Annotated in this window: 49 protein-coding genes and 1 riboswitch (2 of these 50 running past the window's edge); of the genes, 25 read left to right on the forward strand and 24 right to left on the reverse strand. The window is 73.6% G+C overall.

The features are described from left to right. Window positions 1–476, forward strand: partial view of an ABC transporter ATP-binding protein gene (locus ACWD4U_RS15345; protein ID WP_363459070.1) — the 3' portion only. The gene continues 430 nt to the left of window position 1, outside the view; only the last 476 of its 906 coding nucleotides appear in the window; the start codon falls outside the window, past its left edge; its stop codon occupies window positions 474–476. Beyond that, window positions 473–2,071: an ABC transporter permease gene (locus tag ACWD4U_RS15350; protein ID WP_363459072.1), complete on the forward strand. Its 1,599-nt coding sequence runs from the start codon at window positions 473–475 to the stop codon at window positions 2,069–2,071. Before ACWD4U_RS15345 ends, ACWD4U_RS15350 begins: the two co-directional genes overlap by 4 nt. Window positions 2,072–2,157: 86 nt before the next feature. Here ACWD4U_RS15350 and ACWD4U_RS15355 read toward each other — a convergent pair whose 3' ends face one another. The 3 genes from ACWD4U_RS15355 to ACWD4U_RS15365 form a co-directional block, all read right to left on the reverse strand. Next, window positions 2,158–3,645 (reverse strand): alpha/beta hydrolase, encoded by a 1,488-nt coding sequence (locus tag ACWD4U_RS15355; RefSeq protein ID WP_363459074.1) that lies wholly within the window; start codon window positions 3,643–3,645, stop codon window positions 2,158–2,160. A 110-nt stretch (window positions 3,646–3,755) separates the two neighbouring features. Beyond that, a complete protein-coding gene (locus ACWD4U_RS15360; RefSeq protein WP_363459076.1) occupies window positions 3,756–4,229 on the reverse strand; it encodes an OsmC family protein in 474 nt (157 codons plus the stop codon). Between the two features lie 4 nt (window positions 4,230–4,233). Next, complete coding sequence (locus ACWD4U_RS15365) at window positions 4,234–4,899, reverse strand: GntR family transcriptional regulator (protein WP_363459078.1); 666 nt, start codon at window positions 4,897–4,899, stop codon at window positions 4,234–4,236. 150 nt (window positions 4,900–5,049) lie between these two features. Between ACWD4U_RS15365 and ACWD4U_RS15370 the strand changes: the two genes are divergently transcribed. The 3 genes from ACWD4U_RS15370 (at window position 5,050) to ACWD4U_RS15380 (ending at window position 7,322) form a co-directional block, all read left to right on the forward strand. After that, entirely contained in the window at window positions 5,050–6,789 is a 1,740-nt protein-coding gene (locus tag ACWD4U_RS15370) for a DUF4190 domain-containing protein (protein WP_363459080.1), read from the forward strand. 70 nt (window positions 6,790–6,859) lie between these two features. Further along, window positions 6,860–7,048, forward strand: coding sequence for a hypothetical protein (locus ACWD4U_RS15375; protein ID WP_363456102.1), 189 nt, complete (start codon window positions 6,860–6,862; stop codon window positions 7,046–7,048). Between the two features lie 94 nt (window positions 7,049–7,142). Then, on the forward strand, window positions 7,143–7,322 hold the full coding sequence (locus tag ACWD4U_RS15380) for a hypothetical protein (protein ID WP_449787201.1): 180 nt from the start codon (window positions 7,143–7,145) through the stop codon (window positions 7,320–7,322). 52 nt (window positions 7,323–7,374) lie between these two features. Here ACWD4U_RS15380 and ACWD4U_RS15385 read toward each other — a convergent pair whose 3' ends face one another. Genes ACWD4U_RS15385 through ACWD4U_RS15405 form a run of 5 tightly spaced genes read right to left on the reverse strand, consistent with a single transcriptional unit; the run spans window position 7,375 to window position 13,932 of the window. Beyond that, window positions 7,375–8,754: a cobyrinate a,c-diamide synthase gene (locus tag ACWD4U_RS15385; RefSeq protein ID WP_363456097.1), complete on the reverse strand. Its 1,380-nt coding sequence runs from the start codon at window positions 8,752–8,754 to the stop codon at window positions 7,375–7,377. A gap of 4 nt (window positions 8,755–8,758) precedes the next feature. Beyond that, window positions 8,759–9,355: a cob(I)yrinic acid a,c-diamide adenosyltransferase gene (gene cobO / locus ACWD4U_RS15390; protein ID WP_363456094.1), complete on the reverse strand. Its 597-nt coding sequence runs from the start codon at window positions 9,353–9,355 to the stop codon at window positions 8,759–8,761. Between the two features lie 4 nt (window positions 9,356–9,359). Continuing rightward, window positions 9,360–11,360: a putative cobaltochelatase gene (locus ACWD4U_RS15395; protein ID WP_363456110.1), complete on the reverse strand. Its 2,001-nt coding sequence runs from the start codon at window positions 11,358–11,360 to the stop codon at window positions 9,360–9,362. Between the two features lie 44 nt (window positions 11,361–11,404). Further along, entirely contained in the window at window positions 11,405–12,952 is a 1,548-nt protein-coding gene (locus ACWD4U_RS15400; protein ID WP_363456091.1) for a cobyric acid synthase, read from the reverse strand. Further along, entirely contained in the window at window positions 12,949–13,932 is a 984-nt protein-coding gene (locus ACWD4U_RS15405) for a cobalamin biosynthesis protein (protein ID WP_363456088.1), read from the reverse strand. Before ACWD4U_RS15405 ends, ACWD4U_RS15400 begins: the two co-directional genes overlap by 4 nt. Before the next feature lie 33 nt (window positions 13,933–13,965). Next, window positions 13,966–14,111, reverse strand: a riboswitch (cobalamin riboswitch). A 217-nt stretch (window positions 14,112–14,328) separates the two neighbouring features. Here ACWD4U_RS15405 and ACWD4U_RS15410 point away from each other — a divergent pair. The 4 genes from ACWD4U_RS15410 (at window position 14,329) to ACWD4U_RS15425 (ending at window position 18,807) form a co-directional block, all read left to right on the forward strand. After that, complete coding sequence (locus tag ACWD4U_RS15410) at window positions 14,329–14,997, forward strand: helix-turn-helix domain-containing protein (protein ID WP_363456085.1); 669 nt, start codon at window positions 14,329–14,331, stop codon at window positions 14,995–14,997. A gap of 123 nt (window positions 14,998–15,120) precedes the next feature. Continuing rightward, window positions 15,121–15,816 (forward strand): hypothetical protein, encoded by a 696-nt coding sequence (locus ACWD4U_RS15415; protein WP_363456082.1) that lies wholly within the window; start codon window positions 15,121–15,123, stop codon window positions 15,814–15,816. A gap of 155 nt (window positions 15,817–15,971) precedes the next feature. Next, complete coding sequence (locus tag ACWD4U_RS15420) at window positions 15,972–17,087, forward strand: alpha/beta hydrolase (RefSeq protein ID WP_363456079.1); 1,116 nt, start codon at window positions 15,972–15,974, stop codon at window positions 17,085–17,087. Between the two features lie 232 nt (window positions 17,088–17,319). Beyond that, window positions 17,320–18,807 carry a hypothetical protein gene (locus ACWD4U_RS15425; protein ID WP_363456076.1) on the forward strand — a complete coding sequence of 496 codons (1,488 nt, stop codon included), beginning with the start codon at window positions 17,320–17,322 and terminating at the stop codon, window positions 18,805–18,807. A gap of 137 nt (window positions 18,808–18,944) precedes the next feature. Here ACWD4U_RS15425 and ACWD4U_RS15430 read toward each other — a convergent pair whose 3' ends face one another. The 9 genes from ACWD4U_RS15430 to ACWD4U_RS15470 form a co-directional block, all read right to left on the reverse strand. Then, window positions 18,945–19,826, reverse strand: coding sequence for a CDP-alcohol phosphatidyltransferase family protein (locus tag ACWD4U_RS15430; protein ID WP_363456074.1), 882 nt, complete (start codon window positions 19,824–19,826; stop codon window positions 18,945–18,947). Next, window positions 19,813–20,490: a phosphatidylserine decarboxylase gene (locus tag ACWD4U_RS15435; RefSeq protein WP_363456071.1), complete on the reverse strand. Its 678-nt coding sequence runs from the start codon at window positions 20,488–20,490 to the stop codon at window positions 19,813–19,815. The genes ACWD4U_RS15430 and ACWD4U_RS15435 overlap by 14 nt, the downstream gene beginning before the upstream one ends. A 433-nt stretch (window positions 20,491–20,923) precedes the next feature. Next, window positions 20,924–22,126, reverse strand: coding sequence for an acyl-CoA dehydrogenase family protein (locus ACWD4U_RS15440; protein ID WP_363456068.1), 1,203 nt, complete (start codon window positions 22,124–22,126; stop codon window positions 20,924–20,926). 137 nt (window positions 22,127–22,263) lie between these two features. Further along, window positions 22,264–22,761, reverse strand: a complete 498-nt coding sequence (locus ACWD4U_RS15445) for a MaoC family dehydratase (RefSeq protein WP_363456065.1) — start codon at window positions 22,759–22,761, stop codon at window positions 22,264–22,266. 3 nt (window positions 22,762–22,764) lie between these two features. Next, entirely contained in the window at window positions 22,765–23,727 is a 963-nt protein-coding gene (locus tag ACWD4U_RS15450) for an HpcH/HpaI aldolase/citrate lyase family protein (protein WP_363456062.1), read from the reverse strand. 21 nt (window positions 23,728–23,748) lie between these two features. Beyond that, complete coding sequence (locus ACWD4U_RS15455) at window positions 23,749–25,773, reverse strand: protein meaA (protein WP_363456060.1); 2,025 nt, start codon at window positions 25,771–25,773, stop codon at window positions 23,749–23,751. Beyond that, window positions 25,773–27,110 (reverse strand): crotonyl-CoA carboxylase/reductase, encoded by a 1,338-nt coding sequence (gene ccrA / locus ACWD4U_RS15460; protein WP_363456057.1) that lies wholly within the window; start codon window positions 27,108–27,110, stop codon window positions 25,773–25,775. Before ccrA ends, ACWD4U_RS15455 begins: the two co-directional genes overlap by 1 nt. 373 nt (window positions 27,111–27,483) lie before the next feature. Continuing rightward, window positions 27,484–28,392, reverse strand: coding sequence for a TetR family transcriptional regulator (locus ACWD4U_RS15465; protein ID WP_363456054.1), 909 nt, complete (start codon window positions 28,390–28,392; stop codon window positions 27,484–27,486). A 206-nt stretch (window positions 28,393–28,598) separates the two neighbouring features. Further along, window positions 28,599–30,374, reverse strand: coding sequence for a 3-hydroxyacyl-CoA dehydrogenase family protein (locus ACWD4U_RS15470; protein ID WP_363456052.1), 1,776 nt, complete (start codon window positions 30,372–30,374; stop codon window positions 28,599–28,601). Window positions 30,375–30,758: 384 nt separating this feature from the next. Between ACWD4U_RS15470 and ACWD4U_RS15475 the strand changes: the two genes are divergently transcribed. Next, on the forward strand, window positions 30,759–31,340 hold the full coding sequence (locus ACWD4U_RS15475) for a Uma2 family endonuclease (protein WP_363456050.1): 582 nt from the start codon (window positions 30,759–30,761) through the stop codon (window positions 31,338–31,340). 67 nt (window positions 31,341–31,407) lie between these two features. Here the strand turns inward: ACWD4U_RS15475 and ACWD4U_RS15480 are convergent, their stop codons facing one another. Further along, window positions 31,408–32,895 (reverse strand): MFS transporter, encoded by a 1,488-nt coding sequence (locus ACWD4U_RS15480; RefSeq protein ID WP_363456047.1) that lies wholly within the window; start codon window positions 32,893–32,895, stop codon window positions 31,408–31,410. 120 nt (window positions 32,896–33,015) lie between these two features. Next, window positions 33,016–33,651: a TetR/AcrR family transcriptional regulator gene (locus ACWD4U_RS15485; RefSeq protein ID WP_363456044.1), complete on the reverse strand. Its 636-nt coding sequence runs from the start codon at window positions 33,649–33,651 to the stop codon at window positions 33,016–33,018. A gap of 220 nt (window positions 33,652–33,871) precedes the next feature. Here ACWD4U_RS15485 and ACWD4U_RS15490 point away from each other — a divergent pair, with 220 nt between their 5' ends. Both ACWD4U_RS15490 and ACWD4U_RS15495 read left to right on the forward strand, forming a co-directional pair. Further along, window positions 33,872–35,182: a glutamine synthetase family protein gene (locus tag ACWD4U_RS15490; protein WP_363456041.1), complete on the forward strand. Its 1,311-nt coding sequence runs from the start codon at window positions 33,872–33,874 to the stop codon at window positions 35,180–35,182. A 94-nt stretch (window positions 35,183–35,276) separates the two neighbouring features. Then, window positions 35,277–35,858, forward strand: a complete 582-nt coding sequence (locus ACWD4U_RS15495; protein WP_363456038.1) for a hypothetical protein — start codon at window positions 35,277–35,279, stop codon at window positions 35,856–35,858. On the opposite strand, the gene ACWD4U_RS15500 is transcribed toward ACWD4U_RS15495, so the two are convergent. From ACWD4U_RS15500 to ACWD4U_RS15510, 3 genes are read right to left on the reverse strand one after another with little or no spacing between them, the layout of a single operon-like run. Then, window positions 35,831–36,271, reverse strand: coding sequence for a hypothetical protein (locus ACWD4U_RS15500; RefSeq protein ID WP_363456035.1), 441 nt, complete (start codon window positions 36,269–36,271; stop codon window positions 35,831–35,833). The two genes, ACWD4U_RS15495 and ACWD4U_RS15500, sit on opposite strands and share 28 nt — an antisense overlap. After that, window positions 36,268–36,411, reverse strand: a complete 144-nt coding sequence (locus tag ACWD4U_RS15505; RefSeq protein ID WP_363456033.1) for a hypothetical protein — start codon at window positions 36,409–36,411, stop codon at window positions 36,268–36,270. Before ACWD4U_RS15505 ends, ACWD4U_RS15500 begins: the two co-directional genes overlap by 4 nt. Before the next feature lie 39 nt (window positions 36,412–36,450). After that, complete coding sequence (locus tag ACWD4U_RS15510) at window positions 36,451–38,034, reverse strand: cellulase family glycosylhydrolase (RefSeq protein ID WP_363456030.1); 1,584 nt, start codon at window positions 38,032–38,034, stop codon at window positions 36,451–36,453. A 212-nt stretch (window positions 38,035–38,246) separates the two neighbouring features. Here ACWD4U_RS15510 and ACWD4U_RS15515 point away from each other — a divergent pair, with 212 nt between their 5' ends. Both ACWD4U_RS15515 and ACWD4U_RS15520 read left to right on the forward strand, forming a co-directional pair. Further along, on the forward strand, window positions 38,247–41,156 hold the full coding sequence (locus ACWD4U_RS15515; protein WP_363456027.1) for a glycoside hydrolase family 48 protein: 2,910 nt from the start codon (window positions 38,247–38,249) through the stop codon (window positions 41,154–41,156). A gap of 190 nt (window positions 41,157–41,346) precedes the next feature. Next, entirely contained in the window at window positions 41,347–42,825 is a 1,479-nt protein-coding gene (locus ACWD4U_RS15520) for a S8 family peptidase (protein WP_363456024.1), read from the forward strand. Window positions 42,826–42,862: 37 nt separating this feature from the next. Here ACWD4U_RS15520 and ACWD4U_RS15525 read toward each other — a convergent pair whose 3' ends face one another. Continuing rightward, window positions 42,863–43,762 (reverse strand): HipA family kinase, encoded by a 900-nt coding sequence (locus tag ACWD4U_RS15525; RefSeq protein WP_363456022.1) that lies wholly within the window; start codon window positions 43,760–43,762, stop codon window positions 42,863–42,865. A gap of 78 nt (window positions 43,763–43,840) precedes the next feature. On the opposite strand from ACWD4U_RS15525, the gene ACWD4U_RS15530 reads away from it, so the two are divergent. From ACWD4U_RS15530 to ACWD4U_RS15575, 10 genes are all read left to right on the forward strand, one after another. After that, on the forward strand, window positions 43,841–44,221 hold the full coding sequence (locus tag ACWD4U_RS15530) for an Imm21 family immunity protein (protein WP_363456019.1): 381 nt from the start codon (window positions 43,841–43,843) through the stop codon (window positions 44,219–44,221). Between the two features lie 37 nt (window positions 44,222–44,258). Further along, window positions 44,259–44,699 carry an SRPBCC family protein gene (locus tag ACWD4U_RS15535; RefSeq protein ID WP_363456017.1) on the forward strand — a complete coding sequence of 147 codons (441 nt, stop codon included), beginning with the start codon at window positions 44,259–44,261 and terminating at the stop codon, window positions 44,697–44,699. Window positions 44,700–44,818: 119 nt separating this feature from the next. Next, entirely contained in the window at window positions 44,819–45,982 is a 1,164-nt protein-coding gene (locus ACWD4U_RS15540) for a glycosyltransferase (RefSeq protein ID WP_363456014.1), read from the forward strand. Window positions 45,983–46,217: 235 nt separating this feature from the next. Further along, window positions 46,218–47,717, forward strand: a complete 1,500-nt coding sequence (locus ACWD4U_RS15545) for a sugar transferase (protein ID WP_363456011.1) — start codon at window positions 46,218–46,220, stop codon at window positions 47,715–47,717. Between the two features lie 4 nt (window positions 47,718–47,721). Continuing rightward, window positions 47,722–49,044 carry an O-antigen ligase family protein gene (locus tag ACWD4U_RS15550; protein WP_363456008.1) on the forward strand — a complete coding sequence of 441 codons (1,323 nt, stop codon included), beginning with the start codon at window positions 47,722–47,724 and terminating at the stop codon, window positions 49,042–49,044. After that, entirely contained in the window at window positions 49,041–50,762 is a 1,722-nt protein-coding gene (locus ACWD4U_RS15555; RefSeq protein WP_363456005.1) for a lipid II flippase MurJ, read from the forward strand. Before ACWD4U_RS15550 ends, ACWD4U_RS15555 begins: the two co-directional genes overlap by 4 nt. Beyond that, window positions 50,752–51,537 (forward strand): polysaccharide deacetylase family protein, encoded by a 786-nt coding sequence (locus ACWD4U_RS15560; RefSeq protein WP_363456002.1) that lies wholly within the window; start codon window positions 50,752–50,754, stop codon window positions 51,535–51,537. The genes ACWD4U_RS15555 and ACWD4U_RS15560 overlap by 11 nt, the downstream gene beginning before the upstream one ends. Continuing rightward, window positions 51,537–52,682, forward strand: a complete 1,146-nt coding sequence (locus ACWD4U_RS15565) for a glycosyltransferase (RefSeq protein ID WP_363456000.1) — start codon at window positions 51,537–51,539, stop codon at window positions 52,680–52,682. Before ACWD4U_RS15560 ends, ACWD4U_RS15565 begins: the two co-directional genes overlap by 1 nt. Window positions 52,683–52,715: 33 nt before the next feature. After that, the gene (locus tag ACWD4U_RS15570; RefSeq protein WP_363455997.1) at window positions 52,716–53,402 is read left to right on the forward strand and encodes a YveK family protein; all 687 of its coding nucleotides are present in this window, start codon (window positions 52,716–52,718) and stop codon (window positions 53,400–53,402) included. After that, window positions 53,399–54,580, forward strand: coding sequence for a GNAT family N-acetyltransferase (locus ACWD4U_RS15575; RefSeq protein WP_363455994.1), 1,182 nt, complete (start codon window positions 53,399–53,401; stop codon window positions 54,578–54,580). The genes ACWD4U_RS15570 and ACWD4U_RS15575 overlap by 4 nt, the downstream gene beginning before the upstream one ends. On the opposite strand, the gene ACWD4U_RS15580 is transcribed toward ACWD4U_RS15575, so the two are convergent. After that, entirely contained in the window at window positions 54,557–55,645 is a 1,089-nt protein-coding gene (locus ACWD4U_RS15580) for a glycoside hydrolase family 26 protein (protein ID WP_363455991.1), read from the reverse strand. The two genes, ACWD4U_RS15575 and ACWD4U_RS15580, sit on opposite strands and share 24 nt — an antisense overlap. Window positions 55,646–56,019: 374 nt before the next feature. On the opposite strand from ACWD4U_RS15580, the gene ACWD4U_RS15585 reads away from it, so the two are divergent. Then, window positions 56,020–56,273: the 5' portion of a PQQ-binding-like beta-propeller repeat protein gene (locus tag ACWD4U_RS15585; protein ID WP_363455988.1), read on the forward strand. Its footprint extends 655 nt past the window's final position; the window shows 254 of its 909 coding nt (coding positions 1–254); its start codon is at window positions 56,020–56,022; the stop codon falls past the right edge of the window.

Raw genomic sequence — 56,273 nt, forward strand, 5'->3', positions numbered from 1 at the left:
CGTTCGCCGGCGACGCCGAGCTGCTGATCCTGGACGAGCCGACCTCCGGACTGGACCCGCTGATGGAGGAGGTGTTCCGCGAGTGCGTCGCCGAGGCCCGCGACCGGGGCGCCACGGTGCTGCTCTCCAGCCACATCCTGTCCGAGGTGGAGGCGCTCTGCGACCGGGTGTCGATCATCCGCGCCGGGCGCACCGTGGAGACCGGCACCCTCGCCGACCTGCGCCACCTCACCCGCACCTCGGTCGACGCCGAACTCGCCGGCACCCCGCCCCGCCCCGCCTACGCGCACGACCTCACGATCGCCGGCAACCGGCTGCGCTGCCAGGTCGACTCCGAGCAACTCGGCAAGCTACTTGCCGAGTTGACCGCCGTCGGGGTGCGCAGCCTGACCAGCCGGCCGCCCACGCTGGAGGAGCTGTTCCTGCGCCACTACGCGTCCGACGCCGAGGACACCGAAGCGGCGGCGGCCCGATGAGCGCCCTCACCGGCACCGGCATCCTCTACCGGCTGGCCCTGCGCCGGGACCGGATCGCGCTCCCGGTCTGGGTGTACGTCGGCACCGGCATGGTCGCCTCCACCGTCTTCTCCTTCCGCAAGCTGTACGACACCGAGGAGTCCCGGCGGACCTTCGCCGCCGGCATCGACGGCAACGGCTCGCTGCGCGCCCTGTACGGGCCGATCTTCGACGGCTCCACCATCGGCGGGCTGACGGCCTGGCGGATGGGCGTCTTCGGCGCGGTGCTGGCCGGGCTGATGTCCACCCTGCTGGTGGTCCGGCACACCCGCGCCGAGGAGGAGGACGGCCGGCTGGAGCTGATCGGCGCGGGCGCGGTCGGCCGCCGCGCCCCGCTGACCGCCGCCCTCGCCACCGCCGCCACCGCCTGCCTGGCGCTCGCCCTGCTGGTCGCCGCCGCGCTGCTGGCGGCCGGTCAGGCCGCGGCCGGCTCGCTCGCCTTCGGCCTCGCGCTCGGCGCCACCGGCCTGCTGTTCGCCGCGCTGGCCGCCGTCACCGCGCAGCTCGCCGAGACCGGGCGGGCCGCCAACGGCCTGGCCGGCGCGGCGATCGGCGTGGCCTTCGTGCTGCGGGCGATCGGCGACTCCAGCGCCGGTGCGCGGTGGGTCAGCTGGCTCTCGCCGATCGGCTGGGCCGAGCAGGTCCGCCCGTTCGCGGCGGACCGCTGGTGGGTGCTGGCGCTGCCGCTCGGCGCGGCCGCCCTGCTCACCGCGCTCGGCTACGCACTGGTCGAACGCCGGGACCTCGGCGCCGGCCTGCTCCCGCAGCGCCCCGGTCCGGCCGTGGCCGCGCCCGGCCTGCGCAGCGCCGCCGCCCTGGCTCGCCGCCTCCAGCGCGGCCCGCTGCTCGGCTGGACGCTGGCCTTCGCCGCGGCCGGCGCGGTCTTCGGCGGCGTCGCCAAGGGCGTCGTCGACCTGATCGGCGACAACCGGCAGATGGCCGACCTGATGGCCCGACTGGGCGGCACCCAGGGCGTGCTGGACTCCTACCTGGCCAGCATCGCCACCATCTTCGGCATGATCTCCGCCGTGTACGCCGTGCAGTCGGTGCTGCGGCTGCGCGCCGAGGAGGCCGCCGGCCGGGCCGAACCGGTGCTCGCCACCGCCGTCTCGCGACTCGGCTGGGCCGCCGGGCACCTGGTCTTCCCGCTGCTCGGCAGCGCGCTGATGCTGGCGGTGGCCGGGACGGCGGCCGGGCTCACCGAGGGGGCGGCGGTCGGCGGCGGGGTCGGCCACGCGGTCGGCGACATGCTGGCCGCCGCGCTGGTCCAGCTGCCCGCGGTGTGGCTGACCGCCGCGGTGGCGCTGGCCGTCCTCGGGCTGCTGCCGCGCTGGTCGGCGGCGGGCTGGGCCGGCTTCGCGGTGTTCGTGCTGATCGCCTGGCTCGGCCCGATCCTGCAGCTCTCCCAGTGGGTGCTCGACCTCTCCCCGTTCAGCCACCTCCCGCACCTGCCGGGCGGCGAGGCGACCGCCGCACCCCTGCTGTGGATCACCGCGCTGACCGCGCTGACCGCCCTCGCGGGCCTGGCCGGCCTGCGCCGCCGCGACCTCGGCTGACGGCGCGTCAGGACGGCTCTGCGGCCGCTCCCGCACCGCTCCCGCACCGCCCCGCGCACTGCCCCGCGCACCGCCTTCGCCCGGCCTCACCCGGCCTTCGGGCAGAAGGCGTCCCGTGCGGGGCGGTGCCCGTCGGCCAGGAACGCCGTCACCAGTGCGTCGCCGCAGGCGTTGCCGTTCGCCAGGTAGGCGTCGTGGCCCCCCGAGTCGACCGTCACCATCCGGGCCCGGTCGCCGAACGCCGCGCGCAGCTTCAACGCCCCCGCGTAGGGCGTCGCCGGGTCGCGCAGGTTCTGCACCAGCAGGACGTTCGACGGCCCGTCAGGAGTGATCCGCACCGGCGGCTCGGCGGGCTTCCAGGGCCAGAACGCGCACGGCATCACGTTCACCGGCATGCCGGCCGTCAGCGGGTGGGCGCTGCGGTCGGCGGCCACCGCCGAGGCGTACGAGGCGGGCGAGGTGGGCCAGGCCACGTCGTTGCAGAGCGTGCCGGCCGAGGCCGCGAAGGTGCTCTGCAGCGCGGTGTCCGGCGGCGTGACCGCGGCGGGCAGCGGGCGGCGGCCCTGGGCGGCCAGGATCAGCTGCGCGAGCGCGGGGAACCTGGCGTCCGCGTAGAGGCTGTTCAGCATCGCCGAGCGCAGCGCGGCGCCGTCCAGCTGCTCCGGGTTGGCCCCGGGCCAGGGCAGCGGGGCGCGGTCGAGTTGCTGAGCGGCCGTCAGGTACGCCTCGCGGACCTGCTCCGGGGTGTCGGCGATCCGGTTCTCGCCCGCCGCGGGGCCGGACGCCCACGCCGCGAAGTCCGGGAAGCGGTCCTCGGCGCCCACCGCGTACGCGGCCAGCCAGCCGCGGCCGACCCGGCTCGGATCGGGGTCGTCGTTGCTGTCCAGCACGATCCGGTCGGTGTGCGCGGGGAACATCTGGGCGTACACCGCGCCCGCGTAGGTGCCGTAGGACACGCCCCAGGCGGACAGCCTGCGCTCGCCCAGTGCCTGCCGGATCCGGTCGAGGTCCCGCGCCTCGTTGCGCGTGGTCAGGCTGCGCTCCACCGCGCCGCCCTGCGCGCCGCAGCGCTCGGCCATCCGCTGCGCCTTCGCGAGGTTCGCGTCGATCGAGCCGTCCGGCGCGGGCCAGGGCAGCAGGTGACCGGTCGACAGGTCGGCGTGGTCGAGCCCGCAGTCGACCGGCGTGGAGCGGCCCACCCCGCGCGGGTCGAAGCCGACCAGGTCGTACCGGTCCAGCACCGACCGGGGCAGCCGCGCGGCCGCGCTGCTCGGGCCGTTCAGCCCCGAGCCGCCCGGGCCGCCGGGGATCAGCACCAGCACCCCGCGCCGGGACTCCGGCCGGGCGGTGGCGATCCGCGATATCGCCAGGGTGAGCTGCGGCCCGCGCGGCTCCCGGTAGTCGACGGGCACGGTGACGGTGGCGCACTCCTGCCGCGCGTCCGGCGCCCCGCCCGCGCACGCGCCCCAGACCGGACGGTCGGGTGCGGGTGCGGCGGCGGAGAGCGGCGCGGTGAGGGCCAGGACGGCGGTGGTGGCGGCGGTGAGCGCGGCGGCGCGGTGGGTGATTCGCATGACGGCAATCCTCCGCCGCCGCGCGGGTACGCACGATCCTGCCAGCTTCCGACTTTCCCCTGGTGCCAGCCCCAGGAAGTCCGCTGGAGGCAGCTACAGGTGACGAAGCGTCAGCTGCTGCGGACCGTCACCACCGGTTCGTGGCGGACCGGGAAGTTCACCGACGCGGCGATGAAGCAGTCCCGGCTCGCCGGCCCGTGCAGGGCGAGGGCCCGCTCGCGCATCGACTCCTCGGCGATCTCGATCCGCGGGCTCAGCAGCGCCTCGGTGAACCGGCCGCCGCCGCCCGAGGTCTGCATGGTGCCGGTCGCGTCGTCGGTGTACGAGAGCACCACCACGTCGTTGACCGCGCACTGGTGCAGGTAGCTGAGCATGTGGCACTGCGCGAGCGCGGCGAGCAGCAGCTGCTCCGGGTTCCACCGGCCGCGGTCGCCGCGGAAGGTCGGGTCGGCGCTGCCGTGGATCGGCGGCAGGCCCTCCGCGGAGACCGTGTGGTCGCGCCCGTAGGAGCGGTACGTGTCGGTGCCGGTGCCGAGGTTGCCGGTCCAGGCGACGTGGATCGCGTAGTGGTGGGAGAGGGCCATCGGGTCACTCCTTGCCGGTGGTGCGGGCGTCGGTGGCGGTGTGGTCGTCGGCGGCGGTGCAGGTGTCCAGGACGTGGCGGCGGGCCGCGGCGTGGGCGGCCCCGGGGTCGCCGGCGGTGAGCGCGGCGAGCAGCTCGCGGTGCTGGGCGTCGACCAGGGCGGTGCGGTCGGGGGCGTGCAGGGAGCGGCGGGTCGAGACCTGGATCTGGTCCCACAGCCGGTCCAGGGCGTGCAGCGCCACCGGGTTGGCGGCCAGGACGGCGACGGCGCGGTGGAAGCGCCGGTTCAGCCGGACCGCCTCGGTCAACCGCCCGTCCACGGTGGCCCGGTGGGTGCGGTCGGCGAGTTCGGTCAGCTCGGCCAGGTCGGCGGGGGCGAGTCGGCCCGCGCGCTGGCGTTCGGCGGCCAGCTCGGCGGTCAGACCTTCCAGTGCGGCCCGCACCCGGTAGACGTGCGCCAGTTCGGCCGCGTCCAGTTCCACCACCCGCACGCCCCGGCCGGCCGTGGCGACCAGCCCGTCGGAGGCGAGCGCGCGGAACGCCTCACGGACCGGGGTGCGGCTCACGCCCAGGGCCTCGGCGACCTCCACCTCGGCCAGCCGGGCGCCCGGCGGATAGCGGCCGTCCAGGATCAGCTCCCGCAGTCGGTGGCGGGTCGTCTCGCTCTGCACGGGGCCAGCGTAGGCGATTGCATACATTGCATGCAATGGGTGGGCGCGGGCACCGGGAGGGTGGCGGGGGAACCCATTGGTTGACGGGCGCGGCGGTCCGCTATATTCGCGCAGCCGTCGAACTGTTCCATGCTCAGGGGGGAATCACCCATGTCGTTCGACCAGGAACGCACCGGGGAGGGCGGCCCGGACGTCACCCGGGACGACGCCCCGCCGCCGCTGTCGTTCGAGAAGCGCGGCGAGACCGCGCCCGCCGACGAGGCCCCGACGGTGATCGTGCCCGCGGGCGCCTCCGACGCCGCCGCGGCCGGCACCACGGCCGCCGCCGCGCCGGACGAGACGCCGGACGAGACGCCGACCGTCGTCGCCGCGTCGCCGCTGTCCTTCGAGAAGCGGAGCGCGGAGCCGGCCGAGGCCGCGCCCACCGCCGTCGCGCCGGCCGTCGACGCGCCCACGCTCGTCGCGCACGTCGAGGCCCCGACCGTCGTCGCTCCGCCCGTTGACGCATCGACCACCGTCGCGCCGCCGGTCGACGCTCCGCCGGCTGACGACGCGTCAGCCTCCGCTCCGTCCGAACCGCCGCCGTACAACCCGTGGGCGGTGCCCGCCGAGGGGGCCGGTGCGCAGGCTCCGGCCGCGGCGGGACCCAACCCGTGGGCCGCGCCCGAGGGGCAGCCGCCGGCCGGTGCCCCGCAGCAGCCGTGGGGCGGCGGCGCCTACCCGCCCCCGCCGCCCGGTGCCTACCCGCCCCCGCCTGCCGGGGCGTACCCGCCGCCGCCCGGGCCGGGGTACCCGTACCCCGGTTACCCGTACCCGCCGCAGCAGCAGGGGAGCAGCGGGCTGGCCATCACCGCGCTGGTGCTGGGCCTGCTCGGCTGCTGTGCGGGTGTCGGCGGCATCGGCTTCGGCATCGGCGCGCTGAACCAGATCAAGCGCACCGGCCGGGCCGGCCGGGGCATGGCCATCGCGGGCATCGTGCTGGGCTCGCTGTGGCTGCTGATCTCGATCGTGGTGCTGGCGACCATGGACTACAACGACCCGGCGTTCGACTCGCGCCGCTCCACCTGGGGCAGCACCCCGACGGCGACCGCGAAGGCCCCGGACACCCCGCAGGCGTTCAGCCTGACCCAGGGTCAGTGCTTCAACAAGGCGAGCGGGACCGGCCGGGTGCGGGTCGTCGACTGCGCCCAGCAGCACTACGGCGAGGTCTACTGGTCCGGTCTGACCCCGCAGATGACCAGCACCTACCCGGGCGACGCGAAGATCAAGAAGGACGCCGACAAGCTCTGCGACGACCACCTCGACGGCTACGTCATGGACACCTGGTCGCTCCCCGAGTCGGTGAACATCCACTACTTCCACCCGGGCGAGGACACCTGGGACAACGTGCTGGGCCGCCGGGTGGTCTGCTTCCTGATCGACGACGACAAGGACCGCACCGGCACGCTACGCAAGGACGCCAGCAACCTGACCCGGGAGCAGCAGGCGCTGCTGAACGCCACCAACCAGTTCGACAAGGCGTGGAACGACGGCCCGGCCGAGAGCGTCAAGGTCGAGGACGACCCGGCGGCGTACCGGACCTGGTCCAAGGAGATGTCCGACGCCGCCCAGCTGCAGGCGTCCCGCCTGTGGTCGGCGTCCGCGAACTGGACGCCCGAGCAGAAGGCGCTGGTCGACCAGCTGGTGGCCGAGTCGAAGGAGGCCGCCAAGCACTACCAGGCGGCCGGCGACGCCAAGGACGCGGCGACCGAGAAGCGTGAACTCGCCACCGCCGCCAAGCACCTCGGCGACGACCAGATCGACGCGCTGCGCCGCTCGCTGGGCCTGTCCACCCAGGACGCCGCGCCCACCCACCACCCGTCGGGCAACCCGTCCACCAAGGCGGTCTGACCCCGCCGCGTCGAAGGGCCGCCCCGGCCGGGGCGGCCCTTCGACGTTCCCGGGCACCGGCCGGAGCCGCGTGATCGTCGCGCTGTTTGAATGGCAGGTGCTGGCCGGATCGCACTACACCGAGGCGTACGACGAGGACCCGTTGGCGGTCGCGCTCGCGCTGGAGAACCGGAACGTGTGGTGGAGCCCGATGCTCTACCCGGAGGCCGGCATCCCCGAGGACGTCGCCGGGCGGGCGAGGCGGTCTTCGTCGACCTGATGCGCCGCCCCGGCCCGGACGGGCGGTTCGACCCGGAGTCCTGGTCCCCGAAGCTCTCCTGGGCGCTCGCGCTGGTGCGGGAGACCGGCTACGGGTGGATCCGGCTGCCCCCGGCGGTGGTGGTTTGCGGCCCGAGCTGTTCGACGGGGCCGACGAACTGGAGTGGATCTCGTACGGCGGCGAACTGCAGGAGGCCGTGGTGTGGTTCGGGCTCGAGGGCAGCCCGTCGAGCCCGCCGAGGCGCCGTGCCACCGCCCTGCCCGGCCCGAACTGACGGGCGGTCAGGGCGGGGTGGAGTTCACCGCCGGCGGGCGCACCCTGGCCCGTCAGTCGATGGACCGCGCGGCGTACGCGGCGGCGTGCCGGACCAGCCGGGCGGGGAGCTCGGGGGCGCCGGTCCAGTGCAGGTGCAGGTACGAGGCGTGGACCGAGCCCTGCAGGTGGCCCTCGGTGTGCGGGCCGGCGGGGGTGCGCCAGGCCCAGGCGGGGGAGGGGCCCGCGGCCGGGTCGGTGGCGGTGCGGTGGAACTCGTGGCCGCGCACCCGGGTGCCCGCGACGGCCAGCGGCGAGTCGGCCAGCGCCACCGCCTCCCGGTAGCCGAGGGTCAGCCGGGGCGTCATCCGGGCGGTGGCGTCCAGCACCCCGCACATCGGCAGGCCGTCCAACTCCCGCCCCAGGTACAGCAGTCCGGCGCACTCGCCGACCACCGGGGCGCCGCTCGCGGCCAGCTCCGCGATCGAGGCCCGCAGCGCCGCGTTGGCGCTCAGCTCGGAGACGTACACCTCCGGGAAGCCGCCGCCGATCACCAGCGCCGCGGTCCGCTCCGGCAGCGCCTCGTCGTGCAGCGGGTCGAAGGCGACCACCTCCGCTCCGGCGGCGGCCAGCAGTTCGGCGTTCTCCGCGTACGAGAAGGAGAACGCCGCGCCGCCCGCCAGCGCGATCCGCGGGCGCGGGCCGTCGAGCCCGGCGACCTCGGCGGCCGCCTCCCAGGCCTCGGCGGCCAGCGGCGGTGCGGACCGAGCCAGTGCCAGCACGGCGTCCAGGTCCACCGAGGCGGCGACCAGTTCGCCCATCTCGCGGACCGCGCGCAGCGCCTCCGCGGAGCGCTCCACCGCCGGCACCAGGCCCAGGTGCCGGGACGGCGTGTCCACCGCCTGCGCCCGCCGCACCGCACCGAGCACCGGCACCCCGGAGCCCTCCTCCAACGCCTCGCGCAGCAGCGTCTCGTGCCGGTCCGAGGCCACCTTGTTGAGGATCACCCCGGCCAGCCGCACCTCGGGGTCCCAGGAGGCGAAGCCGTGCACCAGCGCCGCCACCGACCGGGACTGCGAGGAGGCGTCCACCACCAGCACCACGGGCGCCCGCAGCAGCTTGGCGACCTGCGCGGTGGACGCCAACTCGCCCCGCCCGGCCGCCCCGTCGTACAGGCCCATCACGCCCTCGACCACCGCCACGTCCGCGCCGGCCGCGCCGTGCGCGAACAGCGGGGCGATCCGCTCCGGGCCGCTCATCCAGGCGTCCAGGTTGCGGCCCGGCCGGCCGGAGGCCAGCGCGTGGTAGCCGGGGTCGATGTAGTCCGGGCCGACCTTGTGCGGGGAGACCCGCAGGCCCCGCGCGGTGAGCGCGGCGATCAGGCCGGTGGCGACGGTGGTCTTGCCCGCCCCGGAGGACGGGGCGGCGACGACGATCCGGGGGGTGCTGTTCAACGCTCTACCACTCGATACCGCGCTGGCCCTTGCGGCCGGCGTCCATGGGGTGCTTCTCCTTGGTCATCTCGGTGACCAGGTCCGCGAGTTCGACGAGCTGCGCGGGCGCGTTGCGGCCGGTCACCACCACGTGCTGGCTGCCCGGGCGGTCGCGCAGCACCGCCACCACCTCGTCCACGTCGATCCAGCCCCAGTGCAGCGGGTAGGTGAACTCGTCCAGCACGTAGAAGCGGTAGGTCTCGGCGGCGAGGTCGCGCTTGACCTGCTCCCAGCCCTCCTTCGCCGCCTCCTCCGAGGACTCGATGTCGCGCTGCACCCACGACCAGCCCGAGCCCATCTTGTGCCAGGCCACCGTGCCGCCCTGCCCGGACTCGCCGAGCACCCGCAGCGCGTTCTCCTCGCCGACCTTCCACTTAGCCGACTTGACGAACTGGAACACCCCGATCGGCCAGCCCTGGTTCCAGGCCCGCAGCGCCATCCCGAACGCCGCGGTGGACTTCCCCTTCCCCGGCCCGGTGTGCACCGCGGTGATCGGCTGGGTCCGCCGCTGACGCGTCGTCAGACCGTCGTCGGGGACGTTCTCGGCAACTCCCTTGGGCATCGGCTCAGGCCGCCTTTCGCATCGTCGTACGGGTGTCGCGGACCAGCGAGGCCACGCCCTCGGCCCGCAGTTCGTCCAGGGTCACGGCGTCCGCGCGCAGCCGGCCCGCCAACTCCCGGGCCAGGCCCAGGCGGACCGGACCCGACTCGCAGTCCAGCACCACCGCGGCCACGCCCTGCGCCGCCAGCAGGCCCGCCGCGCGGCGCGCCTGGTCCAGCGCGTCCTTCGCCCCGGTGGCCCGGCCATCGGTCACCACCACCAGCAGCGGACGGCGGTCCGGGTCGCGCAGCCGCTCCACCCGCAGCACCTCCTGCGCCCGCAGCAGGCCGGCCGCCAGCGGGGTCCGCCCGCCGGTGGGCAGTTGCTCCAGCCGGGCCGCGCCGACCTCCACCGAGGAGGTCGGCGGCAGCGCCAGCTCCGCGCCGGCGCCGCGGAAGGTCACCATGCCGATCTTGTCGCGCCGCTGGTAGGCGTCCATCAGCAGCGAGAGCACCGCGCCCTTCACCGCCGTCATCCGCTGCCGCGCCGCCATCGACCCGGAGGCGTCCACCACGAACAGCACCAGGTTCGACTCCCGCCCCCGGCGCACCTGTTCGCGCAGGTCGTCGCGGCGCACCAGCAGCGCCCGCCCGTCCCGCCCGCGCGCCACCTGGTGCGGCGCCGCGGCCCGCAGCGTCGCGCTCAGGTGCAGCCGCGCCAGCCGCCCCTGCGGGCGGCGCGCCCGGATGGTGTGCCCGCCGTCGGTCTCCGCGGGGGAGCGGCGCCCCTGCGCGCCTCGCCCGGTCCCCTCCACCTTGAACAGCTGCGTCCGGTACGGCTGGTCGGCCGCCACCGGCGCCGACTCCCGTGCCCCGCCCGGCCGTTGCTTCGGCGGCGCGGCGGGCTGCTGCTCGGACGGCTCCGACGGATCGGCCGAACCCTCGGGCGCGGCGGGCTCGTTCGGCTCCGGCGCACCGCCGCCCGGACCGCCGCCGTCACCCCCGTCCGGTCCGCCGTCCGGCTCCGGGCCGTCGTCCTCCGGGCCCTCCTCCGGCGCGTGCTCGGCCAGCGTCCGGTCCAGCTGCTCCTCGTCCAGCCCCGGCGCGTCGAACGGGTTGCGCCGCCGCCGGTGCGGCAGCGCCAGCTGCGCGGCCTTGCGGACGTCCTCCTCCAGCACCTCGGTACGCCCCGCCCAGGCGGCCAGCGCCACCGCGGCGCGCGCCATCACGATGTCCGCCCGCAGCCCGTCCACCTCGAACGCCGCGCAGACCGCGGTGATCTGACGCAGCGCCAGGTCCGACAGCTCGACGCTCGGCAGCAGCTCCCGGGCGGTGGTGATCCGCAGCGCGAGCTCCCGCTCCGGCTCGGCGTACCGCGCCGCGAAGCCCGCCGGGTCGGCGTCGTACGCCAGCCGGCGGCGCACCACCTCGGCCCGCTGGTCCGCGTCCCGGGTCGCCGCGATCTCCACGGTCAGGCCGAACCGGTCCAGCAGCTGCGGCCGCAGCTCGCCCTCCTCCGGGTTCATCGTCCCGACCAGCAGGAACCGCGCGGCGTGCCGCACCGACACGCCCTCGCGCTCCACGTAGGACCGGCCCATCGCCGCCGCGTCCAGCAGCAGGTCCACCAGGTGGTCCTGCAGCAGGTTCACCTCGTCGATGTACAGCACACCCCGGTGCGCCTTCGCCAACAGGCCCGGCTCGTACGCCTTCACGCCCTCCGCGAGCGCCCGCTCCAGGTCCAGCGAGCCGACCACCCGGTCCTCGGAGACGCCAACCGGCAGCTCCACCAGGTACGCCGGGCGGTCGCTCACCGCCGCGCCGTCGTGCGGCCCGTCCGGGCACTGCGGGTCCGGCGACGCCGGGTCGCAGGCGAAGCGGCACCCCGGCACGGTGGCGATCGACGGCAGCAGCCCCGCCAGCGCGCGCACCATGGTGGACTTCGCGGTGCCCTTCTCACCCCGCACCAGCACCCCGCCCACGGCCGGTGACACCGCGTTCAGCAGCAGCCCCAGCCGCAGGTCGTCCATCCCCACGATCGCGGTGAACGGGTAACGGGCATCGGTCAGTTCGCTCACTTGGCACCCTCCATCTCCACCGGGGCCGGAGCCCCGGGCGGCACGAACGGCAGACCCGCCGGCGCCCCGTTCTCGATCAGCTTCCACAGCGCGTCGGTGTCGGCGTGCTCCGCCACCAGATCACCCAGCGCGTCCAACCGGCGCTCGCGCGCCGCGGCGAACGAGGTGTCCGGCGACGGCGTGAACGCCCGCCCGGCCGCCCGCGCCACCTCGCGCAGGAACACCCGCCGGAACGCGTCGTTCTCCAACACCCCGTGCCAGGTCGTCCCCCACACCGAGCCCACCCGGCAGCCGTCCAGGGCCGATCCGTCCGGCCCCGCGACGAACACCTCGCCGCCCTCCACCGCCACCACCCCGTGGTGGATCTCGTACCCCTCCACGCGTTCGCCCAACGCCACCCCGACCGGACGGGCCAACACCTTCTCCCGCCCGAACACCACCCGGGTCGGCAGCAGCCCCAGCCCGTCCACCGCGCCCGCGCCCGACTCGACGGTGTCCACGATCCGACGGCCCAGCATCTGGTAGCCGCCGCACACCCCGAGCACCGGCCGGCCCTCCGCGGCGCGCGCCGCCAGCGGCTCGGCCAGCCCCTGCGCGCGCAGCCACGCCAGGTCCGCCACGGTCGCTCGGGTCCCCGGCAGCACCACCAGGTCGGCGTCCGCCAGCTCCTCCGGCCGGGTCGCCCAGCGGACCAGCACCCCCGGCTCCTGGGCCAGCGCGTCCACGTCCGTGAAGTTCGACAGCCGGGGCAGCCGCACCACCGCGACCCGCAGCACCTCCGCCCCGGCCGGCCCGGCCACCGGCGGGCGCTGCGCCACCGACGCCAGGTCCAGCGAGTCCTCGGCGTCCAGCCACAGCCCCGACAGCATCGGGAACGTCCCCAGCACCGGACGGCCCGTCAACTGCCGCAGCATCTCCAGCCCCGGCGCGAGCAGCCGGGCGTCGCCGCGGAACTTGTTGACGATCCAGCCCGAGATCAGCGCCTGGTCCTCCGCGGACAGCAGCGCCAGGGTGCCGAACATCGACGCGAACACCCCGCCGCGGTCGATGTCGCCGACCACCACGACCGGCAGCCGCGCCGCCGACGCCAGGCCCATGTTGGCGATGTCCCGGTCCCGCAGGTTGATCTCCGCCGGGGAGCCCGCGCCCTCGCAGACCACCACGTCGAACCGCGACCGCAGGTCCGCCAGGCACTCCAACGACCGCTCCAGCAGCACCGGTTTGCGCTCCCGGTAGTCCAGCGCCCCGACCTCCGCGACGGCCCGCCCGAGCAGCACCACCTGGCTGCGCCCGTCCGCCCCCGGCTTCAGCAGCACCGGGTTCATCGCCGCCTCCGGCTCCACCCCCGCCGCCTGCGCCTGCATCGCCTGCGCCCGGCCGATCTCCGCCCCGTCGGCCGTCACGAACGAGTTCAACGACATGTTCTGCGCCTTGAACGGCGCCACCCGCACCCCCTGCCGGGACAGCCACCGGCAGATCCCCGCGGTGACCACGCTCTTCCCGGCATCGGACGTCGTACCGGCGACCAGCAACGCGCCGTTCACGGGCGGGCTCCTTCGGAGGGGAGAGAGGAAGAGGAGAACGCACCCCGGGGGCGCGACAGCGCCACGGCCCGCGCGGCGACGGTGACCCCCAGCGCCAGGGCCCCCACCCGCCGCGACAGCCGGCAGGCCCGTTCGATGTCCGCGACGCCGACCGGGGGGAGCTCCGCGCCCAGGACCGGCCGGTGCTCGACCCGCTCGCCGTACTGCAGCGTCCCGCCGAGGCGGACGCCGAGCGCGCCCGCGAACGCCGACTCGGCCTGCCCGGCGTTCGGGCTCGGGTGGGCGGAGCCGTCCCGCCGCCAGACCCGCCAGGTCCGGCCCGGGGCGCCCGAGGCGGCGACCGTCAGCAGCGCGGTGAGCCGGGCACCCGGCCAGCCCGCGACGTCGTCCAGCCGCGCCGCGGCCCAGCCGAAACGGCGGTACCGCGCGGACCTGTGGCCCACCATCGCGTCCAGCGTGTTGACCGCACGGAACGCCAACAACCCCGGGGCGCCCGCCAGTCCGCCCCACACCAGGGCGTTCACCACGGCGTCCGCGGTGTTCTCGGCGACCGACTCCACCACCGCCCGGGCCACCTGCTGCTCGTCCAGGCCGGAGGGGTCGCGTCCGCACAGGTGGGGGAGACGCTCCCGAGCCGCCGTCAGATCCCCGGCCGCCAACGACCGTCCGACGGTCCGCGCCTCCCGGGTCAGCGACGTCCCGCCCAGCACGGTGAAGGTGGCGGCGGCCGTCAGCGCGGCCGCGGCCGGCCGCGAACGCCGCACCGCGCGCTCGGCGAGCACCGTGCCCGCGGCGACCGCGCCCACGGCGAGCGCGGTGTGCACCGCCCCGGCCCCGCGGTGGTCACGCCACAGGCGCTTCTCCAACCGGGCGGCGGCGCTGCCGAACAGGGCGACCGGATGCCCGCGCCGAGGGTCGCCCAGCCGGGCGTCCGCGAGGTACCCCGCGACCGCGCCCACCAGGTACGGGGCAGCCCGCATGGCGTCGTGTCCTCACTCAGGGTCCGCGCCCTGGATCGACGGAACGAAAGGCCAGAGTCTCCTGACTCCCGGACGCCCCATCGGGCTCCCCGGTCACAGTGGCGGGACCGCGCCGGACTCGCACCGGCTTCCTCTGCTTACCTCCGTTTGGCCCGAAGATCCCACCACGCCCGCTTCCCGCCAGTCAACCGAGGTGACGGAGGGTTTGGTCACACACGGTCGCCGTCCGAGCGCTCCCGGCCGAGCGGCTGTCGCTCCGTCACTACGTCCGATCCGGCGTCCGGTTCGTCCACCCCCCTCTCGTTCGATCGACCAGTCGTCGGCCGGGACCGCCCGCCCCGCTTCGTGTCTTCGGCGGGTGGGGCCCGCCGCCGTCCGCCCGTACGTTCAGGGGGCATGCGACGCAGACAGCTGCCGGCCCCGCCCGTGCCGTTCTCCCCCGCCGCGGCCCGGGCCCACCGGACCGGCCTCGGCCTGACACCCGATCAGGTCGCCGAAGGCCTCGCCGCCCACGGCATCCGCCTGCTGCCCGCCCACGTCCTCGGCTGGGAGAGCGGCCACATCGTCCCCACCGAAGAGGAGCTCATCGCCCTCGCCCGCACCCTCTGGTGCCCGCCCGTCCAGCTCATGGGCGGAGCCCCGCGCACCCTGCGCGACTTCCGGCTGGCCCGCGAGCTCAGCCAGGAACAGGCCGCCCGCCGCCTCGGCCTCGCGCCCGCCACCTACCAGAAGGCCGAAGCCACCGGGAAGTGGACCGGCGACGAGGAACAGACCCACACCCTCGCCGTCGTCCTCGGCGTCGACCTCCGCACCCTGGTCCACCTCACCGGCCGCGACGCCGAACTCGACTCCCGCCTCCGCCAGGTCGTCCAGGGCCGCTGGCAGGCCCAACTCCGCCCCATCGCCCGCATCGTCCCGGTCGCCCCCGAAGCCCTCGAACACACCCTCGCCACCCTCCAGTCCGAACACCACACCCCCACCCACTGGGGCGCCACCCCGCCCCCGCCCCGCCCCCCGGTCACCCCGCGCTTCTGGCAACTCCTGGCCGAGGAACTGGCGGCCTAGCGGACGGGTGCCAAGGGTCGGTCGAACGGCCGATCCTCAGTCTTCGCTCAGATCATCACCGTCTCGCCCCGTCGTCTGTCAGCATGGCCGCGCCCGACCGGCAGAACGCACCCAGGGGGTTCCATGGCAAGGATCGAAGACACCGGGCCACCGCTGCTGCAACCGTGCCCGAGCTGCGGACTCACCGACGAGGTGGCCGGCGTTCCGGCCGTCTACCACGCCGGGCGGGACAGCGTCAGGATCACGACTCCGGCTCGTTTCGACGATCCCGAGGAGACCGTCACCCGCAGTGTCACCACGTCCCTGTCGGGTGCTCTGGAACCGGCACCGGGGCTCTTGTCCATGCCGTCACCGCTCGGTTGTCTCGCGGGGATGTTGGGACTGGTGTCCATCGGGACCTTCATCGCAGGCGCCGCCGCCGGCCACTGGTTCAGTGACCGCACCACGGCGACGCACCCGCAGAACTACCCGTTCGACCGCACTCCGGTCGCGGACTCGCCACGGCCCGACTTCGCCTTCCTGGGCTGGATCTCCGCACTGGCGCTGGTGGCGGCGATCGCGCTGTTCGTCCGCGCGGCCAAGCATCGGTCGGCCCGAAAACGGCTCCTGGCGGGTCGGGCGGCTGCCGAGCGGCTCTGGTCCCGAGGCTGGTACTGCGCCCGCTGCGGCACCGTCCACTTCCGCACCGAGTCGGGCGAAGAGGCCACAGCGCTGACCCTGCAGGAATTCCGGGCGCTGGTCTGGGAGGCCGGCGGCTACGGCCACCTCGTCGAGGGCGGTCCCCGCCAACCGATGCCGAGGGCTCGTCGGCGCGCATGACCCGGAGCGCGGCCGCTCCCGGTGCACCGTCCCGCTGTCACCGGCGGTCGGCTCCCCGGCCGACCACCCGCTCGCGCGTCCCGGGTCGCCGGGGGCGGCGTCTGCGGGTGGACTGGTGCTCGTAGCCATGGACCGTCAGCCGGGGAGTGCCGTCGATGCGTTGGGGAACCGCCGCCGTTGTCGCAGCCGCCGCAGCAGGGACCGGGGCGGCGTTCCTGCTGCTCGGGAGGAAGGTGTCGAACCGGGTGGTGCGGCCCGGGGAGGTGGAGCCGTTCGCCGCGACGCGGGTGGTGGTGCAGGACCTGGGTCCCGGCCGGGTCGGGCTGACCCGGACCGAGGAGACCCTGCTGACCGGGCACTACGCGCTGGAGTGGCCGGACGGCGGGCACGCGGTGGTCGGCGGTGTCCTGGACCGCGGCGAGCAGCGGGTCCTGCGGCGGCTGGAGCGGGCCGACGGCGGCACCCTGGCCGTCGGCACCGAGGTCCGGGTCACCCCGCGGGTGCTGATCGGGGACCCGCGCACCGCCGCCGGCCTGGACTTCACCGACACCGCGGTCGACGGCGAGCTCGGCCCGCTCCCGGCCTGGCACACCACCGGGATCCGCGGCACCTGGGTGGTGCTGATCCACGGCCCCGGCGCCGACCGCACCCAGGCGCTGCCGGTGCTGCCGCTGCTGCACGCGCTGCGCCTGCCCACCCTGACCGTCACCTACCGCGGCGACGAGGGCGCGCCCGCCTCCCCGGACGGCCTGGGGCACTTCGGCGAGACCGAGTGGCGAGACGTCGAGGCGGCGATCGTCCACGCCCTGGACCACGGCGCGGGCCGGGTGGTGCTGTACGGCTGGTCGGTCGGGGCGAGCATCGCGCTGCAGACCGCGGCCCGCTCGACCTGGCGGGAGCGGATCGCCGGCCTGGTGCTGGACTCGGCGGTGCTGGACCTGACCGAGACGATGCGCCGGGAGAGCGCCCGCGGCGGCGCGTCCCCGGCTCTCGCCGAACTCGGCTCGCTCGCCGCGCAGGGCCGCACCGGCGTCGACCTGGCCGGCTTCGCCCGGATCGCGGCCGGCACCGACCTGCCCGCCCCCGCGCTGGTGCTGCACAGCCCCGCTGACCGGATCGCCCCCTGGGCGGCCGCCCAGCGCCTCGCCACCAGCCGGGACGACCTGGTGAGCCTCCAGCCCGTCCCGGACGCCGCACACGCCGCCCTGTGGAACGCCGACCCGGCGGCCTACACCGAGGCGCTGCGCCGCTTCCTCACGCCGCTGCTGTGACGGCGGCGGCCGGCGCCGTGACGGCGATCACCAGGCGGAACCGGAACGCCGGCCACCGCGTCCTGTTCTCGCAGGCTGCGCGGTATTGTTCATGTGCATGCCAGAAAACGGAGCGATCCGTCCCGCTTTGCGGTGGCTTGTCCACCCTTCGTTCGAACGGTTGGGACAGCGCGCCGAGACAGCCCGGCAGTCGATGTGACAGAAGGCCCGTGCAAGGGGAAGACTGCACGGCGTGACGTCTCGGAACCCGCGCGACCGTGATGCCCCGCACCAGCCGATCCGCACCGGTGCGACGGTGACCCGTCTGCCCGGCACGGCCGGGCGGGCGGACGGCACTGTACCCGGCACCAACCGACGCCGGGTCCCCGCCAAGCCCGGACGCGGCCGCGTGCCCGTCCCGGACGGCTTCCCCGCGCCCGCCGAACTCGCCCCGCTGGCCCGCCGGATGCTCGCCGACGCCGTCCGCGTCGCGCGCTGGGCCGGCGAGCTCGCCGAGGTCGACAAGCGCGGCGAGCTCCTCCCCGAGGACGCCCGCGCCGCCGGCCGCGCCCTCGCGATGACCGTCGGCGCCGCCGCCAACGCCTGGGGCCAGGCCCTGCTGGTCGGCCTGGTGGAACTCCGCGACGGCGGCGCCGGACCCGGCTGGCGGCTGCACGCGTGGGAGCGCGACGACGAGGCGGTGGTCCGCGGCTGGTCCGCGCTGTTCGACGCCTGGACGCTGCTCGCCCCGGTCCCGCCGGTGGCGCTGCGCGGCGTCTTCGCGCAGCTGGCCGGCCAGGCCGTCGACCAGGCCCCGCAGCTGCTCTCCTTCCTGCACCTGGTGGACGGGCCGGTCGCCGACAGCGAGCTGCTCGAACTGCTCCGCCGCGGCCTGGACGAGCGCCGCCTCGGCCCCGGCACCTTCCCGCTCTCGCCGGTCCCGCACGCCGCCTCCGCGGTCTCCGCGGTCCGCGGCACCTGCCGCGAGCCGCAGATCGACACCCCGCACGCGCCCGCCGACGTCGCCGCCGTGCTCGACTGGATGCTCGACGGCCTGGCCGCCGTCGGCGCGCTCACCCGCGGGGACGAGGCCGCCGAACTCTCCCCGCTCGGCCACTGGGCGGTGCGCGCCAAGCTCGAGGAGATCTGCACCGTCGCGCAGACCGCCGCCGGGCACATCGAGCAGAGCGCCGTGGAGCTGCTCAGCGCCTGCGCCGACTACACCCCCGGACCGGCCCGCGCCGAGTTCCGCGCCTGGGTCGCCGCCCGCCCCGCCGACCGCGCCGTCGCCGAACTCCTCGAGGCCGCCCGCGGCGAGGACGCCCTGGTGCGCGGCCTCGCCTTCGAGGCCCTCCGGGTGGTGGCCGGCTCCACCGCCGAGCAGGGCGTCCGCGCCGCCGTCGAGGAGGCCGTCCTGCGGCCCTACGCGCTGCTCTGGCTCGCCGAACAGCTCGACGAGGGCGGGGTGTCCCCGGCCGACGTGCTGGGCGCGGAGGACGCCGCCTGGCTGTGGGTCGACACCGCCGCCGCCGTCCTCGACCACGGCGAGACCGACCTGCTGGTCGGCCACGTCGAGGGCGCCTCGGCCGGTGAACCCGTCCGCCTGTTCCACCGCGCCCGCCAGTCCGGCCACCCGCGAGCCGCCAGCGTCCTGACCGCCGTCGCCTCCGTCCACCCGGACCCCGCCGTCGCCCGCGCCGCCCGCCGCAGCGCCTTCTCCGTGCACAACGGCGGCGCCTGAGCTCCCGCCTCGGTTCGCGCCCCGTCAGGGGCGCGGGGAACTGCGCGAAGCGGAAGACCGCACAGCAGAAAGCCGCCCACCCGGAGAATTCTCGGAGTGGGCGGCTTTCGTGAGAGCAGCTACCGCAGCTACCGCAGCTACGCGCAGTTCCGCTCGGCACGCCGGGCCCGCACGTCGCCGACCTTCTGGCCGACCTTCCGGCGGATGACCAGCAGCGGAGCCATCGCCGCGAGGGCGATCTGGGCGACCGCGCCGATGTGCATCAGGGTGTCGCCGCCGGGCAGGCCCGCGGCCCAGGAGGCGAGGCAGCCGATGGAGACCACGATCCAGGCCAGCGTGGCGGTGGCCAGCAGGCCCTGCGGCTTGGGGTACTCGATCCGGCTGACCATCAGGTAGGCCACGCCGAGGATCATCAGCAGGCCGGGGATGAACGGCGGGTCGAGCAGCACGATCGCGATGACCGTCATCGCGCCCATCGGGCAGGGCATGCCCTGGAAGATCCCCGGCCGCATCTTGACGGCCGAGAAGCGGGCCAGCCGCAGCACCACGGCGAGCAGCACGGTCAGCGCGATGAACGCCGAGAGCTGCTGGTTGGAGCCGGGCGAGACCAGGCCCCAGACCGCGACGAAGTAGGCCGGCGCGATGCCGAAGCTGATCAGGTCGGCCAGGTTGTCGAGCTCCGCGCCCAGCGCGGAGGAGCGCAGCTTGCGCGCCACCAGGCCGTCGAACAGGTCGCACATCGCACCGATCAGCAGCAGGGTGACCGCGGTGGCGGCGCTGTGCTTGACGGGCGTGTTGGACTCGCCGGTGAGGTGCGGCATGAGGATCCCGGTGGTGATCGAGTAGATCGCCAGGAAGCCGCAGACGGCGTTGCCCAGGGTGAGGAAGTCGGCGGTGGACAGGTGCTGGGGGGAGCGGGGCGCGCGCAGCTCGCGGTCCCGGGCCCAGCGTCGGCGGCGGAGTTCGGTCTCCTCTTCGTCGGCAAGGCCGACCAGAGTCTCCGGATCAGTCACGGTCAAGGCGAGTCACCCCGGCTGTGGTCTTCTGGCCGACCTCGACGCCGACCTCGACGCCGGCCGGCAGGTAGGTGTCGACGCGCGAGCCGAAACGGATCAGACCGACCCGTTCGCCCTGCTCGACCTTGGTGCCGGCGTCCATGTAGGGGACGATGCGGCGGGCCACGGCGCCCGCGATCTGCACCATCTCGATGTCGCCGAGCTCGGTGTCGAAGTGCCACACGACGCGCTCGTTGCGGTCGCTGTCCTTGTTGAACGCCGGGACGTAGCCGCCGGCGATGTGCTCCACGGACGTCACGGCACCGGCCAGCGGCGCGCGGTTGACGTGGACGTTGAGCGGGCTCATGAAGATGGCGACGCGGGTGCGACCGTCCGGCCACTCGTCGATGGACTGGACCACGCCGTCGGCGGGGGAGATCACTCTGCCGGCGCCGATCTCACGCTCGGGGTCGCGGAAGAACCACAGCATGCCCGCGCTGAGCGCGCAGGCCGGCACGGCCGCCAGGGCCCACTTGCCGGAACGCCGGGTGAGGGCGGTCGTCACGGCGGCGGTGGCCAGCGTGGGAACGAACCAAGGGGTGGCTCCGCGGGCGATGGTCACGCGGGGTCGGCGACCCTCGGGTCCGGGACCCTGGGCGGAGGTGTGAGGGGACGGGCTGATGGGCATCGAGGACCTTTAGTCGCGGGCCCCGCGCGGGGACACTGAATGGCCCCTGGACGGGGGCCACCGCGGGGATCGAGTTGTCGGGACGGCTGCTGTCCCGGTGGATGCTATCGGGACCTGCCGGTATCTGGGCAAGCCGCCTGCTAGTCGAACTACGCCTGCCTGATGAGTCGTGCTCCTGCTATGTGTACGACCGTAACCGGGGTGGGTGCGGATCCCCAAGGACTCGCAAGGACGTGGTGACCCACGTCTCAGCGTGTCGGGGGTGATTCCGGGGTGTGCGGAAGCGGCCGCGGGGCGCGTACCTGGGGAAACGCGCCCCGCGACCGCTTCCGTCGCCACGCCGGCCGTGGAACGGCTGACCAGGCCTCGGTCGGCGCGGCGGGGTGTCGGAGGCGGGCCCGCACGCCCGCGTTCCGACCGGAGAGGGACGTTCTCAGTCCGCGAGCCGGTACTCCTCCAGGAGCCGGCGGCCCACGATCATCTTCTGGATCTCCGCCGTACCTTCACCGATCAGCAGCATCGGGGCCTCCCGGTACAGCCGCTCGATCTCGTACTCCTTGGAGAAGCCGTAGCCGCCGTGGATCCGGAAGGTGTCCTCGACGACCTCCTTGCAGTACTCGGAGGCCAGGTACTTGGCCATGCCGGCTTCCAGGTCGTTGCGCTGGCCGCTGTCCTTCTTGCGGGCGGCCATCACCATCATCTGGTGGGCGGCCTCGACCTTGGTGGCCATCTCGGCGAGCTTGAACTGGATCGCCTGGTGCTCGGCGATCTTCTTGCCGAAGGTGGTGCGCTGCTGCGCGTAGGCGATGCCCAGCTCGAAGGCGCGGCGGGCGACCCCGCAGCCGCGGGCGGCGACGTTGACGCGGCCGACCTCGACGCCGTCCATCATCTGGTAGAAGCCCTTGCCGGGGACCCCGCCGAGGATGCGGTCCGCCGGGATGCGGACGTCCTGCAACACCAGCTCGGTGGTGTCGACGCCCTTGTAGCCCATCTTCTCGATCTTGCCGGGCACGGTCAGGCCGGGAACGGTCTCGTTCGGCCCGAAGCCCGGGGTCTTCTCGATCAGGAAGGTGGTCATGTTCTTGTACGGGGTGTTGCCGCCCTCGTCGGTCTTGCACAGCACCGCGACCACGGACGAGGTGCCGCCGTTGGTCAGCCACATCTTCTGGCCGTTCAGGACGTAGAACTCCCCGTCCTTGACTCCCTTGGTGGAGATCGCGGAGACGTCGGAGCCCAGGCCCGGCTCGGACATCGAGAAGGCGCCGCGCAGCTCGCCGGCGGCCATCTTCGGGAGGAAGTAGTCCTTCTGCTCCTGGGTGCCGTGGGCGTTGATCATGTGCGCCACGATGAAGTGGGTGTTGACGATGCCGGAGACCGACATCCAGCCGCGGGCGATCTCCTCGACCACCAGGGCGTAGGTCAGCAGCGACTCGCCGAGGCCGCCGAACTCCTCGGGGATGGTCAGACCGAACAGGCCGAGCTGCTTCATGCCCTCGACGATGGCGGTGGGGTACTCGTCCTTGTGCTCCAGCTCGGTCGCGACCGGGATGATCTCCTTGTCGACGAACTCCCGCACGGTGGCGAGGATGTCCCGCTGGATCTCGGTGAGGCCGTCGGTCTGTGCGAGGCGTCCCATCGTGCGGCTCCGTGACTGCTCAAGAGGGATGAGGGTGGGGGAGGGGGCTCCGCGGCGCGTGGCTGCCGCGGAGCCCCCGGGACCGGGGTGGGGTACGGCCGATGACGGCGGCCTACCCGTCCGGGGTCTGGGTGGGCTCAGGCGAGCGGTTCGGGGCGGCCGGGCTGCTCGCCGCCGCGCTCCTTGTTGTACGTCTCGGTCGGCACCATCACCTTGCGGCGGAAGATGCAGACGACCGTGCCGTCCTGCTTGTAGCCCTTGGTCTCGACGTAGACGATGCCGCGGTCCGGCTTCGAGGTGAGGTTCTTGTCGAGGACCACGGTCTCGCCGTAGATGGTGTCGCCGTGGAAGGTCGGCGCGATGTGGCGCAGCGACTCGATCTCCAGGTTGGCGATCGCCTTGCCGGAGACGTCCGGGACGGACATGCCGAGCAGCAGCGAGTAGATGTAGTTGCCGACCACGACGTTCCTGCCCTGCACGGTGGTGGTCGCGTAGTTGGCGTCCATGTGCAGCGGGTGGTGGTTCATGGTGAGCAGGCAGAACAGGTGGTCGTCGTACTCGGTGACGGTCTTCCCGGGCCAGTGCTTGTAGACCGCGCCGACCTCGAACTCCTCGTAGGTGCGTCCGAACTGCATGGCTCAGGCTCCCGGGATCTCGAACTTGGTGGTGCGCTCCATGCCCGCGGCGCGGCCCTTGCCGGCGATGACCAGGGCCATCTTGCGGCTGGCCTCGTCGATCATCTCGTCACCGAGCATCGCGGAGCCCTTGGCGCCGCCGGCCTCGGAGGTGCACCAGTCGTAGGCGTCGAGGATCAGCTCGGCGTGGTCGTAGTCCTCCTGCGAGGGCGAGTAGATCTCGTTCGCGGCGGCGACCTGGTCCGGGTGCAGCACCCACTTGCCGTCGAAGCCGAGGGCGGCGGAGCGGCGGGCGACCTCGCGGTAGCCCTCCTGGTTGCGGATCTGCAGGTAGGGGCCGTCGATGGCCTGCAGGTCGTTGGCGCGGGCGGCCATCAGGATGCGCATCAGGATGTAGTGGTAGGCGTCGGCGCCGTAGCCGGGCGGCTGCTCGCCGACCACCAGGGACTTCATGTTGATGGAGGCCATGAAGTCGGCGGGGCCGAAGATGATGGTCTCCAGCCGGGGCGAGGCCTCGGCGATGGCGTCGACGTTGATCAGGCCCTTGGCGTTCTCGATCTGCGCCTCGATGCCGATCTTGCCGACCTCGAAGCCCATGGTCTTCTCGATCTGGGTGAGCAGCAGGTCCAGCGCCTTGACCTGCTCGGCGGTCTGGACCTTCGGCAGCATGATGCAGTCGAGGTTCTGGCCGGCGCCCTCGACGACGGTGATGACGTCGCGGTAGGTCCAGTGCGTGGTCCAGTCGTTGACCCGGACGACCCTGGTCTTGCCGCCCCAGTCGCCGTTGTTCAGGGCGTCCACGATGTGGTGGCGGGCGCTCTCCTTGACCAGCGGGGCGCAGGCGTCCTCCAGGTCGAGGAAGACCTGGTCGGCGGGCAGGCCCTGGGCCTTCTCCAGGAAGCGCGGGTTGCTGCCCGGCACGGCCAGGCAGGAACGGCGCGGACGGAGTCGGTTCACAGTCGTCATGAGGGAGGTCGTTCCTTCCGGTCAGCTGGTCGCGGCGGTGGTCGCCGCCCACGGCTGAAGCCTGTTGGCGAGCCGGATCTCGTCCACGATCCGGCCGATGATGGTCGTGATGCCGAAGTCCTTGGGGGTGAACACGGCGGCGACTCCGCCGGCCTTGAGGGCCTCGGCGTCCGCGTTGGGGATGATGCCTCCGACGATCACTGGCACATCCTCCACCCCGGCCCGGCGCAACCGCTGTATGACGTCGGGCACAAGCTCGGGGTGCGCGCCGGAGAGGATCGACAGTCCGACGCAGTGCACGTCCTCGGCGACGGCGGCGGAGACGATCTGTTCGGGCGTCAGGCGGATGCCCTGGTAGACCACCTCGAAGCCGGCGTCGCGGGCCCGGACGGCGATCTGCTCGGCGCCGTTGGAGTGCCCGTCCAGGCCGGGCTTGCCGACCAGCAGGCGCAGCTTCCCGGCGCCGAGTTCGGCGGCGGTGGCGGCCACGGCCTCGCGCACGGCGGCGAGTTCGCCGCCCGGCTCGGCGGCGACCGCGACCGGCGCGCCGCCGACCCCGGTGGGGGCGCGGTACTCGCCGAACACCTCGCGCAGTGCGAAGGACCACTCGCCGGTGGTGGCGCCGGCCCGGGCGCAGGCCAGGGTGGCGTCCATCAGGTTCTGCTCGGTGACGGCCACCTCCTTCAGGCGGGCCAGGGCCGTCTGCACGGCGGCCTCGTCGCGCCCCTGGCGCCAGCGCTCCAGGTTCTCCAGCACGGAGCGCTCGGAGGCCGGGTCGACCACCATGATGGCGGTGTCCAGGTCCGCGGTGAGCGGGCTGTCCTCGGTGGTGTCGAAGCAGTTGACGCCGACGATCTTGTCCTGGCCGGCCTCGATCCGGGCCCGGCGCTCGGCGTGCGAGGCGACCAGGTTGGACTTCAGGTAGCCGGACTCGACGGCCGGGATCACGCCGCCCATCCCCAGCACCTTGGCGATCTCCGCCTCGGCGCCGGCCAGCAGTTCCTCGGTCTTCGCCTCGATGACGTGCGAGCCGTTGAACAGGTCGCCGTACTCCAGCAGGTCCGACTCGTAGGCCAGCACCTGCTGGATGCGCAGCGACCACTGCTGGTCCCACGGCCGCGGCAGGCCCAACGCCTCGTTCCAGGCCGGGAGTTGGACGGCCCGCGCGCGGGCGTCCTTGGACAGCGTGACGGCCAGCATCTCCAGCACGATGCGCTGGACGTTGTTCTCCGGCTGGGCCTCGGTCAGGCCGAGCGAGTTGACCTGCACGCCGTAGCGGAACCGGCGCTGCTTGGCGTCCTCGATGCCGTAGCGCTCGCGGGTGACCTTCTCCCACAGCCGGGTGAAGGCCCGCATCTTGCACATCTCCTCGACGAAGCGGACGCCCGCGTTGACGAAGAAGGAGATCCGGGCGACCACCTCGCCCATCCGCTCGGCCGGGACCTGCCCGGAGTCGCGGACCGCGTCGAGCACGGCGATCGCGGTGCACATCGAGTAGGCGATCTCCTGGACCGGGGTGGCCCCGGCCTCCTGCAGGTGGTAGCTGCAGATGTTGATCGGGTTCCACTTCGGGATGTGCGCCACGGTGTAGGCGATCATGTCGGTGATCAGCCGCACCGAGGGGCCGGGCGGGAAGACGTGCGTCCCGCGCGACAGGTACTCCTTGACGATGTCGTTCTGGGTGGTGCCGGTGAGCTTGGCGATGTCCGCGCCCTGCTCCTCGGCGACCACCTGGTACAGCGCCAGCAGCCACATGGCGGTGGCGTTGATGGTCATCGAGGTGTTGGTCTGCTCGAGCGGGATGCCGTCGAACAGGGTGCGCATGTCGCCGAGGTGCCCGACCGGCACGCCGACCCGGCCGACCTCGCCGCGGGCGAGGACGTGGTCGGAGTCGTAGCCGGTCTGGGTCGGCAGGTCGAACGCGACCGACAGGCCGGTCTGACCCTTCGCCAGGTTCCGCCGGTAGAGCGCGTTGGAGTCGCTCGCGGTGGAGTGCCCGGCGTAGGTGCGCATCAGCCAGGGGCGGTCGCGTTCCTGAGCGGCCATCAGATGTCCCGGAAGGCGTTGATCTTGGTCAGGTGCTGCTCGCGCAGCTCGGTGTCGCGCACGCCCAGGCCCTCCTGCGGGGCCAGGCAGAGCACGCCGACCTTGCCCTGGTGCTTGTTGTGGTGCACGTCGAGGGCGGCCTGGCCGGTCTCCTCCAGGGAGTAGACCTTCGACAGGGTCGGGTGGATCTTGCCCTTGGCGACCAGACGGTTGGCCTCGAAGGCCTCGCGGTAGTTGGCGAAGTGCGAGCCGACGATCCGCTTCAGCGACATCCACAGGTAGCGGTTGTCGTACTGGTGCATGTACCCGGAGGTGGAGGCGCAGGTGACGATGGTGCCGCCCTTGCGGGTGACGTACACCGAGGCGCCGAAGGTCTCGCGGCCCGGGTGCTCGAAGACGATGTCCACGTCCTCGCCGCCGGTGAACTCGCGGATCTTCGATCCCAGGCGCTTCCACTCGCGCGGGTCCTGGTTGTTCTCGTCCTTCCAGAACTTGTAGCCCTCGGCCGAGCGGTCGATGATCGCCTCGGCGCCCATGGCCCGGCAGATGTCCGCCTTCTGCGGGCTGGAGACCACGCAGATCGGGGTGGCGCCGCCGGCCAGCGCGTACTGGGTGGCGTACGAGCCGAGGCCGCCGCTGGCGCCCCAGATCAGCACGTTGTCGCCCTGCTTCATGCCGGCGCCGTTGCGGGAGACCAGCTGGCGGTAGGCGGTGGAGTTGACCAGGCCCGGGGAGGCGGCCTCCTCCCAGGTCAGGTGCTTGGGCTTGGGGAGGAGCTGGTTGGTCTTCACCAGGGCGATCTGGGCCAGGCCGCCGAAGTTGGTCTCGAAGCCCCAGATGCGCTGCTCCGGGTCCATCATCGTGTCGTTGTGGCCGTCCGGGGACTCCAGCTCGACCGAGAGGCAGTGCGCGACGACCTCGTCGCCCGGCTTCCAGGCGTTGACCCCGGCGCCGGTGCGCAGCACCACGCCCGCCAGGTCGGAGCCGAGCACGTGGTACGGCAGGTCGTGACGGTTCGTCAGCGGCGAGAGGCGGCCGTAGCGCTCCAGGAACCCGAAGGTGGAGACCGGCTCGAAGATCGAGCTCCACACGGTGTTGTAGTTGACGGAGCTGGCCATCACGGCGACCAGGGCCTCGCCCGGGCCGAGCTCGGGCAGCGGCACGTCGTCCAGGTGGAGCGACTTGCGCGGGTCCTTGTCGCGGCTGGCGAGGCCGGCGAACATCTGCTCCTCGTCCTTGTGGAGCGTCACGGCCCGGTAGGACTCGGGCAGCTCGAGCGCGGCGTAGTCCGCGGACGTGGCGTTGCCGCTGAGGATCGCGGCGAGAATTTCCTGCATGGCTGCCTCCGAAGGCGTACCTGTGCGAGGGACACAGGGCGTCTGGGGGAGCCGGGAGCGGACACCGGCTTCGGCTTGAGGGTCTGGGTGGGTGGTGCGGGTGCGACGAGTTGGGTGGGTCGCGTGGGTGCTGCTGTTACGCCCCCTCGGTAGGGGACGCCGGACGACGGCGCGCCGAGGTGGGGAGCCGCGGCGCCGCGACCGGTGGGAACAAGGTAATGGCACCCTGTGCCACTCGTAAAGACACGCGGTGCCACCAGAGTGCGTGAGCCACGACACGCGTTCCGGTGGTGTGCCGGAGACGACCGAAGGCCCGTTCCCGAAACCGGGAACGGGCCTTCGATTCTGCTGTGACCTGCGTAAACCGCCTGGATTACACGGGATTCCGCTCCGCCAGGGCGGCTCGGATCGAATCCACCACCAGCTCCAGCGGTGCGTCCGTCCGGGCGACTGTGATCAGTACCTCACCGCCCGGGCTGGCACTCAGTGCGCTCACTGCTCCCAGCTCCTCTGGTGACCCTCCGTCACCGATGGCACCGGGTGCCAGCGAGGTTCCGCGCCGGCGGGCGCCGCTCGGCGGGGTCGGCCAGAAGGTGCCCCGGATCACCTCGAAGGAGTGGTCCAGCTGCGCCTCCACGTCGCCGTGGCCGCCCGCCCGCAGCCAGCGCCGCAGCACGTGGTTGTGGGCCGCGACCACCGCAGCCGCCGACACCTCCGCCAGCATCGAGTCGTCGTCGCCGCCGCGCTGCCAGCTCGGCGGGGTCTGCTCGGCCGCGTCGAACCGGCCCAGCAGGTACCGGGTGAACAGCCGCTCGTACCGGGAGACCACCGCGATCTCCCGCTCGCGCAGCGCCGGGACCTGCCGGATCAGCTGGTAGCGGGCCACCGACATCTCGGGCGTGGAGGCGTACATCCGCAGCACCTCCTTGATGCCGCGGCACACCACGTCCAGCGGGTGCTCCTCCGGCTCGGCGCTGGCCAGCAGGTCGGCCACCTGCACCAGGGTGTCGTCGTGGTCGGGGAAGATCGCCTCCTCCTTCGACCGGAAGTACCGGAAGAAGGTGCGCCGGGCCACCCCGGCGGCGGCCGCGATCTGATCGACCGTCGTCTCCTCGTAGCCCTGCGTGGCGAACAGCTCCATCGCCGCCGCCGTCAGGTCCTGGCGCATCTGCAGTCGCTGGGCGGCGGCCCGGCGGCTGCCCGGCCCGGACTCCACCCCCGACCGCGACGGGTCCGGCCCGGCGGCCGGCTGCTGCTGGGAGGGCGAGGTCTGGCGATCCATGTTCGGAACGCTACACGCACCCGGCACCGCGGCTGCGGGCCTGGCCCGGCGTACCGGCGCCGCGGGCGGCAGCACGGCCGGCCGCGGCCACCGCGCGGAGACCGCCCCCGACCCCCAAGGAGGCCGCGGGGCAAGCGGGTTGACCACCGGAGCGGGCCCCTGGCGGGGACCCTGGGCGCCCGGCTGGGCGCCCGTCGGCCGGCCGGTCATCGCCGTGCGTGGTCGCGGAAGCCGCGCCCGGTCTTGCGGCCCAGGCAGCCCGCCGCCACCAGGTGCTCCAGCAGCGGCGCCGCCGCCAGCCCCGGCTCGCGGAACTCCTGGTGCAGCACCTGCTCGATGGTCAGCGACACGTCCAGGCCCACCACGTCCAGCAGTTCGAACGGGCCCATCGGGTAGCCGCAGCCGAGCTTCATCGCGGTGTCGATGTCGTCCACCGTCGCGTAGTGCTCCTGCAGCATCCGCACCGCGTCGTTCAGGTAAGGGAACAGCAGGGCGTTGACGATGAAACCGGCCCGGTCGCCGCACTCCACCGGGTGCTTGCGGACCTTCGCGCACAGCTCCAGCACGGTCGCGGTGACGTCCTCCGCGGTGAGCACCGTGGAGACCACCTCGACCAGCTTCATGGCCGGCGCCGGGTTGAAGAAGTGCATGCCGACCACGTCCCGCGGCCGCCCGGTGGCGGTCGCGCAGGAGATCACCGGCAGCGAGGAGGTGGTGGTGGCCAGCACCGCGCCCGGCCGGACGATCTTGTCCAGCGCCGCGAACAGCTCGCGCTTGACCGCCAGGTCCTCGGCCACCGCCTCGACCACCAGGTCCACCTCGGCCAGGTCCTGGTACGAGCCGGTCGGGGTGACCAGCGCCAGCGCCGCGTCCCGGGCCTGCTCGGTCAGCCGGCCCTTCGCCACCGAACGCTCCAGCGACCTCGCCAGCTGCGCCTTCGCCGCGTCCGCCTTCTCCTGGCTGCGGGCCGCCAGCAGCACCGGCAGGCCCGCCTTGACGAACACCTCCACGATGCCGGTCGCCATCGTGCCGCTGCCGCACACGCCGATGCTCCGCACCTCGCGGCCGGCCGGACGCTGCTCCGCCGCCGCGGCCGCCTCCGCGACCACCTTCGACGAACCCGGGCCCTCGTAGGTGTAGAAGCCGCGGCCCGACTTGCGGCCCAGCAGGCCCGCCGCGACCAGCTGGCCGAGGATCGGCGCCGGGGCGTGCAGGCGGTCCTTCGACTGCTCGTACATCGCCTCCAACACGGTGCGGGCGGTGTCGATGCCGATCAGGTCCAGCAGCGCCAGCGGCCCCATCGGCAGGCCGCAGCCCAGCCGCATCGCCGCGTCGATGTCCTCCCGGGTCGCGTACCGGGACTCGAACATCGCCGCCGCCTGGTTCAGGTACGCGAACAGCAGGCCGTTGGCGATGAACCCGGCCCGGTCGCCCGCCGCCACCGGCTCCTTGCCCAGGTCGCGGGCGAACTCGGCGACCTGATCGGCCGCCTGAGGGGAGGTCAGCACCGTGCGCACCACCTCGACCAGCTTCATCGAGTGCACCGGGTTGAAGAAGTGCACGCCCAGCACCCGCTCCGGCCGCGAGGTCGCGGCGGCGATCCGGGTCACGCTCAGCGCGGTGGTCCCGGTCGCCAGCACCGTCTCCGGCGGGCAGATCCGGTCCAGCTCGGCGAACAGCTCCCGCTTCAGCTCGAGGTCCTCCGGGACCTCCTCGATCACCAGGTCCGCCTGCGCGGCCGCGGACAGCTCCGCGCCGACCTCGATCCGGGCCAGCAGCTGCGCCCGCTCCTCGGCGCCGAGCCGCTCACGCTCCACCGCCCGCGCCGTCGCCGCCTCGATCCGGGCCAGCGCCCGCACCGCCTGCTCGGGCCCGGCCTCGACGCCGATCACCCGCCGACCACTCCGGGCCACCGCCACGGCCACCCCGGCACCCATCGTGCCCAGGCCGACCACGGCCACCGTCGGAAAAGCACGCTCCATTGTCCAGACTCCTTGTCCAGGGCCCGCGCCGCGGCCCCCGCCACCACCGGCCGCGACAACGCGAACCCGGTGGAGGGTGTGGACGGGGGAGGGTGCGCCGACGGCGCGGGAGATAACGGGAGGAAAGATCGCGGCCCCCGCACGGCAGACCGGTCCGCTCCGGTCCGTACCGCGGGGGAAAGCCGTCATGCTCAGGCGCTCTGACAAGACGTGAAGCGACGCTGACACACAGCAGAAAGAGCAACCCGCCGGTGCGGCTCCCGAAGCCCGGCGCTGGTGCGTGCGGACACTGTAGCCGAGTTACCGGCGGGTAGGAAGAGCGAAGTGCGGCACGGGCATTGCTGCGTGCTCATACTGTGGCCGCAGCCCGCGAAGGAGGCCACCATGGCTGTCATGACGACCGAACACCCGCAGATGGACCTGGAGCAGTTCAGAGCGATCGCCATAGCTGCCGAGCGCCAAGACGTCGTGATCGAGTTCATCAACGGCAGGATCGGAGTCAAGCCGGTGCCCGACGGCGACCACGGCGAGATCATCAGGTGGGTTTCGAAGCGCTGCATGCAGCAGCGTCCGGATCTCTGGCTCTATGCCGAGCAGGGTCTCCGCGTTGAGGAGTACCGCGCCGGGCATGCGAAGCCCGACGGTGCTCTCGCGCGCGATGGTGCGTTCGCGGGCCAGGGCGAGTGGGCGGACTCCGAGCCGGTGCTGATGGTGGTCGAGGTGACGTCGTACGACGCCGACGCCGATCGGCGCGACCGGGTGGAGAAGCCGCGGGCCTACGCCGAGACCGGGATCCCGGTGTTCCTGCTGGTCGACCGGGACGCCGGTGCCGTGACGGTGCACAGCGAGCCGGAGGACGGCCGCTACCGGAGCATCGTGACGCTGTCGTACGGGCACACCGTCGAGCTGCCGGAGCCGGTGGGTGTGACGCTCGAGACGGAGGAGCTCAAGGAGTTCAGCCGCTGATGGCGGGAATGCCGAACGGCCCGTCCGGAGGGAACCGGGCGGGCCGTTCGGGTGTGCTGACGGGGTGTCAGTGGGCCATGACGGGGACGGCGTCCTCGGTGGCCTCGTCGGAGGCGTGGGGTGCGGGCTTGCCGGCGTTGACCAGGGTGAAGGCGGTGAGGCCGGCCAGGATCAGGATGCCGAAGGACCACCAGATCGCGGTGGAGTAGGAGTGCACCTGGACCTGCAGCTTGAACAGGTCGGGGTTGGTGGCGGCGGCGCCGTGCGCCTTGGCGTACGCGGTCGCGGCGCTGTTGGCGACGGTGCTCAGCAGCGCGGTGCCGATCGCGCCGCCGACCTGCTGCGAGGTGTTGACCATCGCCGAGGCGACACCGGCGTCCCGCGGCTGGACGCCGTAGGTGGCCAGGCTCATCGCGGGCATGAACGCGGTACCCATGCCGAGGCCCATCAGGACCAGGCCGGGCAGCACCTGCCAGTACGAGGTGCCGACGTCGATCTGGGTCAGGATCAGCATGCCCAGCGCGGCGACGAGGAAGCCGGGGGCCATCAGGAAGCGGGCCGGGACCCGGGTCATCAGGCGGGCGCCGATCTGGGTGGAGCCGGTGATCATGCCGGCCACCATCGGGAGGAAGGCCAGACCGTTCTTCACCGGGCTGTAGCCCAGCACCTGCTGCATGTAGAAGGTCAGGAACAGGAACAGGCCGAACATGCCGATCACGGCCATGCCGAGCGAGAGGTAGACGCCACCGCGGTTGCGGTCGGCGATCACGCGCAGCGGCAGCAGCGGGGCCTTGACCCGGCTCTCGACGAACACGAACGCGGCCAGCAGCACCGCGGCGGCGACGAACAGCGCGATGGTGGTGCCGTCGCCCCAGCCGTTGCTCTCGGCGCGGGTGAAGCCGTACACCAGCGAGACCAGGCCGGTGGTGACCAGCAGCACGCCCGGGATGTCCAGGCGGTTGCGGTTGAGGCCGACGGCGGGCTCACGGATGACCATGACGGCGCCGACGATGGCGATCACGGCGAACGGGATGTTGACGTAGAAGGTCCAGCGCCAGTTCAGGTACTCGGTGAGGACGCCGCCCAGGATCAGGCCGATCGCGCCGCCACCGCCGGCGACCGCGCCGTAGATGCCGAACGCCTTGGCGCGCTCCTTGCCGTCGGTGAACATCACCGCGAGCAGCGACAGCGCGGCGGGCGCGAGCAGCGCGCCGAACACGCCCTGCAGGGCGCGGGCGCCCAGCAGCATCGCGGTGTTGGCGGCCGCGCCGCCGAGGGCGGAGGCCGCCGCGAAGCCGATCAGGCCGACCATGAAGGTCCGGCGGCGGCCCCACAGGTCCGCGACCCGGCCGCCGAAGAGCAGCAGGCCGCCGAAGGCCAGGGCGTAGGCGGTGATCACCCATTGGCGGGTGCTGTCGGCGAAGCCGAGGTCGACCTGGGCGCTCGGGAGAGCGATGTTCACCACGGTCGCGTCGAGGACGACCATCAGCTGGGCCAGTGCGATGAAGGCCAGCGCCTTCCACCGGCGCGGGTCCGGCTGGAGGGTGTCAGACATGGAGGTACCCACTTGTGTGTGCGAGAGCGTACGAAGACGTCGAGGTCGTGCAGGGGCGGGCCGGAGCGGTTGACGGGCTCGGACCGGAAGTTCGGGTGTCCCGGCGGGCGGGCCGACGGGTCAGGCGCGGATCGAGAGGTCCTCCAGGGTCGCGGCACGGCCGGGCAGCTCGGACGGGGCGGGAGCCCGCAGGCCGTCGAGCAGGAGCTGCAGGTGACGATGGACGTAGGGGTCCAGGTCGAGGCAACCGAAGCCGGGGAGCGGTCGGGTGAGCTGGGCCAGGGCGACGACGACGTCGCCCGCTCCGACGTCGGAGCGGAGCAGACCGTCGGCCTGGGCGCGGGAGATCAGGTCGTCGGTGACCTGCTTCATCTCGACCCGCGCTTCGGAGAGTTCGGGGCAGTGCGGATCGACGGTGTCGGAGAGCAGCGGACAGAGCGCGCCGATCCGTTCGTCCGCCGCGGCGTGGACGAACCGGCTGAAGGCCGCGAAGGAGTCCGGCTCCTCGGCGGTGGCCGCGTGGGCGTGCGCCACGATCCGCTCCATCACCTGGAGCGAGACCTCCTGGATGAGCATGGCGCGGTCCGCGAAGTTCCGGTACAGCGTGGCGTTGCCGACACCGGCCCGGCGGGCGATCTCGTCCAGCGGGGCCATCGCCCCGTACTCGACGAAGGCCTCCCGGGCGGCGGTCACGATGCGCGCCCGGTTGCGGGTGGCGTCCGCGCGCTGGCGGGGCGCGGTGGCGACGGTGGTCATGACGGCGCTCCTTTCGAGCGGCGGACGGAGTGGGGAGCGACTCCCCGTTTCGGTGCGGACAGAGGGATAAACGGGGAGTAGGTCCCCGGAAATTTCGTCGGATCGTGTGAGCTGCGTCACATCTGATGATCCCAGTCGCGTCAGAGTGGTGCGTCCACGGACGAGTGACCCTGCGGCGCGGCCGCACGCCGCCACGCCGGAGGGTCGCCAGGATGGCCCCATGAGCACCGCCAAGCCCCGCACCGAGCGCGCCGCCGAGGCCCGGGTGGCCGCCACCCGGATCGAAGCCGAGGGGGTGGACGGCGTGATCATCAGCTGGGTGGACAACGCCGGCGTCACCCGGGTCAAGACCGTACCGGTGCGTGGCCTGGAGGCCGCCGCCCAGTGGGGCGTCGGCGCCGCGCCCTGCTTCGACGCCTTCCTGGTCGACGACTCGCTCGCCCCGTCCGGCGGGCCGGTCGGCGACCTCCGGCTGATCCCCGACCTCGCCGCGCTGCACCGCCTGGCCGCCCAGCCCGGCTGGGCCTGGGCCCCCGGCGACCGCTACACCCAGCAGGGCGACCCGCACCCCGGCTGCCAGCGGCTGTTCGCCCGCCGGATGACCGACGCGCTCGCCGAACGCGGACTGACCGTACTGGCCGGCATCGAGGTCGAGTGGGTGGTGGACGGCGGCGCCCCCGGCCCCGCGTACGGCATGCGCCGGGTGATCGGCAACAGCGACTACCTGCGCGACCTGCTGCGCGCGCTGCGCGAGCAGGAGCTGACCGTCCTGCAACTGCACCCCGAGTACACCGACGGGCAGTTCGAGCTCTCGGTCGCGCCGGAAGGCCCGGTGGAGGCCGCCGACACCGCACTGCTGGTGCGCGGCACCGTGCAGGCGGTCTCCGCCCGGCACGGCCTGCAGGCCAGCTTCGCCCCCGTCTTCACCGCAGGGGGCGTCGGCAACGGCGGCCACCTGCACCTCAGCCTCTGGCGGGACGGCCACAACCTCGGCCACGGCGGCGCCGGACCGTACGGCCTGACCCGGGAGGCCGAGGCGTTCCTCGCGGGCGTGCTCGCCGAACTGCCCGCGCTGCTCGCCCTCGGCGCCCCGTCCGTCGCCAGCTACCTGCGGCTGGTGCCCGGCCACTGGTCCGGGCCGCACCGCTGCTGGGGACTGGAGAACCGGGAAGCCGCGCTACGGCTGATCACCGGCTCGGCACCCGAGCAGGCCAACGCCGAGGTCAAGTGCTTCGACGCCGCCGCCAACCCCTACCTCGCCGTCGGCGGCGTCCTGGCCGCCGGACTGGCCGGACTCGGCGCCGCGCTGCACCTCCCCGCCGAGACCACCGGCGACCCCGACGGTGCGGCCGAGCGGCTCCCCGCCACCCTCGACCAGTCCGTCGAGGCGCTGCGCAAGTCCGCGGTGCTCCGCGAGGCGATGGGCGAGCAGCTCTGGCAGTCCGTGATCGACGTCCGCGAGGCCGAGATCGCCCGCTTCGCCGACAGCGGCCCCGAGGAGATCGTCGCGGCCACCCGCTGGCGCTACTGACGCCCCGTCACCGGGCGACCCGCCCGCCATGGCCTGTCGCGGCGGACCGATAGCATCCGGGACCGCGGGGAGACACGCGTCGGTGGGGGAGCGGATGTTCTGGATCGGGTTGCTGTTGTTCGCGGGCGTGGGCTTCGAGCTCGGCCTGGTGCTGGAGGGGGCGACCGGGCTCGGGGACGCCTCCGGGGTCGCGCCGTTCGTGATCGGGGTCAACCTGGTGCCGTGGACGGGGGTGCTGGCCGGCGGGGCGCTGTGGGCCGGGAGCGAGAAGCGCCGCGGAGTGGCGGCCGGCCCCAAGTCGCCCGCCCTGGCCCGAGTGGAGAGTGCCCGGGCGACCGGCGACGGGCCGAACCACACCGTGAAGCTCGACCTGACGGTGGCCCCGAAGGGCGTCGCGCCGTACCGGGTGCACACCACCGCGCGGGTCAACGTGATGGACCTGGACGGCTACAAGGCCGGCCGGACGCTGGACGTGTCCTACGACCCGCAGCGCCCCTGGAAGGTCGAGGTCGCCGCGCTCGCCGAGAACGCCCCGCAGGTACCGCTGGACGGCGCCCCGGAGTCCACCCGGGCGTCCGAGCCGCCCACCGCCCGCCGGCGCGGCGTGCTGCCCGCCGCGGCGATTGCCCTGCTGCTCGGGTTCGGGCTCTACTTCTCGCTGTACTGGGGGAGTTGAGCGGTCTCGAGGGCCGGCTCGTGCAGCGCCATCGACTCGGTGTCGGCCCGGCACAGGGTCAGGCCGCGGACCGGGTGGAAGTGCAGCCGCAGTTTGGACGCGTCCCGCTGGGCGTACAGCACCACCGCGCCGGAGTCGCTGCGGTCCCGCGCCAACCGCCAGCCCGCCAGCAGGGACTCGGCGCGCTCCAGCAGGCCGGGGCCGTTCGGCGGCGGGTCGAGGGCGACCTGGCGGTAGTAGGCGAAGGTGCGCGGGTCGCCGAGCGCCGTCAGGTCGGGGTGCTCGGGCAGCTCCGCGACCGGGGCCCGGCCGGGGGCCAGCGCCTCCAGCAGGGCGGCGAACTCGGCGAACAGCCGCTCGCCGCGCCGCCGCAGCTCCTCCCGCGCACCGGGTATCTCCGCACCGCCCGTCATGCCGCCCGCCCCTCGCCTCGACGTTCCGTCAGCGGCCCGGCGCCTTCCGGGATGGTGCTCGGGCCGCGCCGGGCGAGCAGATTGTAGGCCGCGGCGATGACGAAAACAGCACCGCCGACCGACCCGCCGGTGTGGTTCACCCGCTGTTCACCACGGCCCGGCGGGCGGCCGGCGGTACGTCAGTTCACCGCGAGCAGGTGGTTCTTGAGGCCCTGGCCGAAGGCGGTCGGGGTGCCGTCGAAGGAGGAGATCAGCGACGGGCCCTGGCCGCAGTCCCAGGTGTTCCAGGTCCAGCCGAGGTAGGAGACCCTGGCCGCGTCGGCCCAGGACATCACCTGGTCGACGAAGGAGTGGGCGCAGTCGTTCTCGCCGATCTCGCCGATCACCACCGGGACCTGGGCGGCCAGCGGAGCCACCGTCGAGCTCCAGCAGGACTGGTTGGCACAGGTGTTGAAGTTGTACACGTGCCAGGAGGCGGCCAGGTTGCCGGTCGCGTCGGTCGGCTTGTGGGAGAGCCACTGGCCGAGGTCGTTGGAGTAGGCGAGGCCGCCGAGCAGGATGACGTTCTTCGCGCCGGTGGTGCGCACCGCGTTGACCAGGGTCTGCATGCCGCTGACCGGGTAGCCGATGCCGGGGCAGGCGCTGCCGCCGTCCCGCCAGCAGTTCCACGCCTGGTCGAGGCCGGAGACCGCGCGGTCCGCGTACGGCTCGTTCAGTAGGTCGAAGACGACCGAGGTGTCGCCCTTGAAGGTGTCGGCGACCGAGCTCCAGAAGGTCGCCGCGCCCGCGCCCGGCATCGGCTTCTGGCAGGTGGAGTTGACGTCCGCGCAGCCGGAGGAGTTGCCGGTGTAGACGCCCGAGGTCCAGTGCAGGTCGATGATCGGGGTGAGCCCGGCGTCCCGCAGCGCGGCGACGAAGTTCTTCACCGCGGTGCGGTAGTTCTCGCCCGCGTACTCGGGCTTGACATTCGAAGCGCCGTTCCAGCAGTCCTCGTTGACGGGGACTCGGACGGCGTTGGCCTTCCAGCCCTTGATCGCGGCGATCGAGGCGGCGTCCACCGGGCCGTCGGTGAAGCCGTAGCCCTGGACGCACATGAACTCCATGCCGGAGCGGTTCACGCCGCGCAGGATCACCTGCGAACCGGCCGCGTTCACCAGGGCGTTGCCCGAGACGTGCAGCTCGGGCGCCTTGCCGGAGCCGGTGCCGGTGCTGCCGGACGGCGACGGCGACGACGACGGTGAGGCGGACGCGGAGGGGGAGGCCGACGGGGAGGACGAAGCGGAGGGCGAGGCAGAAGCCGAGGGGGATGCGGAGGGCGAGGGAGAGGGCGACGGCGACGATCCCGCGCCGGTGCAGGCCGTCCCGTTGACGGTGAACGCGGTCGGGGCCGCGTTGCCGCCGCTGTAGGAGAAGTTGGCGCCCGCGCTCGCCGATCCGCCGACCGCGAGGGTGCCGTTCCAGGAGGCGTTGGTGACGGTGACCGTCTTGCCGGACTGGCTCCAGGTGCCGTTCCAGCCGCTGGAGAGCGTCTGGTTGCCGGCGTAGGAGTAGCCGAGGGTCCAGCCGTCGATCGCGGTGGTTCCGGTGTTCGTAAGTTTCACGGTGGCGGTGAAGCCGGTGCCCCAGTCGTTGCCGACGGTGTAGTCGACGGAACACTGGACCCCGGCCGCTGCCGCGGGACCCGCGCCGGTGAGCGCGAGGGTGGCCGCTGCGGTCGCGGCCAGCGCCGAGACCAGCGCTGTGGTGGTGGTGCGGACAGTCATGTCCGGCTCCTCGAAGGAGTGGCGAAATGGGCGCGCTCCCACAAGCCCGCCCCGAACCCTAGCCAGGGGTAAGGGAGTTGCCAACACTCGGGGCTGCGACGTCTCTTGACAGTCGGCATGCCCCTCCCGATATTTGGGAGCGCTCCCACAGCTCCACAGCTTCACCGTTCTCCATGGAGACTCCCCCACCCACCCCCACCCGAGGAGCCGTCATGTCCCCACCCCGCAACCGGGTCTCGGCGTTCACCGCAGCTCTGACACTGCTGGCCGCCGGCCTCTCCACGGCGGCCGCCGTCCCGGCCGCCGCCGCCGGCCTCCAGTGTTCCGTCGACTACACGGTCGGCACCGACTGGGGCAGCGGCTTCACCGCCAACGTGGCGATCAACAACAAGGGCACCGCCGCGATCAACGGCTGGACCCTCAGCTACTCCTACGCCGGCAACCAGACGCTCTCCAGCGGCTGGAACGGCACCTGGAGCCAGTCCGGCAAGACGGTCACCGTCGCCAACGCCTCCTGGAACGGGACCATCGCGGCCGGCGGATCGACCAGCGCGGGCGCCAACTTCTCGTACAGCGGGACGAACGCCGCCCCCACCTCGTTCGCGGTCAACGGGACCAGCTGCACGGGTGCGCACGCGGCTCCGACCACCACGCTGACCAGCCCGGCCCCGGGCGCCAACTACCAGTCCGGCGCGGCCATCCCGCTGGCGGCGACCGCCACCGCGGCGGACGGCGCGGCCATCAGCAAGGTGGAGTTCTACGACAACACCGCGCTGCTGGGCACCGCCACCACCGCGCCGTACACCTTCAACTGGAGCGGCGCCGCGGCCGGCAGCCACTCGGTCTACGCCAAGGCGTACGACAGCCTCGGCGCGAGCAGCGAGTCGACCCCGGCGGGCATCACCGTCGCGGCCGGTCCGGCGATCTCCGCCACCCCGGTGAGCCTCTCGGTCAACCAGGGCAAGACCGGCAGCTTCACCCTGAAGCTGTCGAGCCAGCCCGCCGCGAACGTCACCGTCACCACCACCCGCACCTCGGGCAACACCGGACTGTCCATCAGCTCCGGGGCGACGCTGACCTTCACGCCGAGCAACTGGTCCACCGCGCAGACCGTGACGCTCACCGCCGACGCCGCCTCCACGGGCGCCGCGACCTTCACCTCCGCCGCCACCGGGTACACCTCCTCGGCGGTCACCGTGACCGAGCTGACCGCGGCCACCGGCGTGTACAACGACCGGTTCCTGCAGCTGTACAACAAGATCAAGGACCCGGCGAACGGCTACTTCTCGCCCGAGGGCATCCCCTACCACTCGGTGGAGACCCTGCTGGTCGAGGCCCCCGACCAGGGCCACGAGACCACCTCGGAGGCGTACTCCTACCTGCTCTGGCTGGAGGCCCAGTACGGCCGGGTGTCCCAGGACTGGTCGAAGTTCAACGCGGCATGGACGCTCATGGAGACGTACATGATCCCGGGCCACGCCGACCAGCCGACCAACTCCTCGTACAACGCGTCGAAGCCGGCCACCTACGCCCCCGAGCACCCGCTGCCGAGCGACTACCCGTCGGCGCTGGACACCTCGGTGACGGCGGGCAACGACCCGATCGCCGGTGAGCTGAAGAGCGCGTACGGCACCGACGACATCTACGGCATGCACTGGCTGCAGGACGTCGACAACGTCTACGGCTACGGCAACGCGCCCGGCAAGTGCGAGGCCGGTCCGAGCGACACCGGGCCGTCCTTCATCAACACCTACCAGCGCGGCGCGCAGGAGTCGGTGTGGGAGACCATCCCGCAGCCCACCTGCGACAAGTTCGCCTACGGCGGCAAGAACGGCTACCTGGACCTGTTCGTCAAGGACAGCTCCTACGCCAAGCAGTGGAAGTACACCGACGCGCCGGACGCCGACGCCCGCGCGATCCAGGCCGCCTACTGGGCGGACACCTGGGCCAAGGCGCAGGGCCAGGGCTCGCAGGTGGCCACCACCGTGGCCAAGGCCGGCAAGATGGGCGACTACCTGCGGTACTCGTTCTTCGACAAGTACTTCAAGAAGATCGGCAACTGCGTCGGTGCCTCCACCTGCGCGGCGGGCAACGGCAAGGACTCCGAGCACTACCTGCTCTCCTGGTACTACGCCTGGGGCGGCGCCACCGACACCTCGGCCGCCTGGTCCTGGCGGATCGGCGACGGCGCGGCGCACGGCGGCTACCAGAACCCGATGGCCGCGTACGCCCTGGTGAACGACCCGGCCATGGCGCCCAAGTCGACCACCGGCAAGACCGACTGGACCACCTCGATGGGCCGTCAGGTCGAGTTCGTGCAGTGGCTGCAGTCCGCCGAGGGCGCGATCGCCGGCGGTGCCACCAACAGCTGGGAGGGCAGCTACGCCGCCCCGCCGGCCGGCACCCCGACCTTCTACGGGATGTTCTACGACGAGGCGCCGGTCTACCACGACCCGCCGTCCAACCAGTGGTTCGGCTTCCAGACCTGGGGTCTGGAGCGGATGGCCGAGTACTACTACGCGAGCGGCGACACCAAGGCCAAGGCGATCCTGGACAAGTGGGTGACCTGGGCGCTGTCCCAGACCACCTTCAACGCGGACGGCAGCTACAAGATCCCGTCCACCCTGGCCTGGAGCGGCAAGCCGGACACCTGGAACGCCACCAGCCCCGGCGCCAACACCGGCCTGCACGTGAGCGTCGTCGACTACACCAACGACGTGGGCGTGGCCGGCTCGTACGCCAAGCTGCTCTCCTACTACGCGGCGAAGTCCGGCAACACCTCGGCCAAGACCGCGGCGCAGAAGCTGCTCGACGGCATGTGGTCCACCAGCCAGGACGCGCTGGGCATCTCGGTGCCCGAGACCCGCACCGACTACAAGCGGTTCAACGACTCGGTCTCGGTGCCGAGCGGCTGGACCGGCACGATGCCCAACGGTGACCCGATCAACAGCAGCTCGACCTTCCTGTCGATCCGGTCCTGGTACAAGAACGACCCGTCGTTCGCCAAGGTCCAGAGCTACCTGAACGGCGGGGCCGCGCCGACGTTCACGTACCACCGGTTCTGGGCGCAGGCCGACGTCGCGACGGCGATGGCGACCTACGGGGAGCTGTTCGGCGGCTGAACCACCTGACGTGCCGTCAGAACAGCGCGAGTGCCCGGTCCGACTGACAGCGGACCGGGCACTCGCCCGTTCTGCGCAGATTGCGCGTCAAGTCTTGATTTTTATCATATGACCTCAATAGTCTCCGGCCCACTCAGCGCTTTCGATCACCCTCGATCGCGCCTGCCGAGACTCGGGAGGGTCAACCCCTATGAGAGTTCCCCGGATCAGCCGCACTTCACTCGCCGCGGCGACGGTCGCCCTCGCCACCACAGGAGCGCTCGCGCTTCCCGCGGTCAGCGCGTCGGCCGCCACCGCGGACGGCCCGCTGCTCAGCTATGTGGTCAACACCCGGGCCAACCACGGCCAGACCCAGAAGGCCGAGCGCGAGATCGCGGCGGCCGGCGGCACCGTGGTGGCCTCCTACGAGCAGATCGGCGTCATCGTCGCCCGCTCCACCGACCCCGGCTTCGCCGCGAAGCTCCGGACGTCCAAGACCATCGACTCGGTCGGTGCCAGCCGCACCGCCGGCATCCAGGCCGCCGACGTCGAGTCCACGGTCGAGGAGGCGGACGTCCCCACCGCCGCGCCCGCCGACGGCACCGAGCCGCTCTGGGCCAACCAGTGGGACATGCGGCAGATCGGCGTGGACACCGCGCACAAGACCACCCTGGGCAGCCGCTCCGTGGTGGTCGGCGTGCTCGACTCCGGCATCGACGGCACCCACGAGGACCTCGCCGCCAACGTCGACCCCGCGCTCTCCGCCTCCTGCCTCAGCGGCAAGGCCGACACCAGCTGGCAGTCCTGGCAGCCCACCAGCAGCGACCACGGCACCCACGTGGCCGGCACCATCGCCGCCGCCAAGAACGGCAAGGGCGTCGAGGGCATCGCGCCCGGCGTCCGGCTCGCCGCGGTCAAGGTGGTCGACGACGGCGGCTTCATCTACCCCGAGTACGCGATCTGCGGCTTCGTCTGGGCCGGCGAGCACCACTTCAAGGTCACCAACAACAGCTACTACATCGACCCGTGGATGTTCAACTGCGCCGGCGACCCCGACCAGGGCGCGGTCAGCGAGGCGGTCCGCCGCGCCGTCGACTTCTCCCGCCGCAACGGCGTGCTCAACGTCGCCGCCGCGGGCAACGAGAACATCGACCTGGCGCACAAGACCGTCGACACCAGCAGCCCCGACGACACCACCCCCGGCGACCGGCCGATCGACCAGAGCTGCCTCGACCTGCCCGCCGAACTGCCCGGCGTGGTCGCGGTCTCCTCCGTCGGCGTCAAGGGCGACAAGTCGTACTACTCCAGCTACGGCCTGGGCACGGTGGCCGTGGCCGCCCCCGGCGGCGACGCGCGCTACCAGCTGCCGGACACCCCCGACCACAACGGCCGGGTGCTCTCCACCATCCGCGGCAACAAGTACGCCTACATGCAGGGCACCTCGATGGCCTCCCCGCACGTCACCGGCGTCGCCGCGCTGCTCGCCTCCACCCACCCGTGGGCCGGCCCCGACGAGCTGCGCGCCCTGCTGGTGAAGCAGGCCGACCCGCACGCCTGCCCCGCCGGCGTGTACAACCCGGGCGGCACCGGCGCGTGGAACGCGACCTGCGAGGGCGACACCGCGAACAACGGCTTCTACGGCGCCGGCGTGGTCTCCGCCGCCAAGGCCGCCGACTGGTGGCGGAGCTGACGTAGCGTCGACCGGTCCCGGCGCGTCGCGCGGTGCGTCACTCGCCGCCGACGTGCCGGGACCAGTCCGCCTCGACCGGGGCCAGCCCCGCCCGGTTCGGCACCTGCTTCAGCCAGTTCGGACGGGCCGCCAGCCGCGCGGCGGCGGCCCGCTCCTCCGCGGCCCGGATCTGCTCCGGCGTGGCGAACCCCTCCGGCAGCCAGGCCGCCGAGTGCTCCACCCGGGCCGCCAGGTGCTCCACGTACGCGTCGCGCACCGCCGCGGGGGAGTCGAAGCCGGGCTCGTCGGCGAGCCAGGCGTCCGGCACCGAGGCGGTGACCTCGCGCAGCAGCTCGCGGGTGACCAGGGGGGCCAGTGCGGCGTCCGCCGCGGCCAGGTCCGGGCCGTAGCCGCCCAGCGCGTGGCCGCTCAGGTCGTAGCGCTTGTGCACCGAGGCGTGGGCGGAGGACCAGCGGTGATGGAAGATCAGCCCCGCGCCGTTGTCGATCAGCCAGAGCCGCCCGTGCCACACCATCAGGTTCGGGTTGTGCACGCTGCGGTCCACGTTGCCGGTCAGCGCGTCCAGCCACACCACCCGGCCGGCCTCGGCCGGCGAGACGTCGATCATGCCCGGCGTGAAGTCCCGGGCGCCCGGCAGCAGGTCCATCCCGAGATTGCGCCCGGCGCTCGCCCGCAGCAGGTCCTGGATCTCCTGGTCCGGCTCCGCCGCGGCCACCGCCGGGTCGAAGTCCACCAGCACCAGCGGAGGCACCCGCAATCCCAGCCGCCGCGCCAGCTCCCCCACGATCACCTCGGCCACCAGCGCCTTCACCCCCTGCGCGGCGCCGGTGAACTTCACCACGTACGTGCCCAGATCGTCCGCCTCCACCACCCCGGGCACCGACCCCCCGGCCCGCAACGGATCGACATACCGCACCGCGGTCACCACATCGAGCATCCGCCCACCCTAATTCGTCGTCAGCGGATCGGCCGACCCAGGGGCCACGCGTCGCAGTCCGACGGCACAACGCGGAGCATGAACGACATCGCCCCCGGACCCGAGATGGTCTGGGCCGAGTCCGGCGGCGGCCCACTGGTCGTCGTCCCCGCGTCCTCGCTGCACCACTGGGGCGGCTGCACCCCGAACGGCTCGACGCTCGGCGGCGGCCCACCGGACGACTACGACCGGGCCTGCGCGATCGAGGACTACGCCGGGGTGGTCACGGCGGAGGCCGTCCTGGACGACCCGGCGGCCCCGTGGGAGGACAGCGGAGTCCGGGTCACCGACGGGCCTGCCCTGCGTTCCACTCCTCGGCCGGCGAGTCCACCTGGGTCGGGGTGGTGCACCTTCGTCGGGAGGCGTGAGAGGGCCCGGGTTTGGTGGTCGGGGGTGGCGGTGGTTGGCTTGGCGCGGTAGGTGACCGTCGACTGCGTGATCGAGGAGAAGTGAGCTGATGGGCAAGGTGTACGCCACCACCGAGCGGGTGTACCAGGCCGCGCCGGCCCGGGTGTACGAGGCGCTGGCGGACTACGCGGTGACCCGGCCGAAGCTGCTGCCCGCGCAGTACAGCGAGTACGAGGTGCGGGCCGGGGGCACCGGCGCGGGGACCCAGGTGCACTGGCGGCTGCAGGCGACCGAGAAGCGGGTGCGGGACTGCCTGTTCACGGTCTCCGCGCCGAGCCCGGAGAAGCTGGTGGAGACCGACGGCAACTCCTCGATGGTGATCACCTGGACGGTGTCCTCGGTCGGCGAGGACGCCGCCAAGGTGACCGTCGAGGCGAGCTGGACCGGCGCCGGCGGCATCGGCGGGTTCTTCGAGCGGACCTTCGCCCCGAAGGGCCTGAACCGGATCCACGACCAGGTGCTCGCCAACCTGGCGGCCGAACTCGGCTGACCCCGAAGCAGAACCGGACACCCGTACGGCTCGTCAGCCGTACGGGTGTCGCGTTTCCCCGGACGGGTGAAGCGGGGCCGGGTCGGACGGGCCGTCAACCTAGGCTCCGGGCCGTGCAGATGACGATCCTTCATGTGTCCCAGCCGGTCGACGGCGGGGTGGCCCGGGTGGTGGTGGACCTGGTGCGCGGTCAGCGGGCGGCGGGCTGCCGGGTGCTGGTGGCGTGTCCGCCGGGCGGGCGGCTGGCCGCCGAGGCGGGCGCGGCGGGCGCCCGGGTGCTGGAGTGGCGGGCCGAGCGCTCGCCGGGGCCGAGCACCGCGGGCGAGGCCCTGCGGCTGCGCCGCATCCTGCGCCGGGCCGAACCGGACGTGCTGCACCTGCACAGCGCGAAGGCGGGCCTGGCGGGCCGGCTGGCCGCCCGCGGCAGGGTGCCGACCGTGTTCCAGCCGCACGCCTGGTCGTTCGCCGCGGTGGACGGCGCGCTCGCCGCGGCCAGCCTGCGCTGGGAGCGGCACGCCACCCGCTGGGCCCGCACGGTGCTGTGCGTGAGCGAGCAGGAGCGGGCGGACGGCGAGCGGGCCGGTCTGCTGGCGGACTGGCGGGTGGTGCCCAACGGCGTCGACCTGGCGCACTTCGCCCCGGCCGACGCGGCCACCCGGCGGGCCGCCCGGATGACCCTCGGCCTGGACCAGTCCGACCCGCTGGCGGTCTGCGTCGGGCGGCTGTGCCGGCAGAAGGGGCAGGACGTGCTGCTGGACGCCTGGGTTCGGGTGCAGGGCGCGGTGCCGAACGCCCGCCTGGTGCTGGTCGGCGGCGGGCCGGACGCGGAGGCGCTGGCCGAGCAGGTGCGCGGGCTGCCGGAGCCGTCCCGGGTGCGGATGGTGGGCGACGTGGCCGATCCCCGGCTGTGGCTCGCGGCGGCCGACCTGGCGGTGCTGCCCTCGCGCTGGGAGGGGATGGCGCTGGCGCCGCTGGAGGCGATGGCGAGCGGGCGGCCGGTGGTGCTCGCCGACGTGCCGGGTGCCCGGGAGTGCCTGCCGCCGGGTGAGGTCGGCCGTTCGGTGGTACCGCCGGAGGACCCGGTCGCGCTGGCCGAACGTCTGGCCGAATTCCTGGGCGATCGGATCGAGTGCGAACGGCGTGGTGCGGCGGCCCGGTCGCATGTAAGTGACAATCACGATATTCGCGGGGTGATTCAGCAGGTCGCGGCGGTCTATCGCACGATCGTTCGCATCGGAGAGGTCCCGGCGAGCCGCAAGGACCGTGTCCCGCAGCAGTTCTGATCGTTTGTCAGACCGTGAACGCCCGCCGGAGCAGGTGCGGCCTTCTTTCCAGAAAGTCTGATTATTGGGCGGGTGGAATGAAATGGCATGTCAGCTTCTCGCATGCACGGCACCGTTCGCTAATGTCTGATTCTGCCTGCTTCGTCTCCATTTTCGATATAGGAATGGTCGACAGCCTCCCACGGCGGCAGGTGCACACCTGGACCGCGGGTACAGCAGGGGAGTTCGTGCGCTGATGACCATTGACCACGAGAGTGTGCCGCGGCCGGGCAGACTGGCAGACCCGCGCCGCAACAGCACCGGCCTGCTGGACCGCCCGACCCGGACCGTCCCGTCGAGGACCTCGGGCGGTCTCGGCCGGCACCGCAGGCGGCTGCACTCTCGGGTCGGGCTCCCCCTCGCGCTGGCCACCGCCGACGTCCTCGCGGTCGGCCTGGCCGCCGCGGCCAGCACCGCGCCCGACACCCAACCCGCCTTCACCGCAGCCCTGTTGCTGCCCGCCCTGGTCCCGCTCAACCTGGCCGGCGGCCTGTACCGCAGCCGGCTCAGTCTCTCCGCACTGGACGAGTTCCCGGCCCTGGCCGCCCGGGCCGGCGTCGCCACCGCCGTCGCGATCACCGCCGACGCCTGCCTGGCCGGCCGCTGGCCCGCCCTCGGCGGCCCCAGCCCGCTGCGGCTGCTCGCCCTGCTCGCGCTGCTGCTGCCGCTCGCCGGCTGCGGCCGCGCCCTCGTCTACCGCTTCACCCGCCGGGCCCGGATCCGCCGCCCCAGCCCGGTGCTGCTGCTCGGCGCCGGCGAACTCGGCCAGCGGATCGCCGGCGTGCTCGCCGACCACCCCGAGTACGGCCTGCGTCCGGTCGGCTTCCTGGACCCGGACCCGGTGCTGCTGCCACCCGGGGGCAAGCTCCCGGTGCTCGGCGGCCGCGAGGTGCTCGGCCGGGTGCTGCGCCGCTACCGGATCCACCACGTGGTGGCCACCGCCGGCGCCGCCGACGAGGCCGAGACCACCGCCGCGCTGCGCCAGGCCGCCCGGCTCGGCTGCCAGGTCTGGCTGGTGCCCGGCCTGCGCGAGTACGGCTCGGTGGCCGCCCTCGGTGCCGCCGACCACCTGTGGGGCTTCCCCTGCCTACGGCTCGGCGCCCCGGCGATGCGCCGCGGCGGATGGATCGTCAAGCGCGCCTTCGACGTGGCCGCGGCCGGCCTCGGCCTGCTGCTGACCTCCCCGGTGCTGGCCGCCTGCGCCCTCGCGGTGCGCTGGGACACCGGCCCCGGGGTGCTCTTCCGCCAGCAGCGCACCGGCCTGGACGGCAGGGTGTTCACCGTCCTCAAGTTCCGCACCCTGCGCCCCAGCAACGAGCACGAGTCGGCGACCCGCTGGAACATCGCGCAGGACCACCGGATGGGCGCGATCGGCAAGTTCCTGCGCAAGACCTCGCTGGACGAGCTCCCGCAGCTGTGGAACGTGCTGTGCGGCGACATGAGCCTGGTCGGCCCGCGCCCCGAACGCCCGTACTTCGTCATGCGGTTCGGCCAGGCGTACCCCGAGTACCCGGACCGCCACCGGGTGCCGGTCGGCCTGACCGGACTGGCCCAGGTGAACGGCCTGCGCGGGGACACCTCGATCGAGGACCGGGCCCGCTTCGACAACCACTACATCGAGGGCTGGAGCCTGTGGCAGGACACCAAGATCCTGCTCCGCACCGCGGCCCTGGTGGTCCGCCCGGACGGGAGCTGAACCCGTGGCCCTCACCCTGCAACGACCGTACTCCGCCCAGGAGCTGACCCGCATAGTCCCGGCCCGGCCGAGCCTGCTGGCGGCGGCCACCGTGCTGCTGGTCTGCGTGCCGACCGGGGAGAAGGACGTCACCGCGGCCGTGCACGTCACCGCCGCCGACCTCGCCTCGCTGGCCCTGGTCGGGCTGATCACCCTCGACCTGCTGCGCGGTCGCGCCCCCCGGCTCGACCCGGCCGCCGCCCTGCTGTTCGGCGGCGTGGTGCTGGCCGCGGGCGTCGCCACCCTGCACTCCATCGACCCGTCGGCCAGCGTCACCGGCTTCGTCCGGCTCACCCAGATCTTCGTGCTGGTGCCCGCCGCCGTGCTGCTCGCCGTCCGGGACGCGCTCGACCAGCGCCTGGTGCTCGGCTCCTTCGTGCTCGCCGCGCTGATCCAGGGCGTGGTCGGCGCCCACCAGTACCTCACCCGCACCGGCGCCTCCTACACGGGGCAGCCGATCCGCGCGGTCGGCACCTTCGGCGCGCTGGACGTCATGGCGATGTCCACCGTGGTCTCCTACGGCCTGCTCGCCGCCCTCGCGCTCGCGCTGGCCGAGCGGCGACCCGGCGGCAGCCGGGCGCTGCGCGCCGCGATGTGGGCGGCCGCCGCGTTCCTGGCCTTCCCGCTGGCGGTCTCCTTCAGCCGGGGCAGCTGGATCGCCACCGCGGTCGCCGCCACCGTGCTGCTGCTGCGCGCCGACGCCCGACTGGCCGTCAAGGGCGTGCTGGTGGGCGCCGCCGCCGCGGTGGTGCTGGTCGGCGGGCTCGGCCTGGGCGCCTCCGGGGTGACCGAGCGGCTCAGCTCGATCGGCTCGGTCTCCGCCGCGCCCGACCAGTCGGTCTCCGACCGCTACGACCTGTGGGCCACCGCCGGGCGGATCTGGCAGGACCACCCGCTCACCGGTGCCGGCCCCAAGGCGTTCCAGCAACTGCGCGACAGCCACGCGCCGTTGCGGCTCTCCTCCGGCAGCGACGCGGCCGACCCCACCATCGGGTTCGAGCGCGAGCCGCTGCTCTCGCCGCACAACATGTACTTCCTGGTGCTCAGCGAGCAGGGCCTGCTCGGCGTGCTCGCCTACCTGGCGCTCTTCCTCACCCTGCTGCTCGGCTGCCTGCGCCGCGCCGCCGGTCCGGGCCTGGCCGCGCTCGCCCTGCTCTGCTGGGTGCTCTGGGACTTCCTCTACGCCGACATCGGCGGCACCACCACCGTGCTGACCTCCGTGGTCCTCGGTCTGGCCGCCCGCACCGCGCTGCCGGGACCCGACTCCCGTGGAGCGTCCGGAGCATGACGACCGATCAGCCGGTGGCCGAGGTCGCCGCGACCGTCCCGAGCCCGCGCCCCGCCGCCGCCGTGCCGCCCCGCCGGGGCGTCCTGGTCAAGGCGTTCGGGGTGACGGCGCTGCTCAGCGCGGCCGGGTCCGGCCTGGGACTCCTCCGCGACCTGCTGCTGGCCCGCTACTTCGGGGCCAACCAGGGCACCGACGCGTTCCTGGTCGCCTGGACCGTCCCGGAGACCGCCGCGCCGCTGCTGATCGAGGACGCGATGGCGTTCCTGATGGTCCCGGCCTTCAGCCTGGCCCTGGTGCTGCGCGAGGAGCGTACCCAGGGGCCGGATCCGGTACGGCAGTTGACCCGGGCCACGCTGCCCTGGCTGCTGCTCGCGCTGTGCACGCTGTCCGGCCTGGCCGCGCTCGGCGCCCCCCAGCTGGTGGCGCTGCTCGCCCCCGGCCTGGCCGACCCCCAGCTGGCGGTCACCTGCACCCGGATCACCGCCTTCACCATCCTGCCGTTCGGGGTGGCCGGCTACCTCGCCTCCGCGCTGCGCGCCCTGCACGCCTTCACCGCCCCGGCCACCATCTACGTGCTGTACAACCTGGGCATCCTGGCCCTGCTGCTCAGCGGCCACGGGCTGCTCGGGGTGCGCTCGGCCGCGCTCGGCGTGACCTTCGGGAGCCTGCTGATGGCCGGCGTGCTGGTGGTCCCGTTCGCCCGCCGGCTGCGCACCCGGCGGCGCCGCAGCCGCCGGCGCGCGGCCGCGCCCGGGCTGGTGCTGGTCCCGCTGGCGCTGTTGCCGGTCGCCGCGTTCACGCTGACCCGGCAGGCCCAGGTGTTCATCGAGCGCTACCTCGGCTCGGGGCTGCCGCCCGGCACCATCTCGCACCTCAACTACGCCGCGAAGGTCTCCCAGTTGGCGATGACCTCGGCGATCCTGATCGTCACCGTCACCTTCCCGGTGGTGGCCAGGGCGCTGGCCGCCGGGGACCTCACCGCCGCCCGCGACCGGGTGGAGAAGGACCTCAGCCAGGCCGCCGCGGTGGTGCTGCTCGGCACCGCCTTCCTGCTGGCCTGCGCGCCGGCCCTGGTCGCGGTGCTCTTCCAGCGCGGTGCGTTCGGCCCGGCCGACACCGCCGCCACGGCCGCGGTGATCCGGGTGTACAGCTTCGGGCTGCCCGCGCAGGCGATGATCGGCGTGATGGTCCGGCCGTACTTCAGCGTCCGGCCGGTGGTCCGCCGGGCCGACGCGCCGCGGGCCGAGGGCGACCGCACCACCTGGCCGGACTGGTACCCGGTCGGCGCGATGGGCCTCGGGCTCGCCGTCACCTTCGCGGTCGGCGTGTTCGCCACCCCGCGCTTCGGCGCGCCGGGCCTGGCCGCCGGGAACGCCGCCGGGATCACCACCACCGCCGCGCTGCTGCTGCGCGGGCTGATACTGCGCGGCGTCGCGCTGCGGCTGCCCCGGGTGCTCGGCGGCCAGGCCAGGCTGCTGGCCGCCGCCGTCCCCGCCGCCGCGGCGGGCGCGCTGGCCGCCCGCAGCCAGACCGCGCCGCTGCCCGCCACGCTGCTCGGCGGGACCACCGTCCTGCTGGTCTTCGCCGTCCTCGGCGCCCTGTTCGGCGCCGAGGCGGTGCGCGGCCCGGTGCTCGCCGTGGGGCTTCGCCTCGCCCGGGCCCGCCGACCGCACGCCCCGTCCCCTGCCGCCGAAGGGAAGCCGCCCCGTGGACGCTGACCCCCGCCTGCCGGCCCAGGCGATCGCCCCCCGGCTCGCGCCCTGGATCCTGATGTACCACTCGGTCGCCGAGGAGGACGAGGATCCGTACCTGCTGACCGTCAGCCCCGAGCGGTTCGCCGAGCAGATGGACTTCCTGCACCGCACCGGCCGACGCGGCGTCAGCATCCGCGAGCTGCTGGCCGCCCAGGCCCGCGGGCGGGAGGCCCGGCTGGTCGGGCTGACCTTCGACGACGGGTACGCCGACTTCGCCGGGCACGCCGTCCCGGTGCTGCGCGAGCACGGCTTCACCGCCACCGCGTACGTGGTCCCGGACCTGCTCGGCACCGAGAACGGCTGGGACGTCGAGGGCCCGCGCAAGAAGCTGCTGACGGTCGAACAGGTCACCGAACTCGCCGCCGCCGGCTGGGAGATCGGCTCGCACGGCCTAGGCCACCAGGCGCTGCCCGGGCTGTCCCCCGCCGCGATGGAGCGGCAGACCAGGGACAGCCGGTGCGCGCTGGAGGACCTGGTCGGCGGCCCGGTCACCGGCTTCTGCTACCCGTACGGCGCGGTCGACCTGCCGTCCAGCCGCGCGGTCGCCGAGGCCGGCTACGACTACGCCTGCGCGATCGAGCACTCCTCGCTGACCGGCCGGTTCGCGCTGCCGCGCTGCTACGTCGGCGACCGCGACGGTGCCTGGCGGCTGCGGGCCAAGCACGGCCGGCACCGCTGGCGGGACGCCGTCACCGGGCTGCGCTGGGCCCCGCCGAGAGTCCCGGCGGGGGAGCGGTGATGCGGATCCTGCACGTGGTCACCGGCCTGCACGCGGGCGGCGCGGAGCGCCAACTCGCCCTGCTGCTGCGGCACCTGCCGAAGGACCAGGAGCACGAGGTGGCCGCGCTGAGCAACCCCGGCACGGTCGCCCGGGAGCTGCGCGCCGACGGCTTCACCGTCCACGACCTCGGGATGCGCGGCAACCGCGACCTCGGCGTGCTGCCCCGGCTCACCCGGCTGATCCGGACCGGCCGCTACGACCTGGTGCACACCCACCTGTACCGGGCGATGCTGTACGGCCGGCTGGCCGCCCGGCTGGCCGGGGTACGGGCGGTGCTGGCCACCGAGCACTCGCTGCAGGCCGGCGTGATCGAGGGGCGGGCCACCTCACCCGGCGTCAAGGCGCTCTACCTGGCGGCGGAGCGGCTCGGCAGCACGACCGTCGCGGTCTCCGGCCAGGTCGCCGGGGTGCTCGCCGACTGGGGCGTGCCGCCCGCCCGGGTCCGGCTGCTGCCGAACGGCGTCGACGCCGCCCGGTACCGGCTCGACCGGGCCGCCCACCGGGACCGGATGCGGGCCGAACTCGGGCTGCCGCCAGACGCGTTCGTGGTCGGCGCGGTCGGCCGGCTGGTCCCCGGCAAGCGGTTCGAGGTGCCGCTGGCGGCCCTCGCCGACCTGCCCGGCGCCCGGCTGCTGCTGGTCGGCGCCGGACCCGAGCGGGAGCGGCTGCTCGCCGAGGCCCGGCAACTCGGCGTCCGGGAGCGGCTGGTGCTCACCGGCGAGCGCGACGACGTGCCGGAACTGCTCACCGCGATGGACGTCCTGGTCTCGCCGTCCCGCGGGGAGACCTTCGGGCTGGCCGCGCTGGAGGGCCTGGCCGCCGGGCTGCCGGTGCTGCACTCGGCCTGCCCGGCACTGGCCGAACTCCCCCCCGACGCGGCCCCCGACGCTCGCCTGCTGCCGTCCGAACCCGCCGCCTACGCGCGGGAGTTGGCCCGGCTGGCGGCCGGTCCGCGCGGTCCGGTGCCGGTGCCGCCCGCGGTCCGGCACTACGACGTGGCCCGGATCGCCGGCGAACTGGCCGCGCTCTACCGGGAGTCGGCCGCTCGGCTGCCCGGTCCCCGAGCCGATCGCGCCGCCCGGCGGCGTCCGGCGGCCCACTGAACCCCCCTGTCCGATCTGCCTCTTGGAGTCCCGATGTCCGATCCGCGCCGCAGCGCCCGTGCGCTGGCCCGTCGTTGGTGGCCGCTGGCCCTCGCCGTCCCGCTGGGCGCGGCGGCCGGGGCCGGGTACGCGCTGGTCTCGCACCCCTCGTACGCCGCCAACTCCTACGTGGTGGTGGTCCCGCAGAACCCCGGTGAGAACTCCACCGCGGTCAACTTCGCCCAGGCGTACGGCCGCCTCGCCGGGCAGCCGCAGGTGCTGGTGGCGGCCGCCGCCGAGTCCGGGCACTCGGTGACCACGCTGGCCGGGATGGTCCGCGGCACCACCTCCCCGGACGCGCCGATGATCGAGATCACCGGCACCGGCACCCGGCCCGAGGAGGCGGTGAAGAACGCCGACGCGGTGGCGAAGTCGCTGATCGCCTTCGGCAACGCCAGCAGCAAGGAGACCGGGGTCCGGCTGGTCCCGCTGGCCGCGGCGGCCGAGCCGGACGCGCCCTCCTCGCCGTCCGCGACCCTGGACACCGGGGTCGGCGCGGCGGCCGGCGTGCTGCTCGGCACCCTGGTGATGCTCACCCGCCGCCGCCCGCAGGAGAGCGCCGCCGTCGATGCCGCGCTGCCCGCCCAGGCCGAGCCCGCCGCCGTGCCCGAGCCCGCCGCCAAGAAGCCCGCCGCGGCCACCGCCGGCCCGGCCAGGACCGAGGCGGCGAAGGCCCGATGAGAGTCCGTCCGAACCCCCGCGCCGAGGCGCGGGTGCCCGAACAGGCCGACCGGTCCGGCGCCGACAGCGAGCGGTGGACCGCCGAGGTGCTGCGCGACGACGACGCCCTGGACCGGTACGCCGAGGAGTGGGACGACCTCTTCGACCGCTGCTCGACCGCCACCTCCTTCCAGGCCGCGCCCTGGCTGTCCTCCTGGTGGCGGCAGTACGGCCGACCCGGCGGGCTGGTGCTGGTGCTGGTCCGGCGGGACGGACTGCTGGTCGGCGCGGCCGCGCTGCGCCGCCGCGGCCCGTTCGGCGGGCTGACCAACCTCGGCGGCGGCCTGGTCGACTTCACCGACGTGCTGCTCGACGACGACTGCGCCGACCGGGCCGCCGCCCGGCTCGCCGACGCGCTGCCGCTGCGCCGCCCGTGGCACAGCCTGGAGCTGCGCGAGGTCCGCCCGGGCGCGGCCGTGCAGCGGGTGTACGCGCACTGGGCCGGCCGCCGGCACCGGTTCGCCGACTCGCTCTGCCAGTACCTGCCGGCCGTGCCGATGGAGGAGCTGCTGAAGCGGCTGCCCGGCAAGACCGCGCAGCGCAGCCGGGTCAAGCTGCGCAAGATCGCCCAGTCGGGCGTGGTGGTGCACGCGGCGACGCCGGAGGAGGTCCCGGAGACGGTGCGCGAGCTGCTGCGGCTGCACGTCCTGCAGTGGCAGGCGCGCGGCGTCACCCCGGAGCACCGCTCCGAGCGGTTCGCGCGGCACCTGAGCGAGTCGACCACCGCGCTGGTGGCCACCCGCCGGGCGGCCATACACCGCTTCGAGCTGGCGGGCGAGGTGGTCGCGGTGAACCTGGTGCTGCTCTGCGACCCGTTCGGCGGCCTCTACATGTACGGGGCGCACCCGGAGCTGCGCGAGCGGCTGGACATCGCCGGGCTGCTGTTCGGCGCGGCGCTGGACGAGGTCCGGGCCGAGGGCATCCCGCAGTTGAGCCTGCTGCGCGGCCAGGAGCCGTACAAGCAGCGCTGGCGGCCGGACCAGCTGCCCAACCAGCGGCTGGTGCTGGGCCCCGGGCGGCTGGCGCCGTTCGCGGCGGCCCGCGCGGTGCGGGTGCGGGCCCGGCTGGCGGCGGTGGAGCTGCTGCGGACCCGGCTGCCGCGGGTGAAGCAGGCGCTAGCGCGACTGCGTCTTCGGTGACGCGGCGACCGGGCCGACGGCGCCGGTCGAGCCGGACATCAGCTGCTTGAAGACCGCCGCCGACTTCGGGTTCTGCTTGCAGCCCCAGAAGCCGTGCGGGCAGTAGTCGGTGACGGTCTGGTAGGCGGTGTCGTGGGTGCGCATCCACTCCACCATCCGGCGGACGAACTCGGGGTTGTCGCCGTTGCGGAACAGCCCCCACTCCGGGTACGAGACCGGCTTGCCGCGCTTGGCGGCGAACTCGACCTGGTCCTGCAGCCCGTACGGCTCGGCGACGTACTGGTCGAAGGTGCCGCCGGCCGGCTGGTCGTAGCTGTCCATGCCGATGATGTCGACCACGTCGTCGCCGGGGTAGCAGCGGGTCCACGGGACGGCGTCGAGGCCGCGGGTGGGGGTGAAGTCGAAGGAGAAGTGCGAGCCGGGCACCGAGCGCATCACCGAGACGATCCGCCGCCAGTACGCCTTCCACGCCGTCGGGTCGGGCTTGCAGCGCGAGGTGTAGGTGACGCCGTTCATCTCCCAGCCGAGGGTGATGACGGTGTCGCCGCCGCCGAACGCGACCAGCTTGCGGGCCAGGCGCAGGAAGTGCTGGTCGAACTCGCCCTTGGTGCCGCGGGCCAGCAGCCGGGCCACCTCGGCGTCCGGGACGTTGCCCTCGTTGGGCACCAGCATCGGCACGCCGAGCACCAGCCGCCGGGTCGGGTCGGACTGCCGCCACAGCGACCACATCCCGAGCACCGTCGGATCGCCCTCGACGTCCTGCCAGCTGTTGCCCGCCAGGTAGGTGTGGCCGACCTGCATGTTGGCGTTGTTCAGCCAGGACGCCATCCGGGCGATGTTGGGGATGTAGTTGTCCCAGGAGCCGACGAACGCGCCGAACGGCACCTCGTGCCTGGTGCGCTGCACCACCGGCCGGGGCGCCGCGCCGCGCGGCTGGATGGCGTCCGAGGAGAGCACCGCGTCATGGCGCTCGGTCTGGCTCAGCGGGGTGCCGGAGGGCACGCTCGCGGTCGTCACGAGCAGTAGCAGAGCGGCGGCGGCCAGGGTGAGTCGGCCGAGGCGCATGGGCTCTCCGTCCGGTCCAGGGGACAACGCGGGTCCTGAGAGCCTAACCTGACAGACCGTCACAAATGCCTCATGTCACCCTAACGTGGCAGGTCGTACGGGTGTACCCAGGGCCCGGCGCCCGGGCACGCCCCGCCGGTCCTGCACCCGCGAGGAGTCCGGCGGTCGCCTCGTCGTCAAACTGAATCCTGTCTCACCTCTGTAACAGTCCGTCCGCCGTCCGGAGTCGTACCCCAACCGCCCCCGAGCGCCGCCGGTCCGCCGCAGCCGCAGGTCGGAGCGGGTCGTGTCGGAAGTGGATAAAGGTCTGGACCGCGACGCGGCGCGCCGTAACCAAGCTGACCCGGCGGGGGCCCGGACGGTACGCTCCGGCCGTGTCCTTCAATCCGCTGCGCAGTCTGTCGCCCCGATCGGCCCTGCCCGCCGCCGCCGTGCTGCTGGTCCTCGCGGCCGGCGCCGCCGCGCACGCCAACCGGCCGGAGCCGTTCGGCGACCGGGTGGCGCTGCCGGGCGCCGCGGACGCCAGCCCGGTCGGCGTGCAGTCGCTGAACGCGGGCGAGCTGGAGCTGAAGGTGGGCCCCGGCGTGGAGGCGTACGCCCAGGGCAGCGGCGAGCACCTGTGGTCCTA

The sequence above is a fragment of the Kitasatospora sp. NPDC002522 genome (assembly GCF_053595195.1).

What these genes read in the sequence shown, in the direction of transcription:
- ACWD4U_RS15350 (WP_363459072.1), top strand. Translation starts at nt 473, where the DNA reads ATGAGCGCCCTCACCGGCACCGGCATCCTCTACCGGCTGGCCCTGCGC.
- ACWD4U_RS15355 (WP_363459074.1), bottom strand. Translation starts at nt 3,645, where the DNA reads ATGCGAATCACCCACCGCGCCGCCGCGCTCACCGCCGCCACCACCGCC.
- ACWD4U_RS15360 (WP_363459076.1), bottom strand. Translation starts at nt 4,229, where the DNA reads ATGGCCCTCTCCCACCACTACGCGATCCACGTCGCCTGGACCGGCAAC.
- ACWD4U_RS15370 (WP_363459080.1), top strand. Translation starts at nt 5,050, where the DNA reads ATGTCGTTCGACCAGGAACGCACCGGGGAGGGCGGCCCGGACGTCACC.
- cobO (WP_363456094.1), bottom strand. Translation starts at nt 9,355, where the DNA reads ATGCCCAAGGGAGTTGCCGAGAACGTCCCCGACGACGGTCTGACGACG.
- ACWD4U_RS15395 (WP_363456110.1), bottom strand. Translation starts at nt 11,360, where the DNA reads ATGGACGACCTGCGGCTGGGGCTGCTGCTGAACGCGGTGTCACCGGCC.
- ACWD4U_RS15405 (WP_363456088.1), bottom strand. Translation starts at nt 13,932, where the DNA reads ATGCGGGCTGCCCCGTACCTGGTGGGCGCGGTCGCGGGGTACCTCGCG.
- ACWD4U_RS15410 (WP_363456085.1), top strand. Translation starts at nt 14,329, where the DNA reads ATGCGACGCAGACAGCTGCCGGCCCCGCCCGTGCCGTTCTCCCCCGCC.
- ACWD4U_RS15415 (WP_363456082.1), top strand. Translation starts at nt 15,121, where the DNA reads ATGGCAAGGATCGAAGACACCGGGCCACCGCTGCTGCAACCGTGCCCG.
- ACWD4U_RS15420 (WP_363456079.1), top strand. Translation starts at nt 15,972, where the DNA reads ATGCGTTGGGGAACCGCCGCCGTTGTCGCAGCCGCCGCAGCAGGGACC.
- ACWD4U_RS15435 (WP_363456071.1), bottom strand. Translation starts at nt 20,490, where the DNA reads ATGCCCATCAGCCCGTCCCCTCACACCTCCGCCCAGGGTCCCGGACCC.
- ACWD4U_RS15440 (WP_363456068.1), bottom strand. Translation starts at nt 22,126, where the DNA reads ATGGGACGCCTCGCACAGACCGACGGCCTCACCGAGATCCAGCGGGAC.
- ACWD4U_RS15445 (WP_363456065.1), bottom strand. Translation starts at nt 22,761, where the DNA reads ATGCAGTTCGGACGCACCTACGAGGAGTTCGAGGTCGGCGCGGTCTAC.
- ACWD4U_RS15450 (WP_363456062.1), bottom strand. Translation starts at nt 23,727, where the DNA reads ATGACGACTGTGAACCGACTCCGTCCGCGCCGTTCCTGCCTGGCCGTG.
- ACWD4U_RS15455 (WP_363456060.1), bottom strand. Translation starts at nt 25,773, where the DNA reads ATGGCCGCTCAGGAACGCGACCGCCCCTGGCTGATGCGCACCTACGCC.
- ccrA (WP_363456057.1), bottom strand. Translation starts at nt 27,110, where the DNA reads ATGCAGGAAATTCTCGCCGCGATCCTCAGCGGCAACGCCACGTCCGCG.
- ACWD4U_RS15465 (WP_363456054.1), bottom strand. Translation starts at nt 28,392, where the DNA reads ATGGATCGCCAGACCTCGCCCTCCCAGCAGCAGCCGGCCGCCGGGCCG.
- ACWD4U_RS15470 (WP_363456052.1), bottom strand. Translation starts at nt 30,374, where the DNA reads ATGGAGCGTGCTTTTCCGACGGTGGCCGTGGTCGGCCTGGGCACGATG.
- ACWD4U_RS15475 (WP_363456050.1), top strand. Translation starts at nt 30,759, where the DNA reads ATGGCTGTCATGACGACCGAACACCCGCAGATGGACCTGGAGCAGTTC.
- ACWD4U_RS15480 (WP_363456047.1), bottom strand. Translation starts at nt 32,895, where the DNA reads ATGTCTGACACCCTCCAGCCGGACCCGCGCCGGTGGAAGGCGCTGGCC.
- ACWD4U_RS15485 (WP_363456044.1), bottom strand. Translation starts at nt 33,651, where the DNA reads ATGACCACCGTCGCCACCGCGCCCCGCCAGCGCGCGGACGCCACCCGC.
- ACWD4U_RS15490 (WP_363456041.1), top strand. Translation starts at nt 33,872, where the DNA reads ATGAGCACCGCCAAGCCCCGCACCGAGCGCGCCGCCGAGGCCCGGGTG.
- ACWD4U_RS15495 (WP_363456038.1), top strand. Translation starts at nt 35,277, where the DNA reads ATGTTCTGGATCGGGTTGCTGTTGTTCGCGGGCGTGGGCTTCGAGCTC.
- ACWD4U_RS15500 (WP_363456035.1), bottom strand. Translation starts at nt 36,271, where the DNA reads ATGACGGGCGGTGCGGAGATACCCGGTGCGCGGGAGGAGCTGCGGCGG.
- ACWD4U_RS15510 (WP_363456030.1), bottom strand. Translation starts at nt 38,034, where the DNA reads ATGACTGTCCGCACCACCACCACAGCGCTGGTCTCGGCGCTGGCCGCG.
- ACWD4U_RS15515 (WP_363456027.1), top strand. Translation starts at nt 38,247, where the DNA reads ATGTCCCCACCCCGCAACCGGGTCTCGGCGTTCACCGCAGCTCTGACA.
- ACWD4U_RS15520 (WP_363456024.1), top strand. Translation starts at nt 41,347, where the DNA reads ATGAGAGTTCCCCGGATCAGCCGCACTTCACTCGCCGCGGCGACGGTC.
- ACWD4U_RS15525 (WP_363456022.1), bottom strand. Translation starts at nt 43,762, where the DNA reads ATGCTCGATGTGGTGACCGCGGTGCGGTATGTCGATCCGTTGCGGGCC.
- ACWD4U_RS15530 (WP_363456019.1), top strand. Translation starts at nt 43,841, where the DNA reads ATGAACGACATCGCCCCCGGACCCGAGATGGTCTGGGCCGAGTCCGGC.
- ACWD4U_RS15535 (WP_363456017.1), top strand. Translation starts at nt 44,259, where the DNA reads ATGGGCAAGGTGTACGCCACCACCGAGCGGGTGTACCAGGCCGCGCCG.
- ACWD4U_RS15540 (WP_363456014.1), top strand. Translation starts at nt 44,819, where the DNA reads ATGACGATCCTTCATGTGTCCCAGCCGGTCGACGGCGGGGTGGCCCGG.
- ACWD4U_RS15545 (WP_363456011.1), top strand. Translation starts at nt 46,218, where the DNA reads ATGACCATTGACCACGAGAGTGTGCCGCGGCCGGGCAGACTGGCAGAC.
- ACWD4U_RS15555 (WP_363456005.1), top strand. Translation starts at nt 49,041, where the DNA reads ATGACGACCGATCAGCCGGTGGCCGAGGTCGCCGCGACCGTCCCGAGC.
- ACWD4U_RS15565 (WP_363456000.1), top strand. Translation starts at nt 51,537, where the DNA reads ATGCGGATCCTGCACGTGGTCACCGGCCTGCACGCGGGCGGCGCGGAG.
- ACWD4U_RS15570 (WP_363455997.1), top strand. Translation starts at nt 52,716, where the DNA reads ATGTCCGATCCGCGCCGCAGCGCCCGTGCGCTGGCCCGTCGTTGGTGG.
- ACWD4U_RS15575 (WP_363455994.1), top strand. Translation starts at nt 53,399, where the DNA reads ATGAGAGTCCGTCCGAACCCCCGCGCCGAGGCGCGGGTGCCCGAACAG.
- ACWD4U_RS15580 (WP_363455991.1), bottom strand. Translation starts at nt 55,645, where the DNA reads ATGCGCCTCGGCCGACTCACCCTGGCCGCCGCCGCTCTGCTACTGCTC.